Raw genomic sequence first — 57,671 nt, 5'->3', positions numbered from 1 at the left:
CGATGTCGGGCCCCGTTCTCGCGGCCTCGACATCGTTCAGAAGATGTCGAACGAGCCTTCCGCGCCCGGCTCGTCGCGTTGCGTCGAGGGACCGTAGTCGACGTCGCTCTGCATGCGCTCGAGGTCTTCGGCCTTGACCCACTCCATGATCCCGCCGCTGCTGCCGGGGATCAGGCGCCCGCCCGGACCGACCGCGACCTTGACCATGCCCTGCGGCGGGTCGTTCGGCTGGATCGGCTTGTCCTTGAGCGCGACGCGCATGTAGTCGATCCAGATCGGCAGCGCGGCCTTGCCACCGTATTCGCGGTAGCCGAGCGACTTGAAGTCGTCGCGCCCGACCCAGACGGTGGTGATGTACGGCCCGCCGAAGCCCGAGAACCAGGCGTCGCGATGGTCGTTCGTCGAGCCGGTCTTGCCGCCGACGTCCTCGCGGCCGAGCACCTTCGCCGCCGTACCGGTGCCGCGCTGCACGACGTCGCGCAGGATCGACACAATCTGGTACCCGATGCGTTCGTCGATCGCGCGCGGCGCGAGCAGCAGGCCCGTGGTGTCGACCTTCTTCGGCGTCGAGGCGGCGAGCGCGCCGGGCTTGGCACCCTTCGCGTCCTTGGCCGGCGCCTCGGCCGCGGCCGTGGTCGGCGAGGGACCGAGGTCGAAGCCGTCGACCACCGTGGACGGCGCCTGCGTGGCGGTGCCGGTCGGATTGGCGACGATCGCGCAGCCGTGACAGCCGACCGCCGGCTTTTCCTTGAAGATCACCGCGCCGTTGCGGTCCTTCACCGTATCGATGAACCACGGTGTCACGCGGTAGCCGCCGTTGTAGAACACGGCGTAGCCGCGCGCGACGGAGAGCGGCGTCAGCGATGCGGTGCCGAGCGACATCGACAGGTTCGGCGGCAGCGACTTCTCGTCGAACCCGAAGTTGCTGATGAACTTGCGCGCGTAGTCGACGCCGATGGCATCGAGCAGGCGGACGGACACGAGGTTGCGCGACTGCACCATCGCCTCGCGCAGGCGCATCGGGCCCGCGAAGTTGCCAGTGTCGTTCTGCGGGCGCCACAGGTGTCCGACGCGGTCCTTGAACACGACCGGCGCGTCGAGGACGATCGAGGCCGGGTTGAAGCCGCGCTCGAAGGCCGCCGAATACACGAAGGGCTTGAAGCTCGAGCCCGGCTGGCGCTTGGCCTGCACGGCCCGGTTGAACTTGTTGCCGGCGAAGCTGTAGCCGCCGGTGAGCGCGCGCAGCGCACCGTTCATGGCATCGATCGACACCAGCGCGGCCTGTGCGCGGGGCAGCTGGTCGAGCCGGTACGTCGCGGGCCCGTCGCCGACGGCCGCCATCTGCGTCTTCGCGTCGGCGGCATCGCCCGTCAGCAGGCGACGCACCCGGACGACATCGCCACGTCGCAGCGTGCCCAGGCCAAGGCCATTGAAGCTCTGCTTCGGCGAGAGTTCGATCGACTGCCCATCGGCGAGCGCGAGTTCGGCACGCGCGCCGGAGCTGGACAGCACCACCGCAGGCAGCAGCGAGCCCTGCGCCGGAACGTCGCGGATCCGCCGGGCGACGGTCCGCGCATCGGCCCCGTCGTCCAGGTCGAGGTGCTTCTCGGGGCCGCGCCAGCCGTGGCGGACGTCGTAGACGTGCAGCCCGTCGCGCACCGCGCGATCGGCCGCCGCCTGCAGCGTCGGGTCGATCGTGGTCGTGACGTGGTAGCCCTTGGTCAGCGCCTCGGGACCGTACCGCTGGATCATCTCCTGGCGGACCATCTCCGCGACGTACGGGGCGTACACCTCGACCGGGCGCTCATGCGGCGTCGCGTGCATCGGAACGGCCTTGGCCGCCGACGCCTGCGCGCGGCTCACGAACTTCAGCTCGACCATCCGGTCCAGGATGTAGTCCCGGCGCACCTTGGCGCGCTCGGGATTGCTGATCGGATTCGCGCTGGACGGGAACTTCGGGATGCCCGCGAGCGAGGCCATCTCGTCGAGGCTGAGCTTCTCGAGCGGGCGCCCGTAGTAGTACTCGGCCGCCGCGCCGATTCCGTAGGCGCGATTGCCGAAGAAGCTGACGTTGAGGTACAGCTCGAAGATCTCGTCCTTGCTGAGCTCGCGCTCCATCCGCATCGCCAGCAGCATCTCGGCGAGCTTGCGGGTGTAGCTGTACTCGTTGCTCAGGAAGAACTGGCGGGCCACCTGCTGGGTGATGGTCGAGCCGCCGGGGACGCGCTTGTCGTCGGTGGTGGCCAGCAGCCACACCGCGCGGGCGATGCCCTTCAGGTCGACGCCATGGTGCTCGTAGAAGCGCGCGTCCTCGATCGCGATGAACGCCTTCTTCTGGAGGTCCGGCACCTTTTCGATATCGACCGGGTAGCGCCGGGTCTCGCCGAACAGCGCCATCAGGCGCCCGTCCTGGGCATAGACGTACATCGGCTCCTGGAGCTGGACGTCGCGAAGCGTCTCGACCTCCGGCAGCTTCGGGGCGATCACCGCATAGAGCGCGCCGGCCCCGATGAGGCCGAGGACAACCAGACCGGCGATCGCGAAGAGCGCCCAGCGGAGAAGGCGGCGGAAACGGGGCATCGGGGGAAGACCGCGTAAAGAATTCGTAAGCCGAGTATAGAGGAGCCCCCGCGTCGTCGATGCGTCGACGGCGTCGGAATGCCGTCAGCGGGGACGCCCGACGGGTGGACGGGTCCGCGTCATTATTTTGTCGGTGGCCATCACGAATCGTGAGGTCGCTGTTGCCACGGGGTGAAAAGTCCGTTATCTAGGCAGTGCCGCAAGAAGCGCACCTAAACGCCTGTGGCAGGGGAGATTCGAAGTGGGCGTGATCACGAAGAGCCAGCCGGCCCTGGTCGGCGTGGATATCAGTTCGACTGCCGTGAAGCTCTTGCAGCTCTCGCGGTCCGGTAACCGATACCGGGTCGAACACTATGCGGTGGAACCGCTGCCGCCCAATGCCGTGGTGGAGAAGAACATCGTCGAGGTCGAGGCGGTGGGCGAGGCCATCAAGCGCGCGGTGACCCGCTCGGGCACCCGTGCCCGCGCCGCGGCCGCCGCCGTCGCCGGCTCCGCGGTGATCACCAAGGTGATCCCGATGCCGTCCGACCTGGACGGGGACGAGCTCGAGGCGCAGGTGGAACTCGAGGCCGCCAACTACGTGCCGTACCCGATCGACGAGGTGAACCTCGACTTCGAGGTCCTCGGCCCGATGCCCAATACCCCGGACACGGTGCAGGTGCTGCTCGCCGCCTCGCGTTCGGAAAACGTCGAGATCCGCGCGTCCGCGCTCGAGCTCGGCGGCCTCAACGCCCGCGTCATGGACGTCGAGAGCTTCGCGATCGAGAACGCGTTCGCGCTTCTCTCCGAGCAGCTCAAGACCCCGCGCGACGGCCTCGTGGCCCTGGTCGACTCCGGCGCGACGATGACGACGCTCTACGTCCTCCGCAACGGCCGCACGATCTACTCGCGCGAGCAGGTCTTCGGCGGCAAGCAGCTCACCGACGAGGTGATGCGCCGCTACGGGCTGTCCTACGAGGAAGCCGGTCAGGCCAAGCGCCAGGGCGGGCTGCCCGAGGGCTACCAGGCCGAGGTTCTGGACCCCTTCAAGGAGGCGATGGTCCAGCAGATCAGCCGCCTGCTCCAGTTCTTCTATGCCGGCAGCGAGTTCAACCGCGTCGACCAGCTGGTGATCGCCGGCGGCGGTGCCGCGATCACGGGCATCGACCGGATGCTCGAGGACCAGCTCGGCGTGCCGACCATGGTCGCCAACCCGCTCGCGAACATGACGCTGGGGCCGCGCGTGCAGCCGCATGCCCTGGCGCAGGACGCACCCTCGCTCATGATCGCCTGCGGGCTCGCGCTGAGGAGCTTCGACTGATGGCACGCATCAATCTCCTGCCGTGGCGCGCCGAGCGCCGCAAGCAGCGACAGAAGGAGTTCGCCGTGATGCTGGGGGCGACCGCCGTGGGCGCGCTCCTGCTCGCGATGGGCATCAACATGTATTACGGCGCGCAGATCGACGGCCAGACGACGCGCAACAGCTTCGTCCAGCAGCAGATCGACGAGGTCGACAAGCAGATCACCGAGATCGCCGAGCTCAACAAGACGAAGTCGCGCCTGCTCGCCCGCAAGGAAGTGATCGAGAAGCTGCAGTCGAGCCGCTCGCAGATGGTCCACCTGTTCGACTCGCTGGTGCGGACGATTCCGGACGGCGTCGTGCTGACCTCGATCAAGCAGGACGACCAGGCGCTGACGCTCGAAGGCCGCTCGCAGTCGAACGCGCGCGTCTCGACGTACATGCGGAACCTCGAGGGCTCGGGCTGGATGACCGATCCGCAGCTGTCGATCATCGAAGCCAAGGGCGAGGACAAGGGCCTGCCCTACGAGTTCCGCCTGAGCGTGAAGCTCTCCGATCCCAACGCACCGCGTGACACCGACGGGGATGGCGTGCCGGATGCGGTGCCCGCACCGGCCGCCGTGCCCGCGACCGCCGCACCCGCCGCAGCGATGCCCGCCGGCGGCGCCGCGCCCGCCGCCCCGGCCGCGACCCCGGCACCGGCCGCCACCGCTCCGCAGGGAGGCAAGTCGTGAGCCGCAAATTCGACATCAAGAGCCTCGACTTCAACAACATCGGCTCCTGGCCGGTGCAGGCGAAGGCGGTGTTCTGCGCCATCGTCGGCCTGCTCATCGTCGGCCTGTTCTGGTACCTCTTCATCAGCGACAAGCGCGAAGCACTCGCCTCGCTCGAGAACACCGAGAAGGGCCTGCGCGAAACCTACGAGAAGAAGCAGGGCGAGGCCGCGAACCTCGGCCCGCTCAAGCAGCAGCTGGTGCAGATGGAGCAGCAGCTGCAGCAGATGCTGCGCCAGCTGCCGAGCAAGAACGAGATGCCCGACCTCATCGTCGATATCTCGCAGACCGCGCTGGCGACCGGCATCACCAATGAGCTGTTCCAGCCGGGCGACGAGCAGCCGAAGGACTTCTACGCCGAGAAGCCGATTTCTCTGCGCATGGTCGGCAGCTACCACCAGTTCGGCGCGTTCATGAGTGGCGTCGCGTCGTTGCCGCGCGTCGTGATCATGACCATGCACGACATCTCGCTGCGTCCGAAGCAGACGGCGGCGACCGCTGGCGCGCCGGCGGGCATTACCCCGAACGGCCTCCTCGAGCTCTCCGGTACGGTCAAGACCTACCGCTACCTCGACGAGGAAGAGGTCGCCACGCAGACGGCCGCCGCCGCGGCCGCCACGGCGGCGCCGGGCGCAACGCCCGCGGCTCCCGCACCTGCGGCCACTGCGGCGAAGGGAGGCTGATATGGCGGCCATGCGAACCACGATCGTCCGTAGCATCCTGCTCACCGCTTGCCTTGCCGGCTGCGCGCGCGGCGTCACCAGTACGCCGGGCGATGCGCCGAACCTGGAGAAGTGGGCCGCGGAAGTGAAGGCACGGCCCGCGCCCGCGCTCGATCCGCTTCCGGTGATGCAGCAGTTCGAAACGTTCGACTACGCGGCCCAGAGCCTGCGGGATCCTTTCAGCCGCGCATTCACCGATGACGGCAGCGGCAACGGCCCGCGTCCGGATTCGGCGCGCCGCAAGCAACCGCTCGAAGGCTTTCCGTTGGACAGCCTCGACATGGTCGGCACGCTCGGCAAGGGTCCTGGCCAGGTCGCGCTGGTCATGGCGCCAGACAAGGTCACGTACCGGGTTCGGCCCGGTGAATACATGGGGCAGTCCGACGGCCGCGTAACTGCGGTGCACGAGGACCGCATCGAGCTGGTGGAACTGGTGCCCGACGGGGCCGGTGGCTGGCTGGAACGGCCGGCCACGCTGGCACTCGACGACAACAAGTGATGCTGAGGGGATGAGGATCATGATTTCGAAGAACGCCCAATCCGCAAGGACGGCCCGCCCCCAGACCGGGGTCCGGATGGCGGGTCTCGCCCTCGGCATGCTCGCGGCACTCGGCAGCGTCCAGGCGGCACCGCAGGCCAGCACGCCCGTCGCTCCCGCGGCGAGCCTGGATCCGTCGAAGCAGCTGCCGGGCACCGTCTCGGTCGCCGACATCGACTTCAAGCGCAGTGCCGACGGAGCGGGACGCCTCGTCGTACGCTTCTCCGGAGACGGCGCTGCGCCTGACCTGCGCAAGGTCGGCTCGAGCGTCGTCGTCGACATCGGCAACGCGCAGCTGCCGGCGAACCTGCGCAAGACGCTCGACGTGAGCGACTTCGCCACGCCGGTCACACGCGTCGACCCCCGCACGAGCGGCGCGGGCACCCAGCTGGTGCTGGACACCAGCGGCTCGTTCGACTCGATGGCCTACCAGACCGGTCGCGACTACATCGTCGAGATCACGCCCAAGTCGGCGTCCAGCACGCGCGCGGTCGGCTCGACCGCGGCCGTGCAGACGGCGGCGGCCCAAGTCTCCGCGGCGAACGCCACGGCGCGTTATTCGGGCAAGCCGGTCACGTTCAACTTCCAGGACGTGCCGGTGCGCACCGTGCTGCAGCTGATCGCCGAGGAATCCGGCCTCAATATCGTGGCGGCCGATACGGTGACGGGCAATGTCACGCTGCGGCTGATCAATGTGCCGTGGGACCAGGCGCTCGACATCGTGCTGCAGGCCAAGAGCCTCGACAAGCGCCGCAACGGCAACGTCGTGTGGATCGCGCCCCAGGCCGAAATCGCCAAGTACGAGCAGGACCGCGAGGACGCGCGCATCGCGATCGACCAGCGCACGGACCTCGTGACTGAATACGTGCAGATCAACTACCACAACGCCGCGGCGATCTATAAGGCGCTGACCGAGGCCAAGGGCATCGGCGGTGGCGGCGGCGGTGGTGGTGCAGCCGGGGCCGGCAGCAGCCAGACCAACGACACGGGCTTCCTCTCGCCGCGCGGTCGACTCGTCGCCGACGAGCGCACCAACACGCTCATGATCAGCGACATCCCGAAGAAAGTCGCGGCCATGAAGGAGCTGATCCGCGTGATCGACCGGCCGGTCGATCAGGTCGTGATCGAGGCGCGCGTCGTGATTGCCACGGACACGTTCTCCCGCGAGTTGGGCGCGCGCTTTGGGGTGTCCGGCAGCAACAACAACTCGTTCTTCAGCGGCAACCTGGAAGCGAATTCCACGAACTCGACCGCGCAGTACAACGCGAACATCACCAACACGACCGCAGTCAACGCCTACAACGCTGCCGTGCGCAACGCTCAGACCACCGGCGGGGCGATGCCAGCGCTACCGACGCTCGTGTCTCCGGCCATCACGCGCGGCCTCATGAGCAACCTCGGCGTCACCAACCCCGCAGGTTCGGTCGCGCTCTCGATCCTCAACGCCGGCTACCTGCTCGACGCGGAGTTGTCCGCGCTGCAGGCCGAAGGCCGCGGCGAGGTGATCTCCAACCCGCGCGTCGTCACCAGCAACCAGCGCGAAGCGGTGATCACGCAGGGCAAGGAAGTCGGTTACGTCACGCTGCAGGCGGCGACCGCCGGTGCGGTGCCGCAGCCCACGGTGGCCTTCAAGGACGTCGTCCTGCAGATGCGCGTGACGCCGACGATCACCAACGACGGTCGCGTGTTCCTGAACATGGCGGTCAAGAAGGACGAAGTCGAGGGCTTCATCGACACCGGCATCGGCCAGGTTCCGGAGATCAGCAAGCGCGAGGTCAACACCGCGGTGCTGGTCGAGGACGGGCAGACCGTCGTGATCGGCGGCGTGTACGAGTTCGCGAACCGCTCGGACGTCACGAAGGTCCCGTTCCTGGGCGACGTCCCGTTCCTCGGCAACCTGTTCAAGAAGCGGGGCAAGTCGAAGGACAAGGCCGAGCTGCTGATCTTCGTGACGCCGAAGGTGCTGCACGTCGCGCAGCGCTGAGCCCAGCCCGATGTGATGCGATCGACGGGGCCCTTCGGGGTCCCGTTCGCGTTTGGCGCTCGGGGCGTGAAGGGGCCGTCGGAACTCCGTGAGCCCAACACGGTCAGAATGGCGCGATGGACGCCTCCCTCTCCCGCCCCGAACCGCTGCCCGACGCGGCCCGCCTGCACGACCTCTTCCGCGGCCTGCGGGCCTCGCTACAGGGCGAGATCGTCGGACAGTCGCTGCTCGTCGAGCGCCTGCTGGTCGCGCTGCTCGCTGACGGCCACCTGCTGGTCGAAGGCGCGCCCGGCCTCGCCAAGACCACCGCGATCCGTGCGCTCGCCTCGCGCCTGCATGCCGATTTCGCGCGTGTGCAGTTCACGCCGGACCTGTTGCCGGCCGATCTGACGGGCACCGAGGTGTGGCGGCCGCAGGACGGGCGCTTCGAGTTCCAGCCGGGCCCGATCTTCCATCACCTGCTGCTGGCGGACGAGATCAACCGTGCGCCGGCGAAGGTGCAGTCCGCGCTGCTGGAGGCGATGGGCGAGCGTCAGGTCACCGTCGGGCGTGCCACGTATGCCTTGCCCGCGCTCTTCCTGGTGATGGCGACGCAGAATCCGATCGAGCAGGAAGGCACGTTCCCGTTGCCCGAAGCGCAGCTGGATCGCTTCCTGATGCACGTCCGCATCGGCTATCCGGATGCCGATGTCGAGACCGAGATCCTGCGGCTGGCGCGCGAACGCGCGCGCGATGCCCTGGGCGACGCGACGGCGTCCGTTCCGGCGCCGCTCGAACGGATCACGATCGAGGACGTCTTCGCCGCGCGACGCCATGTCCTGTCGCTGCACGTCGCGCCCGCGGTCGAGCGCTATCTCGTCGAGCTCGTGCTCGCCTCGCGCGATGCCGTCCGTTACGACGCCGCGCTTGCGCGACGTATCGCCTGGGGCGCCAGCCCGCGCGGTTCGATCGCGCTCGAGCGTTGCGCGCGGGCGCATGCCTGGCTGGCGGGACGCGATTACGTGACGCCGGACGACGTGCGCGGCGTCGCCTCCGACGTGCTGCGCCACCGCGTGCTGCCGAGCTTCGAGGCGACCGCGGAGGGTTGGGACGGCGGCCGGCTCGTCGACGAACTTCTCGCGCGCGTGCCGCTGCCGTAGGCCCGGCCATGCGCGGTGAACGGCCTACGGGCGCGGTGCCCGGCGTCGTGCCCTCGATCGAGGAGCTCGTCGCGCTGCGCGGCGTGGCGTCGAGCGCGAAGCATCTCCGACGCGTGCGCAACGCGGCGCCCGGACTGGCGAGCTCGCCCATGCGGGGACGCGGGATGGAGTACGCCGAGTCCCGCGAATACACGGCCGGGGACGATGCGCGTCACATCGACTGGCGCCTGACCGCGCGCACCGGGCGGGCCCACACGAAGGTGTTCCATGCCGAGCGCGAACGGCTGACGCTCATCGTGGCGGACACGGCGTCCGCGCTCTACTTCGGCACGCGCGTTCGCTTCAAGTCCGTGCAGGCCGCGCGCGCCGGCGCGGTGGTCGCCTGGCATGCGGTCGGCGAGGGTGACCGCGTGGCCGTGCTGCGGGCGGGCACCCGGGAAGCCCCGGTTTCGCCCGCCGGCGGGCCGCGCGGCGCCCTGCGCGTGATCGACGCACTCGCACGCTGGTACGGCGCGCGCCCGGACGACGATCGCGGCCTCGCCATCGCGCTTGACCGCGCCCAGCGCCTGCTGCGTCCCGGTGCACGACTCATCGTGCTCGCCGATCCGTCGAGCCTAGAAACGGTGCCGCTGCATCGCTGGACGGCGATGGCGCGTAACCACGACGTCGGCGTGCTGCTGTTCCACGACCCGCTCGAATCGCAGCCGCCGTCCGTGCGCCTGCCGGTCGCGTTGCCTGCAGGGCGCGCGGAGGTCGCTCTGGACGAGGCGGCGCTCCGTGAGCGCTGGCTCGCGCGGTTCGCTGCGCCCCTGCAGCGTGCGAACGAGGTGTTGCCGGGACGGGGCGTGCGCGTGCTCGCCCTGTCGACGACCGATCCCAGCGAACGTTGCCTCGCCGTGCTCCGCGGCCGGGCCGCGCAGGTCGCCTGATGCAGGACGGCCTGATCCTTCGCGATCTACATCGACCGCCGGCGCCGCCGTTCTGGCCGCCCGCGCCGGGCTGGTGGATGCTCGCCACGGCGATCGCGCTGGCGGCCCTCGTCGCGCTCGTCGTCCGGCGCCGACGCGCCCGGGCCCGCGCGCGATGGTCGGCCGCGTTCGACGCTTCGCTGGCGCATGCCGCGATGCCGACCGCGCGGCTCGCGGTTGCGTCCGAGCTGCTGCGTCGCGCGGCGCGCACCGTCCGCGTCGACGCCGACCGTCTCGACGGCGAGCCCTGGCTCGCGTTCCTCGACACACCGGCGACGCGCTTCCTGGAGGGCCCGGGCCGGCTCCTGCTGGACGGACCGTTCCGCGCGGACGTCGATGCAGCGCAGGCGGGCGTCGCGGTCGAACTCGCGCGCCGCCGCTTCGTCTCGCTGATGACGGGGAGGCGCTGATGCTCGCCCCGCGTGACCTCTTCGAACTGCTGCAGTGGCCCGCCTGGCTGCTCGCCATTCCGTTGCCGTGGCTGCTGCTCGCGCTGGTGCGTCCTGTGCCGACCGAGGGTGCCGCCCTGCGACTTCCCATCGCCTCGAGCATCGCGGAACTCACGGCGGCGACGCCGCGCATGCGCAAGCCGAAGGTCGGCCTGCTCGCGGGGCTGGCGTGGATCCTGCTGTGCATCGCCGCGGCGCGACCGCAGCAGCTCGGCCCGCCCGTGCAACCGCCGGCCCAGGGCCGCGACCTGATGCTTGCGCTCGACCTGTCCGGAAGCATGAACGAGCCGGACATGGAGATCGGCGGCAACGTGGTCGACCGCCTCACTGCGGCGAAGGCCGTGCTCTCGGACTTCGTCGACCGCCGCGCTGGCGATCGCCTGAGCCTGCTCGTCTTCGGCCGGCAGGCGCACGTGCTGACGCCGTTCACGCCCGACCGCGAGAGCGTGCGCGACCAGCTCGCCGACAGCGTCGTTGGGCTCGCCGGCCAGGAGACCGCGATCGGCGATGCCATCGGCCTCGCCGTGCGCCGGCTGCGCGGCCAGCCCGAGGGCGAGCGCGTGCTGGTGCTGCTCACCGACGGCGTCAACACCGCCGGCGTGCTCGATCCGCTGAAAGCCGCGCGCATCGCGGCCGGGGCCGGCGTACGCATCCACACCGTCGCGTTCGGCGGCGAGGGCGGCTTGTCGCTGTTCGGCTTCCGGCTGCCGGCACCGGGCGGCGGCGACGAAATCGACGAGTCCGCGCTGCGCGCGATCGCCAGCACGACGGGGGGGCGCTTCTTCCGTGCGCGCGATGCGGCGGAACTCGCGGGCATCTACGCCGAGATCGACCGACTCGAGCCGATCGCACGACCGGGCCGCGCGGTGCGGCCGCGCATCGAACGCTATGCCTGGCCGCTCGGCGCGGCGTTGCTGCTCGCGCTTCTCGCCGCATGGCGCGGGAGGCATCGCTGATGGACGTCGGCCCACTGCATCTGCTCCGACCGCTGTGGCTCCTGGCCCTGCTCGCACTGCCGCTGTTCGCGCTGCTCCTGCGACGACGTCGTGCGGCAGGCGCGCCATGGGAGCGCGCGATCGATCCGCACCTGCTGCCGCACCTTCTGGAGCCGGGCCGCACGCGCCGCACGCGCGGTCGCGCCGCACTCGCGACCGTCGCGTACGCGCTCGCCGTGATCGCGCTCGCCGGCCCGGCGTGGCGGCAGGTCGACGAGCCGCTGTGGCAGACGCGCGAGCCGATCGTGATGGCGGTCGACCTCTCGAGTGCGACGCTCGCGGCCGACCTCCCGCCGCGACGGATCGACCAGCTGCGTGCGCGGCTGACGCGCCTGCTGCAGTCGCATCGCACCGGCCCGCTCGCGCTCGTCGCGTTCGCGGACGACGCCTTCACGGTCGCGCCGCTCACCGACGACGCGGCGAACGTCGCGCTCTTCGTGGATGCGCTCGAGCCTTCGGTGATGCCGGTCGACGGACAGTCGCCCGCGCGCGCCATCGAGTGGTCGCGCCAGCTGATCGAGCGCGCCGGTTTTCCGCGCGGCCGCATCGTGTTGATCACCGACCACGCCGACGCGGAAGCGCAACGCGCCGCGGTGCAGGCGCGGGGCGCGGGCATGACCGTGTCGGCGCTCGCACTCGGTACCAGCGCGGGTGCGGAGGTGCGCACGCCCGGCGGCGCCACGGTGCACGTCGCACTCGACGAGGACTCGCTGCGGGACCTCGCGCGCGCGGGCGGTGGTGCCTATGCGCGGCTTTCGCTGGACGGTGCGGACGAGCCCGTTTTCGCGAGCGGGACCGGCGACGGCGTTCGACGTGGCGAGGGCGGCCGCACCTGGGCGGACGAAGGCGTGCGCCTCGTGCCGCTGGTGATGCTGCTGGGCCTCGTGCTGCTCGCGCGACGCGCGGCGCGCGCCGCCCTGCTGCTGCTCGTGGTGATGCTGCCGCGCCCCGCACCCGCCGCCGACCTCTGGCTGCGGCCGGACCAGCGCGCGCATCACGCGGTCGATCGCGGCATCGCGCTGTATCGCAAGGGGGACTTCGACGGCGCCGCGAAGGCGTTCGCACGCTCGAATGATCCCGACGCGCACTACGACCGCGGCAACGCACTAGCGAAAGCCGGACAACTCGAGGACGCGCTCGCGGCCTACGATGCGGCGCTGCGGCAGCGTCCGGGCATGGCGGATGCGGTGGCGAATCGCCAGGCGGTCATGGCGGCCTTGAAGCGCCGGCAGCAGGGGCAACAGGGGCAGCAGTCAGGGAAGAACGGGGGGGCGTCGAAGTCGTCGCAGCAGTCGCGTAATTGCGCGCCGGGCGATGCCGCCTGCGATACGTCGCAGCAGGCGCCGAAGTCGCCGCCGCGCGCGGGTGAGCCCTCCCGTACGCCTTCGCCTCCGAAGCCCGCGGATGCCTCGCGACAGGCGCAGGCCGACGCCGCACAGCGCGAAGCGATGCGGCGCGCGATGCAGAACGCACCCGGCCGGCAGGCGCGCGTGCCCGCCGATGCGAAGCTCAGCCCCGCGCAGCGCGAGCAGCGCATGTCCGACGAAGCGGCGCTGATGCGTGTACCCGACGATCCCGGAAGCCTGTTGCGCGAGAAGTTCCGGCTGGAACAGGAACGTCGCGCGGGAGGCGGGCGATGAGCCGTCGGCTGACGGCGCTGGTGTTCGTCGCGCTGATGCTCGTCGTTGCGACGGCGCAGGCGCAGACGCGCGCCTGGCTCGACCGCGACCGCGTCGGCCTCGGCGAAACCGCCACGCTCAACGTCGAGACCGACGCCAGCGGCGCGCCCGACTACGCGCCGCTGCTCGCCGACTTCGATCTCGGCGGCCAGTCCAGCGAGCAACGGCTGCAGTGGGTCAACGGGCGCGCGAGCAGTCGCAGCGTCTATGCGGTGGGGCTGCGTCCACGGCGGCAGGGCCTGCTGCGCATCCCCGCGCTGCGCGTGGGCGGCGGCATGACGGCGCCGCTCTCGCTGCTCGTCACCGCCGCCGCGCCGGTGCCGGCCGCGGGCAGCGGCGACGTCTACATCGAGAGTGAGGCCGACGCGCAGGATCCGTACGTGCAGCAGTCGGTCGGCTGGGTGGTCCGGCTGTATTCGGCCGTCCCGCTCATCGCCGGCCAGCTCGACCAGCCCGAACCGCAGGGCGCGACACTCCAGCGCGTCGGTGACGACGTGCAGTACCGACGCACGGTCGGTGTGCGCAACTACGTCGTGACCGAGCGTCGATTCCTGCTGATTCCCGAACGCAGCGGCGAACTCGTGGTCCCGCCCGCGCGCTTCGAGGGCCGCGGCACGGGCAATGCCTTCGATCGGCTGTTCGGCGACGGCCAGACACCGCTCCGCGCAGTGGCGCGCCCGCGCGTGCTGCGGGTGCGGGGGATTCCCGCCGACGCGCCGCAGCCGTGGCTGCCCCTGCGCGACCTGACGCTGCGCTACCTGCAGGTGCCGACGCAGGCGCGCACGGGGTCGGCGGTGGCGGTGCAGGTGGAACTGGTCGCCGACGGCGCGACCGCGGCGCAGCTGCCGGCGCTCGACCTGCCGGCCGTCGACGGCCTGCAGGTGTTCCCGGAGCGCGCGCAGAGCGACGAATCGGTGGTCGACGGCCGCCCCCGCGTGCGCCTGCAGCGCCGCTATTCGCTGCTGCCGTCGCGCGCCGGTCGGCTCGAGACCCCAGGGCCGCGCATCGACTGGTGGGACACCCGCGCCGGCACTGCACGCACCACGCAGTTGCCGCCGATCACGCTCGACGTCGCCCCCGGACCCGCGGGCGAAGCGGCCCAAGCGTCAGAGGCACCCGCGACCGGCATTCCGTCGCCGCAGGCGAACACGCCGCGATGGTGGCGCCTGGGCATCGCGCTGGCGATGGCGCTGTCGCTGTTCGCATTCGCGGCGTTGCGCTCGCGCCGGACGCGCACGCCCCCGACGGACGCGGCGACGCCGTCGCCGACGCCCGGGCCCGCCGTCGCCGACCCGAACCTTCCGCGGCTGCTCGAATTCGGCGACCTCGCCGAGATCGACGCGGCGCTGCGCCACCTCGCCGGCGCGGGCGTGCACGACCTCGACGGCGTGATCGCGCGGCTCGACGACCCGACGCAACGCGCCGCGGTCGAGTCGCTGCGCCGCGCGCGCTGGGCCGGCGCGGATGCGGCCGACGCACGCTCGCGCCTGCGGGCGGCCTTCGCCGCAGGCCCCCGCTGGCGCGTGCCTGCCGTGCGGACGCGCGACGACCTGCCGCCGCTGTATCCCGGGCGCTGACCGCCGCGGGCCGATCCCGCCGCTTTGCTAAGCTCGCCGGTCACGCAGGGGAGAGCCGCATGCACGCCACGACGCCGCCGAACGCCATCGCCAAGCGCGGGCTCCCCTTGCACGTGAAGGTACTGATGGGCTTCGTGCTCGGCACGATCGTCGGCCTCGTCGTGCACGCGACGATGCCCGACGCCGCCTGGGTCTCGACGGTGATCACCTACGTCGCCAAGCCGTTCGGCCAGATCTTCCTCAACCTGCTCTTCATGCTCGTGGTGCCGCTGATGTTCTCGGCGCTCGTGCTCGGCGTCGCGGAGCTGGGCGACATCGCCAGCCTCGGCCGCCTGGGCTGGCGCACGCTGATCTATACGGCGGGCATGACGGCCGCAGCGGTCGGCATCGGCCTGATCATGGTCAACGTCATGCAGCCGGGCCTGCACCTGCCGCCGGGGCTGATCCAGCAGGCGATGGCGAGCAACCTCGCGAAAGCGGGCGAGATCGTCACCAAGGGCAACGAGCTCAACCTGATGGATCTGCTGGTCAACATCGTGCCGCACAACGTCGTGGGCGCCATGGCGGACGACAAGCAGAAGCTCGGCATCGTCTTCTTCGCACTGATGATCGGTATCGGCCTCGTGATGCGGCCGACCGCGGGCACCGAGGCCTTCAAGAACGCGCTGCACGGCCTGTTCGAGATCTGCATGCACCTCATCGGCATGTTCATCAGGCTCGCGCCGTACGCGGTGTTCGCCTTCATGTTCATCCTGTGCGCGCAGCTCGGCTGGAGCGTGATCGTCGGCCTGAGCTGGTTCGTCGCCACGGTGTTGATCGCGCTCGCCATCCACGGCTTCGTCGTCCTGCCGCTGTGGGTGCGCTTCATGGGCGGCATGTCGCCGATGACGTTCTTCCGCGGCAGCCAGGAGGCGACGCTGACCGCCTTCGCCACCGCGTCCTCGACCGCGACACTGCCGGTCACGCTGCGCGTCGCCGAGGAGAACCTGCGCCTGCCGCGCAAGGTCTCCCGCTTCGTGCTCACCGTCGGGGCGTCCGCGAACCACCACGGCACTGCGCTGTTCGAGGGCATCACGGTGCTGTTCCTCGCCCAGGTCTACGGGCTCGAGCTGTCCTTCGTGAAGCAGCTGCTGGTGCTCGTGCTGTGCATCCTCGGCGGCATCGGTACGGCCGGCATCCCGTCGGGCTCGCTGCCGGTGATCGCGATGATCTGCGGGATCATCGGCCTGCCGCCGCAGGGCATCGGCATCATCCTTGGCGTCAATACGTTCCTCGACATGTGCCGCACCTCGCTCAACGTGACCGGCGACCTTGCGACCGCGGTCGTGGTCTCGCATCGCAGCGGCGAGGCGGAACTGCCGGAGAACCTGCCGCAGTCGGGTGGCATGGGCCACTGAGCCCGCACCCGGCCAGCGGCCGGGCAGGGGAGGGCGCGGGATGGGACAATAGACGGCTCCCGCCCGCCGCCTCCCCGAGTCCATGACCACGCCGACCCGTCGCGATCTCGCCAACGCCATCCGCATCCTCGCCATGGACGCCGTCCAGGCGGCCAACTCGGGCCACCCGGGCATGCCCATGGGCATGGCGGACATCGCGGAAGTGCTCTGGAACGACTACCTGAGCCATAACCCGGCGAATCCGGGCTGGTTCAACCGCGACCGCTTCATCCTGTCGAACGGCCACGGCTCGATGCTGCAGTACGCGCTGCTGCACCTCGCGGGCTACGACCTCTCGATCGACGACCTGCGCAACTTCCGCCAGCTCGAGTCGAAGACGCCGGGCCATCCCGAGAACTTCATGACGCCGGGCGTCGAGACCACGACCGGTCCGCTCGGCCAGGGCTTCGCCAACGCCGTCGGCCTGGCGCTCGCCGAGAAGCTGCTCGCGCAGCGCTTCAACCGCGACGGGCATTCGATCGTCGACCACCGCACCTGGGTCTTCATGGGCGATGGCTGCCTGATGGAAGGCATCTCGCACGAGGCCGCGTCGCTGGCGGGCACCTGGGGCCTCGGCAAGCTCGTCGCGTTCTGGGACGACAACAAGATCTCGATCGACGGCAATACCGACGGCTGGTTCACCGACGATACCCCGGGGCGCTTCGAGGCCTACGGCTGGAACGTGGTGCGCGGCGTCGACGGTCATGACGGCGAATCGATCAAGGCTGCGGTCGAGCGGGCGATCGCGTCCTGCGACAAGCCGACGCTCATCTGCTGCCGCACCACCATCGGCTTCGGTTCCCCGGCGAAGGCCGGCAAGGAATCGAGCCACGGCGCGCCGCTCGGCAAGGACGAAATCGTCGCCACGCGCGCCGCGCTGGGCTGGACCGGCGGCGACTTCGAAATCCCGCAGCCGATCGCGAGCGCCTGGCGCGCGACCGACCGCGGCGCCGCGCGCGAGGCGCAGTGGCAGCAGGCGTTCGACGCCTACGCCGCCGCGTTCCCGCAGGAGGCCGCCGAGCTCTCGCGGCGCATCCGCGCCGAGCTGCCCGAGAACTTCGTGCGCGACGCCGATGCCTACATCGCGAAGCTGCAGGCCGAAGGCCCGGTGGTCGCCTCGCGCAAGGCCTCGCAGATGGCGATCGAGGCGTTCGCGCCGCTGCTGCCGGAGCTCGTCGGCGGCTCCGCCGACCTTGCGCATTCCAACCTGACCCTGTGGAAGGGTTCGAAGTCGGTCGCCACCGACGACCCCAACGCCAACTACATCTACTTCGGCGTGCGCGAGTTCGCGATGAGCGCGATCTGCAACGGGCTGGAGCTGCACAGCGGCTTCATTCCGTACGACGCCACGTTCCTCGTCTTCAGCGACTACGCGCGCAACGCCGTGCGCATGAGCGCGCTGATGGGCGCGCACGTCATCCACGTCTACACGCACGACTCGATCGGTCTCGGCGAGGACGGGCCGACGCACCAGCCGATCGAGCACCTCGCCTCGCTGCGCTACATCCCGCACAACGACGTCTGGCGCCCGTGCGATGCAGTCGAATCGGCGGTCGCGTGGAAGCATGCGATCGTGCGTAACGACGGGCCGAGCTGCCTCGTCTTCTCGCGCCAGAACCTGCCGCACCAGCCGCGCAGCGCGCAGCAGGTCGCGGATATCGAGCGCGGTGGTTACGTGCTGAAGGATTCGGTCGGCGCCCCGCAGCTGATCCTCATCGCGACAGGTTCGGAAGTCGGCCTCGCCACGCAGGCCGCCGAGCAGCTCGGCGACGGCGTGCGCGTCGTCTCCATGCCGTGCCCGGAACTGTTCGACCGCCAGTCCGACGAGTACCGCGAGTCGGTGCTGCCGCGCGCGGTGCGCCGTCGCGTGGCGATCGAGGCGGCGACGGCCGACTACTGGTTCAAGTACGTCGGCCTCGACGGCGCGATCGTCGGCATGCACGGCTTCGGCGCGAGCGCGCCCGCCGAGAAGCTCTTCCCGCACTTCGGCTTCACGGTCGAGCGCGTGGTGCAGCTGGCCCGTTCGTTGGCTTGATCACGACGCTTGGCGAAGTGACGACGGCGCCTCCGGGCGCCGTCTTCGCATCCACGCTCAGTCGGTGGCGATGCGGTCGAGCAGGTGCGAGGCGGGCGTCGAGCGACCGATGTGATAGCCCTGCGCCCGGTCGCAGCCGAGCGCTCGGAGCACTTCGAGAGTCTCCGCGTCCTCGACGCCCTCGGCAACGACCTGCAGGTCGAGCTGGTGGCCGAGGTCGATGATCGCGCGCACCACGCGCGACGAGCGGATGTCCTGCCGCATGTCGCTCACGAAGCTGCGGTCGATCTTGAGTTCGGTCGCCGGCAGTTGCTTGAGGTAGGCCAGCGACGAATAGCCCGCGCCGAAGTCGTCGATCGCGACGCCGAGGCCCGCCTCGCGCAGGACGTGCAGCATCGCGATGCTGGTGAGCGGGTCTTCCATCAGCGCGCTCTCGGTGACCTCGAGCGTCACCGCGTCGGCCGGCATGTCCCAGACCGCCAGTGCGCCGGTGATCTGCTCGACGAGGTCGCGCTGCCCGAAGACGCGCGGCGAGATGTTCACCGAGAAGCGAAGGCGGCCGTCGCGCGCACGGATGCCGGCGGCATGCCGGAACGTGGTGTTGAGGCTCCAGCGCGTCAGCTCGGCGATCAGGCCGGTGTCCTCGGCGAGCCGGATGAAGACGTCCGGGCGGATCGCGCCGTTGCTGCCGTCGTTCCAGCGCGCCAGCGACTCGTAGCCGCAGACCGCATTGCGACGCAGGTCGAGGATCGGCTCGAAGTGCGCTTCGAGACGGTTCGCGCGCAGCGCATCGTGCAGCGACTCGTACGGCACCATGGCGCGCTCGGTGCCGGGGATGTAGAGCGCGCATCGCTCGGTCATGCGCTTGGCGTCGCGGAGCGCGATCTCGGCCCGGCGCAGCAGGACCGTCGGATCGCGGCCGTGGTCGGGCGACACGCTGATGCCGACCGCGACCGGCGTCTGCACCGCATGGCGGTCGAACAGCAGGGGCTCCTCGAAGGCGCGCACCACGCGCGTGCCGGCCAGCATGGCGTGCCCGGCATTGAGCAGGCCGGGGAGCATCGCGATGAACTCGTTTTCGGAGACCTGGACCAGCTCGTCCTGCGGTCGCAACTGCGCGGCGATGCGCGCGAGTGCGGCGCGACCGACCGCGTCGCTCGCCTCGTAGCCGTGCAGCAGGCGGAATTCCTGCAGGCGCTGGATGCGGACCAGCATGATGCCGACGGGTGTGTCGGCGGAGGATTCGAGGACCGCTTCGAGGCGCGTGGCGAGCGCCGAACGGTTCAAAGGTAGAGCTCCGCGATGTCGATGCCGGCGTGCTTGTCGGGCAGCGGGCGCCGGATCTCGATGTCGTAGGAGGCTTCGAGGAGGTCGAGCGTGCGGAACGTCGGCAGCAGTTCGCCCTCGGGCGAGGTCAGCACCAGCACGCGCGGACGCAGCCGGCGCGCGGTGTTCTGCGCCATGATCGCGACCACCTCGCCGGTGTTGAGTTCGGCGAGCGACCCGGTGGGATAGACGCCGAGGCAGCTGATGAACTGCTCGATCAGCTCGGGGTAATACCGCGTGGTGCGCGACCGGTAGAGCTCCTGCAGCGCCACGTGGCGCGCCAGGCCCGGTGCATAGGGGCGGTCCGTCGTCATCGCGTCGAAGCTGTCGACGATCGCCGCGATGCGGACGTGGAAAGGAATCTGCACGCCGGCCTGCCGGACCGGATAGCCGCTGCCGTCCGCGCGCTCGTGGTGGCCGGCGACGATTTCCCGAGCCACCGGGCCGAAGCCGCCGTCGGCCAGCAGCTGCGTGCCCAGCTCCACGTGGCGACGGACGCGGGCCATCGACATCGGATCGAGCGGGCCCGGGTGCGACAGCAACGTGTCGGAGACCTGCGTCTTGCCGATGTCCATCAGCATCGCGCCGATGGTCAGCTCGCTGAGGAACGCCTCGGGCAATCCGAGATGGCGGCCGAACGCGGCGGCAAGAGCCGCGCAGTTGAGCGCGTGGGTGTAGGCATAGCCTTCGCGGCGCCGCAGTGCGTTCAGCCAGAACATCGCGTCCGCATTGCGAAGGACGCTGCCGATGATCGGCCGCGCCGCGGCGTGCGCGATCTCGGGCGTGACCGCATGCCCGCCCTGCGCCTGCTGGATCATGCCCGCGATCGTCGAGGCGGCGATTTCCAGTGCCTCGCGGGCGATCGGGATCTCGTGGTCGAAGTCGACCGTGTTCTCGTAGACGGTGCTGCCGATCCGCGTATCGGGGAGCACCGGGGCCTGCACCGCGACCGACGGCGCGTGGCCGCGATAGCCGCCGCGGCGGCTCAGTTCGACGTCGATCCACACCCGGCGACACGCGTTGCGCAGCGTCTCGATCTGGGAGAGCTCGCGCACGTAGAAGCCCTGGAGGGGAAACGGCGTGTCCGTCCACGGCCGATCCAGCCGGCAGACGAACATGCCCAGCCTCACCTGGTCGGCTTCGATCTCGCGTTCTTCAAGTTGCATGTGCGCTGGCGACGCTCCCCCGGCTCCGCCGTCCCGGCAAGAGTAAACCCAGCCGGGCCCCGCGCAACCGTTCGCTTCGGTCGGACTCGGTCAGTGGGCGAAGGCGGCGTTGAGGACACCGGCCAGGTGGGTGCCCGCGCGCCGCAGCTGCTCGTCGACCAATGGGGTCCAGGCGGCGTAGTAGGCCTCGTCGACCGTGGTCGACGGCGGGTACAGCCCGGGGCGCATGGAGATCCGGCAGGACGCGGACGCCCAGTCGCCGGCGGGCGGGGGCAGGGCCGGGGCGGCGACGTCCACCGCGAGCGGGCGGGCGCGGATGCGTGCGAGCAGGCCGGCCTCGTCGAGCCCCGCGTGCTGCAGGATGCCGCTGTCCCAGAGGGAATGGAGGTTGCTGCCCTTCTCGCCGCTCGGGGCGGGGATTCGCAGCTGGACGACGTTGCCGCCCTTGTCCTCGCGATTGTTCACATGCAGCGGCTGGTGCGCGTCGCCGATGAAATGGACGACGAACTTCAGCGCCATCCGGCGGGCGTCGACGGGCTGGTGGCGGTCGGCGAGGATCGCGGCCTGCGCCGCGATCGCACCGACGACGCAGTTGCCGTCCGGGCAGTCCGCTTCGGGTGCGTAATCGCAGGAAGCGGAATGCACGCCGACGTAGTGCCAGGGCGCGCTCTTCTTGCCGAGGACGGGATCGTTCGCGCGGACCTCGTCGGCCCAGGCGGCCACGCCGGCGAGGGTCGGGTCCTTTTCGCCCTCCAGCAGGGTCGCGACGCCGCGGCGCGCCGCGGGGGTCAGCTCGTCCTGCGCGAGGTCGGCGACGAGGCGATGGCCGAGCGCGCCCCAGGCGAAGGCCGGGGGCGCGAGGCAGAACAGAATCAGGGAGGCGAGAAGTCGACGTGTCATCGCGTCATGGTACGCGAGGCCCCGTCGACGATTCCGTGACTCAGAACGTGCGGACGTAGGCGACGCCGTAAGCGAGCGGGTCGATGTGCGCCTTGCCCATGTCGGCGCCGTTGACCTTCACCGTGCTGTCGATGTCCATCCACCGAGCGTCCACGCGCAGCGCATCGCGCGCGCCGAGCTTGACGTCCACGCCGGCATGCAGGGCCACGCCCCACGAGTCGCCCAGCGACAACTTGGCGCCGGCGAGCGCGCCGGTGGTGTCCTCGCCGAAGAACGTCGTGTAGTTCAGGCCGACGCCGACCAGCGGGGCGACCTTGCCCCCGTTGTTGAAGTGGTACTGCAGGGAGAACGTCGGCGGCAGGTGCTTGGTGCGGCCGACGCGGCCGACGCCCTTGACGTCGATGTCGTGCTCGAACGGCCAGGCGGCCAGCACTTCGATGCCGAGGCCGTCGCGGACGAAGTATTCGCCGGTGATGGTCGGGCGGACGCTCGAGCCGATGTCGAGCGGGAGGGTGCCGCCGGCGAGCGCGCCGTTGTCGGACTTCGGGTTCACCTGGTGCACGCCCACGCCGAGGGTCCAGTCGCCCCTGGACTGGGCGAAGGCGGGCGCGGCGGCGACGGCGAGTGCGAGGGCGAGGAGGGTACGACCGGTGGACAGGTTCATGGCGATGGCCTTGGTGGACTGGCGCCCATGTTCCGCAGTCGTTCAAGCGGCCGTTTGATCATTCTCAAAGCACGTCGCGCGCCGGCGTGGCAGGCCCGCGCTGGTAGAATTCGCGCCGATCCCGGCCCGGTCCGGACCCTTTTCCGCAGGAGCTCCCCATGACGATCAAGGTAGGCATCAACGGCTTCGGCCGCATCGGCCGCAACGTGCTGCGCTCGGCCGTGCAGAACTTCGGCGACGACATCCGGATCGTCGCGATCAACGACCTGCTCGAGCCCGACTACCTTGCCTACATGCTGCGCTACGACTCCGTGCATGGCCGTTTCGACGCGGACGTCTCGATCGAGAACGGCCAGCTCGTGGTCAACGGCCAGACGATCCGCCTGACGCAGGAGCGCGACCCCGCGAACCTGAAGTGGGACGAGGTCGGCGCCGACGTCGTCATCGAATCCACCGGCCTGTTCCTGGACAAGGCCACCGCGTCCAAGCACCTGCAGGCCGGCGCGAAGAAGGTGATCCTGTCGGCGCCGTCGAAGGACGACACGCCGATGTTCGTCTACGGCGTGAACCACGCGACGTACAAGGGCGAGGAGATCATCTCGAACGCCTCGTGCACCACCAACTGCCTCGCGCCGCTCGCGAAGGTCCTCAACGACAAGTGGGGCATCAAGCGCGGCCTGATGACCACGGTGCACGCCGCCACGGCGACGCAGAAGACCGTCGACGGCCCGTCGAACAAGGACTGGCGCGGCGGCCGCGGCATCCTCGAGAACATCATCCCGTCGAGCACCGGCGCGGCGAAGGCCGTCGGCGTGGTGATCCCCGAGCTCAACAAGAAGCTGACCGGCATGAGCTTCCGCGTGCCGACGTCGGACGTCTCGGTGGTCGACCTCACCGTCGAGCTGAACAGCCCGGCGACGTACGAGGAGATCTGCGCGGAGATGAAGGCGCAGTCGGAAGGCGCGCTCAAGGGCGTGCTGGGCTACACGACGGACAAGGTCGTGGCCACCGATTTCCGCGGCGACGCGCGGACGTCGATCTTCGACGCCGAGGCCGGCATCGCGCTCGATCCGACCTTCGTCAAGCTCGTCTCGTGGTACGACAACGAGTGGGGCTATTCCAACAAGTGCCTCGAGATGGCGCGCGTGGTCGCCCGCGGCTGAGCGATCCGTCCCTGTGCGTGCAACGGGCCCCGCGAAAGCGGGGCTCGTCGTTTGCGGCGCCGACGGTGCGGCGTGGGGCGGCCCGCACGCGGCGGCCGGGGGCGCGTGCTAGCGTGGCGGCGCCGCGTTTCGCGCGGTTGGGGAATGGGGAAGGGCGATGGAAGGATTGATCGCGATCGTGGCACTGGCGGTGTTCGCCGTGCCGGTTCTACTCGTGGTGCTGATCGTCGCGGTGTTGCGCCTGCGCACGCGTGTCGATGCCGTGGAGCGCGAGCTGTTCGAATTGCGCCAGGCGCCGGCGAGCACGCCGCAGCGCGACGAGCCCACGTTGGCGGACCTGGTGCGTACGCCGCCCGTCGCGCCTGCGCGGCCGGTCGAGCCGACGGTGATGCCGCCACCGCCGATACGTGCGGCCGCACCCCCCGTCTCCGGTCCGCCGCCGCTGCCGCCCGAGGCGCCGCGTGTGCCGCCGCGTCGCGAGCCGCCCCGGCCGTACGTACCGGCGCCGCCCCGCTTCGCGGAGCGCGCGACCGACGCCGTGCGCCGCTGGTTCACCGAAGGCAACCTGCCGGCCAAGGTGGGCATGCTCGTGCTGTTCGCCGGCGTGGCCGCGCTTCTCAAGTACGCGGCCGACGAAGGCCTGTTGCGGCTGCCGATCGAACTGCGGCTCGCGGGCATCGCACTCGCGGCGATCGCGGCGCTCGGCTTCGGCTGGTGCCAGCGGATCGAGCGCCGCATGTTCGGCCTGGTGCTGCAGGGCGGCGCCGTGGGCGTGCTGCTGCTCGTGCTGTTCGCCGCGGCGAAGCTCTACGCACTGGTGAGCGTCGGTGCGGCGTTCGGGCTCAGTGTCGCGCTGGTCGCCGGGCTCGGCGTCCTCGCGGTGCGTCAGGAATCGCTCGCGCTCGCGGTGCTCGGCGTGCTGGCGGGCTTCCTCGCGCCGATCTGGCTGTCGACGGGCGAGGGCAACCACGTCGCCTTGTTCGGCTACTACGCGGTGCTGAACGGCGGCATCGTCGCCATCGCCTGGCGTCGCCCGTGGCGGCTGCTCAACCTGATGGGCTTCGCTTTCACGTTCGGCATCGGCAGCCTCTGGGGCGCGCTGCGCTACCGGCCCGAGGACTTCGCGACGACCGAGCCGTTCCTCGTGCTGTTCTTCGCGATGTACCTCGCGATCCCGATCCTCTACTCCGCGGCGAAGGGCCCCGTGCAGCGTCGGATCCTCGACGGCAGCCTCGTCTTCGGCACGCCGCTCGTCGCCTTCGCGCTGCAGGCGGGACTGCTGCGCGGCGAGCCGATGCAACTCGCGTTCTGCGCGCTGGGCGTCGCCGCGGTCTACGCGCTGCTCGCCGCCGTGCTGCGCGGGCGCGCGACCTTCGCGGCCCTCGTGGCGCCGTACGCGGTGCTCGCGATCGGCTTCGCGACGCTGGCCGTGCCGCTGGCCCTGTCGGCGCGCGCGACGGCCGCGGTGTTCGCCCTGGAAGGCGCGGGACTGGTCTGGCTGGGACTTCGACAGTCGCGCTCGCTGCCGCAGCTCGCAGGCTTGGCGCTGCAACTCGTCGGCGCCGCCGCGTTCGCAGTCGCGCCGGATGCGCCCGCGAGCATGCCGGCCGTCTTGAACTCGACGGTCATGACCGCACTGCTCATCGCCGTCGCGGGCTTCGCCACCGCCCTGGCCGCGCGCCGGCACGAGGCGCAGGGCGGCGCAGCGGCTGCCTACGTCTGGGCGCTGGCCTGGTGGCTCGGCGCGGCCCTGTTCGAGATCGACCGCAGCGTGCCGTCGCGGCTGCAGCCCGATGCCGTGCTCGGGCTTGCCCTGCTGACCGGGCTCGTCGCGTCCGAGGTCGCGCGACGGCTGCCCGCGCGTGCCTTGTCGCTCACAGGGGCGATGGCGCTCGTCGCCCCGCTCGCGCTCGTGTGGTGGCAGGCCGATGCGCACCACCAGCCGCTCGCCGGCCTCGGCGGCCTGGCGTGGCTCGCGTTCGGCGTGGTCGCGTGGCGCGTGTCGGCGCAGTTGCGCGACGAGGCTTCGTCGTCGCGCGGCTGGGCGCACGTGGCCGCGTGGGCGTCAGCGGCGCTGCTGGCGTCGATCTCGCTGTTCGTCGCCGCGGACGATGCGCGCCTCGGCGATGCCTGGCGCTATGCCGGCGCGGTGCTGCCCTGGCTCGCGCTCGGGGCGACGCTGGCGTTCCGCCCGCAGCGGCTCGCGTTGCCGTTCGATGCGGACGATTTCGCGCACTGGCAGGACGGCTTCGCGCGCCTCGTCGGCGCCCTGCTCGGCGCATCGTTCGTCGTGGGACTGTTCCTCGAAGCCGGCAGCGCGCCGCTGCCGCACGTGCCGCTCGTGAATCCGCTGGAGCTCGCGCAGCTCGGCATGCTGGTGCTCGCGTGGCGCCTTGCAGCGCACGAGCGCGGCCTGCGCCCGCTCGTGGCCGGTGCGGTGTTCGCGTTCGCGACGTCGATCGTCCTGCGTGCGGTGCACCACTGGGGCGGCGTCGCCTGGGACGCGTCGATGTTCTCGACCGGCCTGGTGCAGACGTCGCTCACCGTGCTGTGGAGCCTGATGGGCATGCTCGCCTGGGTCTCGGGTTCGCGTCGCCAGCGGCGCGAACTGTGGCAGGCCGGCGCGGTGCTGCTCGCCGTCGTGCTCGGCAAGCTGGTGCTGGTCGACCGCCAGTACCTCGGCGACCTGCTCGGCATCGGCTCGTTCATCGCCTTCGGCCTGCTGTGCACCGCCGTCGGCTACCTCGCGCCCGTGCCGCCGCGCGAGACGGAGGCCGTCGCATGAAGCTGCTGGCCGTCCTGTTCCTCGCCGCGATGCCGCTCGCGACCGCGTCGTCCGCCGACTATGCGACGCAATGGCCGATCGAGGCTCCCGATGCCGCGGCCGGCGCGTACGCGCTCGACCTCACGCCCGAGGTCTACCGTGCGATCCAGCGCGCCGACCTCCGCGACCTCGACGTGCTCGACGCGAAGGGCCGGCCGGTGCCCGCCGACGTGCTGCCACCGGCGGGCGCGCGGTCGACGCAGCGCCGCGCCGCGGCCTGGTACGCGATGCCCTCGCCGGGCGACGGCGCGTCGCGCGACTGGCAGGTGATCGCCGACATCGACGCCGAAGGCCGCCTGCGCGGACTGCGTTCCGGCGCGACTTCCACGCAGGCCGCGGCCCGTGCGCTGCTCGTCGACGCCTCGGGTCTCGTGCCCGTGCGCGGTGCACGCCCGACGCTCGTCGCGCTCGACCTGCACTGGCGCGACGGTGCCGCGATCGACGGCGCCTACCGCATCGAAGGCAGCGAGGACTTCGACGCCTGGACCTCGCTCGGGCGCGGACGGCTCGTGGACATCCGGCAGGGCGGGCGTCGCCTTGTGCTCGATCGGCTCGCGCTCGACGTCGCGACCGCGCTGCCGCGTTACCTGCGCCTCGTGCCGGAGTCCGTCGACGCGCCGCTGCCTGCCATCGATCGCGTCGATGTCGAGATCGCCGCGGACGTCGCACCGGCGCCCACGTGGCTGCGCCTCGCGCCGCGCGGCGAGGGTCGCAGTTTCGACTTCGACCTGCCCGCCCGCGTGCCGGTGGGCTGGGTCGACGTCGACGTCCCCGACAACGACGCGCGCCGCTGGCGCCTGCAGAGCCGCGACGGCGAGGGGCACTGGATCGACCGCGCGAACGGCTGGGTGGCCTACCGCGTCGGCACGCGCCGCTCGCCGCCACGCGTCTTCGACCGCTCGCTCCGCGACCGGCACTGGCGGCTCACCGCCGAGACCGACGGCACGCCACCGCATCTCGAGCTCGGCTACGTGCCCGAGCGCCTCGTCTTCCTTGCGGGGGGCACGCGGCCGTACACCCTCGTCGCGGGCAGCGCGACCGCGCACCGCGAACGCCGGCCGGTCGCGGCGGCGCTCGATGCGCGCACGCGGCCGGGCGAGGCCCATCTCGGCCCGGCGCGCGAGCGGGGCGGCGATGCCGCGCTGCGGCGCCCGGTGGACTGGAAGACGTGGAGCCTCTGGGGCGTGCTGGCGTTGGGCGTGCTGCTGGTCGGCGCCTTCGCCCTGCGCCTGCTGCGCGAGCCGGCCTCGCCCGTCGACTGACGCGACACGCCGGTCGCGGCGACAATAGGCGGCTTCCGCCGGCCCGGCCGCGACCCGTCGCGGGTGCCGGCGGCTTTCCTTCCCGACCAGAGACCGCCATGGCCCTCCTCCGCATGTCCGACCTCGACCTCGCCGGCAAGCGCGTGCTGATCCGCGAGGATCTCAACGTGCCGATCAGCGACGGCCGCATTACCTCCGAGCAGCGCATCCAGGCCGCGCTGCCCACGCTGCGCATGGCGCTGGAGAAGGGCGCCGCGGTGATGGTGATGTCGCACCTCGGGCGGCCGAAGGAAGGCGTCTTCAGCGAAGCCGACTCGCTGGCGCCCGTGGCCGCGCGCCTGTCCGGACTGCTCGGCGTCGACGTGCCCGTCGTCCGCGACTGGACCCGCGGCGTCGACGTGCAGCCCGGCCGCATCGTCATGCTCGAGAACTGCCGCATGAACGTCGGCGAAGGCCAGGACGACGAGGCGCTGTCGAAGGCCTATGCCGATCTCTGCGACGTCTTCGTCATGGACGCCTTCGGCACCGCCCACCGCGCGCAGGCCTCCACGCATGGCGTGATCCGCCAGGCGAAGGTCGCCTGCGGCGGCCCGCTGCTGATGGCCGAGCTCGATGCACTGGCCAAGGCGCTCGAGCACCCGGCGCGCCCGCTGCTCGCGATCGTCGCGGGCTCCAAGGTGTCGACCAAGCTCGAGCTGCTCGGCAACCTCGTGCCGCGCGTCGACCAGCTGATCGTCGGCGGCGGCATCGCGAACACCTTCATCGCGGCGATGGGACACGGCGTCGGCAAGTCGCTGGTCGAACGCGACCTCGTCGATACCGCGAAGCAGATCATCGAGCAGGCCAAGGCGCGCGGCGCGGAGATCCCGCTGCCGGTCGACGTCGTCGTGGCGCCGGAGTTCAAGGCCGATGCGCCGGCGACGGTGAAGGCAGTGGACGCCGTCGGCGAGGACGACATGATCCTCGACATCGGTCCGGCCACGGCGGCGCAGTACGCGGCGATCATCGCGAAGGCCGGCACCGTGGTGTGGAACGGCCCCGTCGGCGTCTTCGAATTCGATGCGTTCGGCAAGGGCACCGAGGCGCTCGCGCGTGCGATCGCCGACGGCGCCGCGTTCTCGATCGCGGGCGGCGGCGATACGCTCGCGGCCGTCGACAAGTACGGCATCGCCGATCGCGTGAGCTACATCTCCACGGGCGGCGGCGCGTTCCTCGAGTTCCTGGAAGGCAAGGAACTGCCGGCGGTCGCCGCGCTGGCGGCGCGCGCGGGCTGATGGCGACGCTGCTCTTCGACCTCGACGGCACGCTGATCGACTCGGCCGTCGGCATCACCCGCTGCGCGGCGTACGCATTCGAACAGCTCGGCGAGGCCGTGCCGGACGACGCGACACTGCGCAGCTGGATCGGACCTCCGCTGCGCGTGAGCTTCGCGCCGCTGCTCGGGGACGAGGCGCGTGTCGAAGCGGCAGTGCTGCACTATCGCGACCGCTACGAGACGCACGGCTGGGCCGAGCACGACGTCTATCCGGACATCCCGGAGACGATCGAGGCACTGCATGCGGCGGGGCATCGCCTCGCCGTCGTCACCGCCAAGAACGAACCGCATGCGCGCAAGATCCTGGCGAGCCTGCCGTTCGGGCACCGCTTCGTGGAGATCGTCGGCGCCACGCTCGACGGCCGCCTGAGCCACAAGCCCGAGCTCATCGCCGAAGCGCTCGACCGGTTGGGCGCGTCGGCCGCCGAGTGCACCATGATCGGCGACCGCCGCATGGACATGGAGGGCGCGGTGCACCACGGCATGCGCGGCATCGGCGTGCTGTGGGGGTTCGGCGATGCGGACGAGCTGCAGGCGGCCGGCGCGACGCGACTGGCGGCCGCACCGGGCGAACTGCCGCTGCTCGCGGGCTGAAATCGAATACGACGCGCGTGCCGCGGCACCCGTGCTAGGTTCCCGGTCTGAACAGGGAGCTGCCGCTGCATGAGTCACACGACGCGTCGTACCAAGATCCTCGCCACGCTGGGCCCGGCCACCGATCCGCCGGGTGTGCTCGATGCGCTGCTGCGCGCCGGTGTCGACTGCGTGCGCCTGAACTTCTCCCATGGCGATCCCTCCGCACAGGTGGCGCGTGCCGAAGCCGTGCGCGAGGCCGCGCATCGGGTCGGTCGCGAGGTCGGCATCCTCGCCGACCTGCCGGGCCCGAAGATCCGCATCGAGAAGTTCGAGAACGATCGCGTCGAGCTGAAGGCCGGCGACCGTTTCGACCTCGTCGCCCGCGAGGACGCGCCGCTCGGCACCACGCGCGAGGTCGGCGTGAGCTACCTCGGCCTTCCGGGCGACGTCGTGCCGGGCGACACGCTTCTGCTCGACGACGGCATGCTGCAACTGCAGGTCGACCGCGTAGAAGGCGAGCGCATCATCTCGACGGTGCTCAACGATGGCGCGCTGTCGAACCGCAAGGGCCTCAACAAGCAGGGTGGTGGCCTGTCGCTCGGCGCACTCACGCCGAACGACGAGGAACTCATCAAGGTCGCCGCGCAGATCGGCGTCGACTTCATCGCCGTCTCGTTCTGCCGCAATGCGCAGGACATGCACGACGCGCGCCGCATCGCCCAGGAAGCGGGCAGCAACGCGGCGCTGGTCTCGAAGATCGAGCGCGCCGAGGCGATCGAGAACCTGCACGAGATCGTCGAGGCATCCGACGTGGTGATGGTGGCGCGCGGCGACCTCGGCGTCGAGATCGGCGACGCGGAATTGCCCGGCCTGCAGAAGAAGATCATCCGCGAGGCGCTGCTCTGCAACCGCGTGGTGATCACCGCGACGCAGATGCTGCAGTCGATGGTCGACAGCCCCATCCCCACGCGCGCCGAGGTGCTCGACGTCGCGAACTCGGTGATCGACGGCACCGACGCGGTGATGCTGTCGCAGGAGACGGCCGCGGGTAAGTACCCGTTGAAGGCGGTGGAGGCGATGGCCCGCGTCTGCCTCGGCGCGGAGCGCCAGTTCTCGCACGACACCGACTTCGAGAAGGCGCCGCGGGGCCTGGACCGCGCCGACCAGGCGATCGCGATGGCCGCGATGTTCCTGTCCGAGCACATCGGCGTGCGCGCGATCGTCGCCATCACCGAATCGGGCGGCACGCCGCGCTTCCTGTCGCGCTTCCGCTCGCCGGCGCAGATCATCGCGCTGTCGGGCGACGACGCCGCGCGTCGCCGCATGGCGCTGATGCGCGACGTCACCGCGCTGCCGTTCGAGAGCGCCGGCATGACGGCCGGCATCGCCGCGCGCGCGTCGGCCAAGTCGCTGTTCGAGATGGGCCTGCTGCAGGAAGACGACCGCATCATCTTCACCAGCGGCGAGATCATGCAGCAGCACGGCGCCACCAATACGCTGCGGCTGCTGCAGATCGGCCCGGGCGGCAAGGCCGAGGGGCTCGGCGAGCTGTAGTTGGCGCCGGACTGCGGCGCGCGTAGATTCGCCGGAGTCGTTCATCGCCAGGGAGCGGGTCATGCGTCGTCTGCTGCTGTGCTGCGGGTTCCTCGTCGCCACCCAGGCCGTCGCGGGCGAGCCCGCCACGGATGCCCCGCGCGTCGCCGCGCCGGCCGAACTCGCGTCGTACTGGACGCCCGTGTCGGTCCCGACACCCGTGCCGTATCCCGCCGATCTCGCCGCGCGCGGCGTCACCGGCTGCGTGACGCTCGCCTACGTGATCGAGCCGGACGGTTCGACGTCGGGATTCCGCACGCTCGATGCCGCGGCGAGCAGCCGATCGCCGCTCGCGAAGCGCCAGGCCATCGAGGCTTTCGCGCAGGCCTCGGCCGCGGCGGTGTCGACGTGGCGCTTCACGCCCGTCGCCGATGCGGCGCGCACGCTGACCGCGACCACCGTCGAGTTCGACGGCAAGGGCTCCGCGGCGGGGCGGCAGTGCCAGGCGGGCGACGTGGCCCGCGCGCTGGGGAAGGGCAAGCAGTGGAGCAGCATCCTGCGCGACCTCTACGAGACGCGCTGGCGGCTCAACACGGGGCAGAACGAGCGCCCGCTGCCGCAGCCCGCGGACCGCTACACGCGCTGACCGGATGCGGGCGCCGGCACCATCCGACCCGTGAAGGCGGCGTAAGTGCCTGTTTCGAAACGGCACCTTGGCTGAACCGGCTATAATGGGCGTCTTTCCCAGCCGCTCCCAAGGACCCTCATGAGCATCGAACAGCTTGCCGAGACCGCCCAGGCGATGGTCGCCCCGGGCAAGGGCATCATCGCGATCGACGAGTCGACGAACACCATCGCCAAGCGTTTCGCCGGCGTCGGTATCGAGAACACCGAAGAGAACCGTCGGGCCTACCGCGAGCTGCTGCTCACGACGCCGAACCTGAGCCAGTACATCTCGGGCGCGATCCTGTACGACGAGACGCTGCGCCAGTCGACGAAGGACGGCACGCGTTTCGCCGACCTGATGACGGCGAACGGAATGATCCCGGGCATCAAGGTCGACAAGGGCCCGCAGCCGCTCGCCGGATTCCCGGGCGAGGTGGTGACCGAAGGCCTCGACGGCCTGCGCGCGCGCCTCGAGGAGTACTACCGCCTCGGCGCCCGCTTCGCGAAGTGGCGCGCGGTGATCAACATCGGCGACGACATCCCGACCGGCACGGCCATCGAGGCGAACAGCCACGCGCTCGCCCGCTATGCCGCGCTCTGCCAGGAGCAGGGCCTGGTGCCGATGGTGGAGCCGGAGGTGATCATGGACGGCAGCCACGACATCGACATGTGCTACGAGGTGACGGAAGTCGTCCTGCGCTCGCTGTTCGGCTCGCTGTACGAGCAGAACGTGATGCTCGACGGCACGATCCTGAAGGCCTCGATGGTCATCCACGGCACCGATTCGGCGGAGAAGGCGTCGGCGGAGGAAGTCGCGGCGGCCACGCTGCGCTGCCTGAAGTCGACCGTGCCGGCGACGCTGCCGGGCATCGTCTTCCTGTCGGGCGGCCAGTCCGACCACGACGCGACCGCGCACCTCGATGCGATGAACCGCGTCGGCAACCTGCCGTGGCCGCTGTCGTTCTCGTACGGTCGCGCCATGCAGCAGGCGGCGCTCAAGCTGTGGGCGCAGGACATGCAGGGCAACTACGCCGCCGCGCAGCAGACGGTGTTCGCGCGGGCCCGCGACAACGGCCTCGCCGCACTGGGGCAGTGGCAGCCGGCCTGATCGGCCCGCCTGCACGATCCACGGACGCCGGCCTTCGGGCCGGCGTCGTCGTTTCAAGGCGTGTTGACCCCATCGCTGCAACGCAGCGATGCGATACCGGCCCCGCGCGGCAGGACCGATGACACGGGTCGTTCCCGGGTCGGTGGGCATAATCGAGGGTCCCCCGCAGACCCCCTCCGCATGCGACCGATTCCCGCGTTCGCGCTCCTCGTCGTCCTTGCAGTCGCCGGCTGCGGCAAGTCGCCGCAAGCGGCCGGTCCCGGTTCCGGCGGCGGGCCGGGCGGACCGGGTGGGGGCGACCGGCCGGTCACCGTCACCACCGGCATTGTGCGCAGCGAGCCGTTCGCGGACACGCTGCAGGCACTCGGCACCGTGCGCGCGCGCGAGTCGGTGTCCATCACCGCGAGCGTCTCCGAGAAGGTGCAGGCGGTGCATTTCGACAGCGGCGACGTGGTGCGCACCGGCGCGCCACTCGTGACGCTCAGCGGGCAGGCCGAGTCGGCGCAGCTGCGCGAGGCGGAGGCGTCGGCCAGCGAGGCGGACAAGCTCTACCGCCGGCAGTCCGAACTCGCCGCGCAGCAACTTATCGCGCGGTCCCAGCTCGACACCCAGCGCGCCACCCGCGACGCCGCGAACGCCCGCGTCGCGCAGGTGCGTGCGCAACTTGCCGATCGCGTGATCCGCGCGCCGTTCGGCGGCGTTCTCGGCCTGCGCCAGGTGAGCCCCGGCTCGCTGGTGACGCCAGGAACCGTGATCACCACGCTCGACGACCTCTCCACGGTGTTCGTCGACTTCCCGGTGCCGGAGACGCAGCTGGCGCAGGTCGCGCCCGGCCAGGGGCTCGGCGGCATCGCCGCAGCGTATCCGGACCGCCGCTTCGACGGCACGGTCGACACGCTCGACGCGCGCGTGGATCCCGCGAGCCGTGCGGTCACCGTGCGCGGCCGCTTCGCCAATCCCGACCGCGTGCTGCGCCCCGGAATGCTGCTGCGGGTCGAGGTGGCGCGCGCGCCGCGCCCGGCGATGCTGGTGCCGGAGATCGCGATCGTGCAGGTCGGCAGCGAGTCGTACGTCTTCCGCGTGCGCGACGGCCGCGCGGAGCGTGCGGATGTCGAGCTGGGCACGCGTGTCGGCGGTCGCGTCGAAGTGGTCTCCGGCCTCGCGCCGGGCGACCGCATCGTCGTCGACGGCACCGGCAAGCTGAAGCCCGGCGCCAAGATCGCCGAGCCGTCGGCCGCGCCGCGACGGCCGTCCGCCTGATGCCCGCGACCGGCCGCGCTTCGCTGGAAGCGGCGCGCCGGAACCGCTCCCGTCCGCGCCTTCGCGCGCCGCGCCGGAACCTTCCGCGATGAACCTGTCCGACCTCTCGATCCGCCGCCCCGTCTTCGCGACCGTGATGAGCCTGCTGCTCATCACCCTGGGCGTGATGGCCTTCGCGCGCCTCACGCTGCGCGAGCTGCCGGCGATCGACCCGCCGGTGGTGTCGGTCGACGTGGGCTATCCCGGCGCGTCCGCCGGTGTCGTCGAAACGCGCATCACGCAGGTGCTGGAGGACGCGTTGTCGGGCATCGAGGGCGTCGAGACGATCGAGTCGCGCAGCGTCAATGGCCGTTCCGCCATCTCGATCGAATTCACGCTCTCGCGCGACATGGAGGCCGCTGCGAACGACGTGCGCGACGCGGTGAGCCGCGTCGTCGATCGCCTGCCGGAGGAGGCCGACGCGCCGCAGATCGCGAAGGTGGAGAGCGACGCCGACCCGATCATCTGGCTCAACATGAGCTCCAAGAGCATGGACACGCTGCAGCTGTCGGACTACGCCGACCGCTATGTCGTGGACCGGCTCGCCTCGCTCGAGGGCGTGGCGCAGGTGCGCATCGGCGGCCAGCAGCGCTATGCGATGCGGGTCTGGCTCGACCGCGACGCGATGGCGGCGCGAGGCGTGACCGCCAACGACGTCGAGGCCGCGCTGCGCGCCGAGAACGTGGAACTGCCGGCCGGCCGCATCGAGTCCGCCACCCGCGACTTCACCCTGCGCGTGGCCCGCAACTACCAGAAGCCGCAGGACTTCTCGCAGATTCCGCTGAAGAAGGGTGCGGACGGCTACGTCGTGCGCCTCGGCGACGTGGCGCGCGTGGAGCTCACCACCGCCGAGCGGCGCGCCTACTACCGCAGCAACGGCGAGAACAACATCGGCCTGGGCATCATCAAGACGTCGACGGCGAACAGCCTGGACGTCGCACGCGCCGCGCGCGACGCCGTCGCGGAGATCCAGCCGACGCTGCCGACCGGCACCGACATCTTCGTCGCCTTCGACACCACGACGTTCATCGATGCGGCGGTCGAGCGCGTCTACCACACACTCGCCGAGGCGATCATCCTCGTTCTCGTGGTGATCTGGCTGTTCCTCGGCAGCTTCCGCGCCGCGCTCATCCCGGCGGTCACCGTGCCGGTCTGCCTGATCGCCGCGTTCATCCCGCTGTACGCATTCGGCTACTCGATCAACCTGCTGACGCTGCTCGCGCTGGTGCTGTGCATCGGCTTGGTGGTGGACGACGCGATCGTGGTACTCGAGAACATCCAGCGGCGCGCCGACCTCGGCGAGCCGCGACTCGTGGCGGCGGCACGCGGCACCAAGCAGGTCTCGTTCGCCGTGATCGCGACCACCGCGGTGCTGGTCTCGGTGTTCCTGCCGATCGGTTTCATGCAGGGCAATACCGGCCGGCTGTTCCGCGAGCTGTCGGTCGCGCTCGCCGGTGCGGTCGCGCTGTCGGCCTTCGTCGCGCTCACGCTCACGCCGATGATGTCCTCCAAGCTGGTGCGTCCGCACAGCGAGGAGAAGGCGAACCCGGTGACGCGTTGGGTGGGGGCGCGCCTGGACGCGACCAGCGCCCGCTACCGCCGGCTGCTGGATCGCACCGTCGAGCGGCCGTGGCTGTTCGGCGCGCTGATGGTCGCCGCGCTGGCCACGAGCTTCGTGCTGTTCAAGTTCGTGCCATCCGAGCTCGCGCCGGCGGAGGATCGCGGCTCGTTCCAGGTGTCCATCACCGGGCCGGAAGGCGCGGGCTTCGACTACACCGTCGGGCAGGTCAAGCAGGTCGAGCGCATCATCGCCGCGCGCACCGGCCCGGGGAAGGAGATCCAGCGCTACAACCCGCGCGTGCCCGGCGGCTTCGGCGCCAGCGAGGAGATGCACACCGGCCGCATCGCCGTGTTCCTGCAGGACTGGGACAAGCGCACGCGCAGCACCGCGGACATCGCCGACAGCCTGAAGAAGGACTTCGGCAAGCTGCCCGGCGTGCGCGTGGCGGCGCAGGTGAGCGGCGGCCTCGTGCGCTCGCGCGGGCAGCCGGTGAACATCGTGCTGGGCGGCCCGGACTACGGCGAGCTGGTGAAGTGGCGCGACGCGCTGCAGGCGCGCATGGAGCGCCATCCGGGCTTCTCCGGCGTCGACTCCGACTACAAGGAGACGCGGCCGCAGATGCACGTGCAGATCGACCGCGCGCGCGCCGCCGACCTCGGCGTCAGCGTGCAGGACATCGGCCATGCGCTGGAGACGATGATGGGCGGGCGTCGCGTCACCACGTTCGTCCGCAACGGCGAGGAATACGACGTGATGGTGCAGGGCGACCGGGCGGCGCGTGCCTCGCCGGCCGACCTGCAGGCGATCCAGGTGCGCGGTCGCGATGGCGCACTCGTGCCGCTGTCGAACCTCGTCACGCTCACCGAGATCGCCGAGCCCGGCAGCCTCAACCGCTTCAACCGGCTGCGCGCGATCACCCTCAGTGCCGGCCTGAGCCCGGGCTACCGGATGGGCGACGCGATCGGCTTCCTCGAGCAGTCGGTGCGCGAGACGCTGCCGCAGCAGGCGCAGATCGACTGGAAGGGCGAGTCGCGCGAGTACCGGCAGGCCGGCGGCGCGGTGGTGCTCACCTTCGCGCTCGCATTGCTGGTGGTGTTCCTGGTGCTCGCCGCGCAATTCGAGAGCTTCGTGCATCCGCTGGTGATCATGCTCACCGTGCCGCTGGGCGTGCTGGGCGCGCTCCTGGGGCTGTGGCTCACCGGCGGAACGCTCAACCTCTTCAGCCAGATCGGCATCGTGATGCTGGTGGGCCTCGCCGCGAAGAACGGCATCCTGATCGTCGAGTTCGCAAATCAGCTGCGCGACGAGGGCCGCACGATCCACGAGGCGATCGTCGAGAGTTCCTCGGTGCGCCTGCGCCCGATCCTGATGACCTCGATCGCGACCATCGTCGGCGCGGTGCCGCTGGTGCTCGCGGGCGGCCCCGGCTCGGCGAGCCGTGGCGCGATCGGCATCGTCGTGATCTTCGGCGTCGCCTTCTCCACGCTGCTGTCGCTGTTCGTCGTGCCCGCGTTCTACGTGCTGCTCGCGAAGTACACGCGATCGCCCGAGGCGGTCTCGCACGAGCTCGAGGCGCTGGAAGCGTCGACGCCGCAGGCCGGCGGGCACGCCTGAGTCGACGGCGCGGTGGCGAAGCCGCGGTGATGGACGACGACGCTGTGCGAATGGTCGGCGGCATCGCGGGCCTTGCCGGCCCGATGCGGCCGACCGGCGCCCGCCCTCGTAGCGCCGTTCCCGCACTCGGCGACACGCCGCGGGGGCGGAGGTCGACGACAATGGGTACCCCCAGCGAGGCCGCGCCATGAACCGACCGCCCAGCCCCTATGGCCGTCCGCCGCGTGCACCGCGGGAGGTCGCCGTGGACGAGACGCCCGAGGAGATGCGGCTCTACGGCGTCAATGCCGTGCGTGCGGTGTTCGCACGCCGGCCCGAGGCGATCCGCAAGGTCTATCTCGCCGAGTCGCGCATCCCGGCGCTGCAGCCGTTGCTCAAGTGGTGCGCGGCCCACCGCGTCGGCTATCGCGTGGTCGAGGCCACGGATCTGCAGAAGCTCGCCGCGAGCGCGCACCACGAGGGCGTGGTTGCCGACGTGCTGCGCGAGGCACCGATGCCGCTGTCGACCTGGCTGCGCGACCTGTCCGCGGGCCCGGCCTGCGCGCTGTGGCTGGACGGCGTTGGCAATCCGCACAATTTCGGCGCGATCCTGCGTTCAGCCGCGCACTTCGGCATCGCCGCGATCCTGCTGCCGAAGGAGGCGCCGCTCGCGCTGTCCGGCGCCGCGGCGCGCGTGGCCGAAGGCGGGGCGGAGGCGGTGCCGCTGGTGCGGCTGGGACGCGCCGACAATTCGATCGCGCAGCTGCGCGGTGCCGGTTTCCGCACGGCGGCCACCGTGGTGGACGGCGGCGCCGACCTGTTCGCCGCCGAGTTGCCGACGCGCCTCGTCTACGTGATGGGTGCCGAGGGCGAGGGCATGGACCGCGGCCTCGCCCAGGCCTGCGACGTGCAGGTCTCCATTCCCGGCAGCGGCCGGGTCGAAAGCCTCAACGTCGCCGCCGCGACCGCCGTGCTGCTGGCGGAGTGGCGACGCCGCACGCGGTGAGCCTCAGCCGCGCAATACGCCGGTCCGCGGATCCTCGTCGGCGGGCACGGGCAGCACCGCTTCGATCCGCGTGCGACCGGGGCGGCTGTCCACGTCCAGCCGGCCGCCGACCTGCCGCGCGCGCTCGCGCATCGTGATCTGGCCGAGCCCCGCGCGATGGTCGGGTGCGATGCCGCAGCCGTCGTCCTCGACCGACAGCCGCAGCTCGTCGTGGTCGCAGGTCAGCTCGAGCACCACGCGACCGGCGCGCGCATGGCGGATCACGTTCGTCAGCGCCTCCTGCGCGATGCGGAAGCAGGCCAGCTCGACGTCGCGCGGCGGGCGGCAGTCGAGCGTCGGCACGCGCAGTTCGAGGCGCGGCAGGTCGCTGCGGAACAGCGTGCTGGCCTGCCAGCGCAGCGCGGCCTCCAGGCCCAGCGCATCGAGCTGCGGCGGGCGCAGCAGCAAGGACAGGTCGCGCAGCTTCGCGACGGTCTGGTCGGCGATCGCGGCGATTTCCTGCGCCGTCTCCAGCACGACGGCACGACGCGGCGGGTCGGGCTCGTGGGCGAGCGAACTCGCGCAGAGCTTGATCGCGGTGATGGCCTGGCCGACGTCGTCGTGCAGCTCGCGCGACAGCGAGGCACGCTCGTCCTCCTGCACCGTCATCAACCGGCGCGCGAGCGTCTCCAGTTCGATGCGCTGGCGCTCCAGGCGCTCGGCGAGCGTCGGGTCGACCGTGGCGTCGGTGGACGCCGACGTTGCCGGGGGCGCACGTCGGGGAGACTGGACGTAGAGCCGTTCGATCGCGGCCGCCGCGAACGCGGACGCGCCGAGCACCGCGACCGCCACGACGGCCTGCGCATGCGGCGCGAGGTGCAGCGCGAAAGGGACGCCGAAGGCGATCAGCGCGACCGGCACGAGAAGGAGCGTGGCCTGGCGGCGGTGCCGTGGCGGGGACTCGGGGGCGTCCGTCGACATGGACGCAGTGTGCCATGCGCATCGCGGAATGCGACGGGGCCGCGCACCTCGCGGTGGCGGCCCCGTGTGGGTCGTTGCGTTGGCAGTCAGAACAGCTCGATGCCGCCCGCGTCCATCGTCTGCTGCATGACCGGCTTGTGCGGCGGGCGTTCCCACTCGCCGCGCATCTGGCCGATGCGCTGCGCGATCTGGCCGAGCGCGCGCTGCACTTCCACGTCGTGGTGCGGACGGTGCAGCAGCTCCTGCAGTGCGACCGCCTCGCGATTGATGGCCGACAGGCGCTCCAGGTGCACGTTCGCGGCGCCGAGGGCCTGCGTCGCGATGTCCTCGAACTGCAGCGAGCGCACGGCCTCGGACACCGAGCCGTCGATCGCGCGGCCGCAGTCGGAGATCTCCTTCATGCCGTTGCCGAGCGAGCGGTTGATGACTTCGACGCGGTCGAGCATCGCGGCGGCCTCGCCACGCGCCGAGCGGGCGCGGTCCATGTCGCGCGAGGCCATCGTGGTGACGGTCTCGCGCACCTTGTGGATCGCGTCCTTCGACGAGTAGGCGAGCTTGCGGATCTGCTCGTTGAAGGCGGTGCTGCGCTCGGAGAGGTTGCGCACCTCGTCGGCGACCACCGCGAAGCCGCGACCGGCCTCACCGGCGCGTGCGGCCTCGATGGCGGCGTTGAGCGCGAGCAGGTTGGTCTGGTCGGCGATCGACTTCACGTCCTCGAGCAGCGCGAAGATGCCGTCGAGGTGCTCGGCCATCGCATCGATGTGCGTGACTGTGTTGTGGCTCTGGCCGGAGACCGCCTCGAGCGCCTCGACGAGCTGCTCCATCTGCTGGCTGGCCTGCTGCGCGAAGCGCTGCACGTCGACGCCGCTGGTGCCGTCCGCGCGGTCGATCATGCGTGACACCACCTGGTTCTGCTCGCGCGACTTGCGGTTCACCGCCTCGAAGCTGGTGCCGAGCTTCGCGACGGCCTCGCGGATGAGGTCCTTGGTGCGATCGAGCTCGTGCTTGCTACCGCTGATCTCGGTGGACACGAACGTGCGCAGCTCGTCGAGCACGCGCATCTGCTCGCGGACCATCGACACCTGCTTGCCGCCGGTGTGGCTGACGGACCAGGCGAAGACGAGCCAGGCGGCGGTCATGGCGACCATCGCGCCCCACTGGACGTAGGCGGGCCAGTCGAGCCCGACGGCGAGCATGACCAGGAGGGTGAGCGCCACGGGCGCTGCGATTCGGATTAGTACGCGGGAGTCCATCGCGGCTCTCTTGCGGAGGTTCAATGGCGATAACGGCACCGGTCGGTGGCGCTTTAGCGGACCACTTCGCGGTTTCGACCGACGGTGGTAGCGGAAACGCGCTTCAGGTGTCGCGTTCGGTCGCGGCCAGCAGACGACGTGCGACGTCGGCCAGCGGCACGACCTCCATCGCGGCACCGCGCGTGACCGCCGCGCCGGGCATGCCCCAGACGACGCTGGTGGCCTGGTCCTGCGCAATTGTCGCGGTGCCGGCCTTGCGCAGCGCGAGCAAACCGCGCGCGCCGTCCTCGCCCATCCCCGTGAGCAGCGCGGCGCTCGCATTGCGGCCGGCGTGCTGCGCCACCGACTCGAAGAGGACGTCGACGCTCGGACGATGGCCGCTCACCGGGGCGTCGTCGCGGAGCCGGCAGACCCAGCGGGCGCCGCTGCGCTGGACGCGGAGGTGCCGGTCGCCGGGCGCGACGTAGGCGTGGCCCGGCATGATCTGCTGGCCGTCCTCGGCCTGGCAGACGGTCATCCTGCTGTGCTTGTTCAGGCGCTCGGCGAACGGGCCGCTGAACTGCGCCGGGATGTGCTGGGTGATGACGATGGCGGGCGCGTCGGCGGGCATCGCCGAGAGCACTTCGCGGATGGCCTCGGTGCCACCGGTGGACGCCCCGATCGCCAGCAGGCGGTCGGTGGTGCGATAGCTCATCGGCGCCGCAGCGGCTGCAGTGGCGGCGCGGACCTCGATCCGCGCCACGCGCGCCTTCGCCGCGGCGCGCACCTTCTCCTGCAGCACCGTGGCGTATTCCGACAGGCCACGCGCGACGTCGATGGCCGGCTTGGTCACGAAGTCGACCGCGCCCAGGGCGAGCGCATCGAGCGTCACGGTCGCGCCCGCCTCGGTGAGCGAGGAGACCATCACCACCGGCATCGGCCGCAGGCGCATGAGGTTCTGCAGGAACGTGAGGCCGTCCATGCGCGGCATCTCGACGTCGAGCGTCAGCACGTCCGGATCGAGCTGCTTGATCTTTTCGCGCGCGATGAACGGATCCGCGGCGGCACCGACCACGTGGATGCCGGGGTCGGCCGACAGCAGCTCGGTCATCAACTGGCGGATGAGTGCGGAATCGTCGACGACCAGCACGCGGATCGGCCGGCCGTCGAGGCCGGAGGGCGCAGCTCTCATGAAAAGAGTTCCACGCTGCCGGCGACGGGCGTGTGCGCGAGCCGGCCGTACAGGGCGCGCTCGGCCTTGACGATCTCCTCGTCGCGCGTGACCGGCAGGTGGCGCACGAGCGCCCGGCCGGTCTGCACGAAGAAGCAGACCTTGCGCGGGTGGATGTCGCCGAGGTCGCGGGCGACGATCGGGACCGATTCGGCTTCGAGGTAGTCGACCACGAAGCGCGCATTGCGCGTGCCGATCGGATCGCTGGTGAAGCCGCGCAGCACGTTGCCCCCGCCGAAGACCTTGGCCTGCAGCCGAGAGCGCCGCGCGCCGCGCTTGAGCAGGTCGTTGATCAGAAGCTCCATGGCATGCGCGCCGTAGCGCGCGCTGCCGTCCGAGCGCCCGGCCATCGACGCCGGTTCGGCATCCGGCAGCATGAAGTGGTTCATGCCGCCGACGCCGAGGGCCGGGTCGTAGAGACAGGCGGCCACGCACGAACCGAGCAGCGTGACCAGCGCGATCGGCTGGTCGGTCACCCGGTAGTCGGCCGGCAGCAGGCGGAACGCATGCGTCTGCAGCGCCTCGTCGTAGTAGGTGCCCGGGTCGGCGATGGCGAGCGCGGCGCCCATGTCAGCGGACCGGGCGGTAGATCGTGCGGCCGCACGACGCGAACAGGTCGGCGGCGTGGCTGAAGCTCTCGGAGTGGCCCGCGTACAGGCGCCCGCCCTCGCCGAGCAGCGGCAGCATGCGTTCGAGCACGCGGTACTGCGTCGGCTTGTCGAAGTAGATCATCACGTTGCGACAGAAGATCGCGGCGAGCCCGCCCGGGATCCGATAGCTCGAGTCCAGCAGGTTGAGCGGCTGGAAGTCGACGAGTTCGCGCAGCGCCGGCTTGACGCGGCACTGCCCGGCATTCGGGCCCGAGCCGCGCTGGAAGAAGGCCTGCTTGCGCGCGTCGGACAGGCCGGCGATGCGGTCGACCGCGTACACGCCGCGCTCGGCCGTCTCCAGCACCTGCGTGTCGATGTCGGTGGCGAGGATGCGCACCGGCGGCGTCGACGTGTTGAATGCTTCGCAGGCGGTGATGGCGAGCGACCACGGCTCCTCGCCGGTGGACGCGGCGGCGCACCAGATGCGCAGCGGCGCATCGACGCGCGCGCGCGGCGCCATTTCGCGCAGTTGCGTGGTGAGCGCGTCGAAGTGGTAGGCCTCGCGGAAGAACGAGGTGAGGTTGGTGGTGAGGCAGTTGACGAAGGCCTGCCACTCGTCCGCGTTCCCGGTGCGCTCGAGCGTGTCGAGGTAGTCGCAGAAGCGGCTGAAGTTGCCCGCGCGCACGCGCCGCACGAGGCGGCTGTAGACCATGTCGCGCTTGTGCGCCCCGAGCGCGATGCCGGCGCGCTGGTGGATCAGCGCGCAGATGCGGCTGAAGTCGCGATCGTCGAACGCGAACGCCCGTTCCAGGGCGGATCCCACCGGCGGCTCGTCGCCGCGCCGCCGGGTCGAGCTGTCAGCCATCCTGCGACTCCCGCCGCATCCAGGGCGCATCGCCCGGGCTGGCGGTCTGCGAGGCGAGCCAGTTCTCGAAGGCGCGGGGGGACAGCGCCGGCGCGTACAGGAAGCCCTGCGCGGCATTGCAGCCGAGCCCGCGCAGCAGTTCGGCCTGTTCGTGGTTCTCGACGCCTTCGGCGGTGACGTGCAGTTCCATGTTGCGCGAGATCAGCACGATCGACTTGACGATCGCCGCGTCACCGCGGTTCTCGAGCATGTCCCGCACGAACGAGCGGTCGATCTTGACGCGGTCGATGGGGAAGCGCTGCAGCATCGACAGCGAGGCGAAGCCGGTGCCGAAGTCGTCGAACGAGAGGCGCACGCCGCGACCGCGCAAGGAGGCAAGCGCGCGCGCGGCGTTGTCGTCGGGCTGCAGGGCGATCGTCTCGGTGATCTCGAGTTCCAGGCGTTCGGGGGCCAACCCGCTCTCGAGCAGCGCGGCGTCGACGTCGACGCGGAGGTCGGTCTCGTGCACCTGGCCGGGGAAGAGGTTGATGCTGATGGCGATGCGGCGGCCGCCGACTTCCGGCCACGACGCGGCGTCGTTGCAGGCCTGCCGGATGATCCAGCGGCCGACGTCGTTGGCCATCGCGCTGCCGGCGAGCACGTCGAGGAAGTGGATCGGCGAGAGCAGGCCGCGCTCGGGATGGCGCCAGCGCAGCAGCGCTTCGGCGCCGAAGGTGCGGCCGTCGACGAGGTCGATCTGCGGCTGGTAGTGCAGTTCGAACTCGCCCTGCGCGAACGCGCGGCGCAGTTCGATTTCGAGCATGCGGCGCTCGATCACCTCGCGGCGCATGCCGAGGTCGTAGCGGCACCACTGGCGACCGCCGCGTGCCTTCGCCTTGTAGAGCGCGAGGTCGGCACGTGCGATGAGTTCGCTCGCGCTCGGCAGGCTGTCCTCGGTGCGCAGGTCCTCGCGCACGGCAAGACCCACGCTGGCCTCGAGGTGGATCGGGCTGCCGGTGACGTCCATCGGCGCGCCGACGGCCTGGAGCATGCGTTCGAGGTGCCGCGGGATCTCGGGCGTCGGCACGCCGGTGAACAGCACGCCGAATTCGTCGCCGCCGAAGCGGCCGACCTGCGCCTGCGCGGGCAAGGCGAGGCGCAGGCGCGAGGCGGTGGCCTGCAGCACGGCGTCGCCGGACGAGTGGCCGAGCGTGTCGTTGATCGTCTTGAAGTTGTCGATGCCCAGCAGCGCGAGCGCGAGCGGTTCGTCGGTGGCCTCGAGCGAGCCGGTGAGCGATTCCACCAGCGCCGTGCGGTTCGGCAGACCGGTGAGTGCGTCGTACAGCGCGAGCTGCCGGAGCGTCGCCTGCTGGGCGAGGTCGTCGGTGATGTCGCGCAGGATGATCGCGCGGCCGTGGCCCTGGCCCAGCCGCCACGTGCAGCGCGTCGCCTCGAGCGTGCGCACGTCGCCGTTCGGGCCCAGCGCGAGCAGGCGGGCCTGCGGCGCACGGCCGGCGGCGGCATCCGGATCCTCCGCTTCGAGCCATGCGGCGGTTTCGGCCGGCTCGGGCTGCAGGTTGGGCGGGAACAGCAGGCCGACCGGCATGCCGCGCATGCGCCGGCTGCGCATCCCGAACAGGCGCTCGGCGGCGCGGTTGGCGAGCGTCACTTCGCCGCGCCCGTCGGTGACGATCATCGCGCTGAAACCGGCCTGCATGATCTGCGTGGCGATGCGGTTGCGGCGGAGCAGGGCATGGCGTTCGACCAGCTGTTCGCCGAGGCCAGCCAGGCGACCGAGCGATTGCAGCGTGTCGCGTCCGCAGGAGGCGCGCGGCAGGCGGTCGGCGACCGCGAGCAGGCCGACCTGCCGGCCGTTCTCGCCGAGCAGCGCCTGCGCGTGCAGGAAGCGGATTCCGGGATACGAGGCCACGCCGGGCGCACCGACGTAGCAGGGATCTTCGCGCGCATCGGGCACGGTGAGACGCGGCACTTCCGCGCTCAGCGGGTCGCAGAGCGCGAGCAGCTGCGCATCGAGGCCCGCATCCACGCCGAAGCGGGCGACGACGCGCGGGGATGCATCGCCGTCGGCCATGCCGATCCACGCGTACGGCGCGTCGGCGAGGCGGGCGGCGAGCGCGACGAGGTCGTCGAAGGCTTCACCGCAGGCAGCCGCGTCCGGGACCTCCTGCACGGGCAGCGGCGCGTGCGGGGTCGAATCGTTCGACGTGGGAGGAGACAGCGCCATGGGAGTCCTTGGTCGGTCGGCCGGTGGAGCCGGTCGTGCGGGCCTTCGCCGTTGGGGTAACGGCAGCGGCCGTAGGGACTTGAAAACGGGCAGGGGCTCGCCCGATCGCGGGCCCTCGACCGCGAACGCCGGCGCGAGGCCGGCGTCCGTGGGTGGACAGGTCAGAACTCCTGCCAGTGCTGCTCGTTGCCACCCTTCGCACTGCGCCGCACCTTGGCCGGCGCGGGCGCTGCGGCCGTGGCCTTGGGCATGTCCGGCCGCCCGCGTGGCGCGCGCGCTTCCGCCTGTGCGCGCACCGGTTCCACGGCGCGGGCGAGGGCGGCGCTGGCCTCGGCTTGCGCCTCGTCGAGCTGGAACGCGGCGACCGTTTCGACCAGCTGCACCGCCTGCTGTTCGAGCTGGCGTGCGGCGGCCGAGGCTTCCTCGACGAGCGTCGCGTTCTGCTGCGTCGACTCGTCCATCTGCAGGATCGCCTGGTTGACCTGCTCGATGCCGCTGGTCTGCTCCTGCGATGCCGCCGAGATGTCCGCGATGATGTCGCTGACGCGCTTCACGCTCGTCACGATCTCCTGCATCGTCTGGCCCGCCTGGTCCACCAGGTGCGTGCCTTCGCCGACCTTCTCCACCGAATCGGTGATGAGGCCCTTGATCTCCTTCGCCGCCTGCGCCGAACGCTGCGCGAGCGAGCGCACCTCGGCGGCGACGACCGCGAAGCCGCGGCCCTGTTCGCCGGCGCGCGCCGCTTCGACCGCCGCGTTGAGCGCGAGGATGTTGGTCTGGAAGGCGATGCCGTCGATCACGCTGATGATGTCGACGATCTTGCGGCTGGCCGCGTTGATCGCGCCCATCGTGTCGACCACCTTGCTCACCACCTGGCCGCCCTGCTGCGCGACGTCGGCGGCGCCGATCGCGAGCTGGTTCGCCTGACGCGCGTTGTCGGCGTTCTGGCGCACGGTGGAGGTGAGTTCCTCCATCGAGGACGCGGTCTCCTCGAGCGACGCGGCCTGCGATTCGGTACGCGCCGACAGGTCGTTGTTGCCCGAGGCGATTTCGGCCGCGGCCGTGTTGATCAGCTGGCTGCCCATGCGGATCTGGCCGACGATGCCCGCGAGCTGGTGGACCGTGCGGTTCGCGTTGCGCGCGAGTTCGCCGAACTGGCCCGGCAGGTCCTCGTCCGCATGGCGGGTGAGGTCGCCGTCGGAGACGCCGGCGAGCAGCGCGCCGACTTCCTTGATGCCGTGGTCCGCGCTCTCCATCAGCAGGTTCAGGTTCGCGACCATCTCGCGGTAGATGAACTCGTAGTCGTCGGCATTGCCGCGCGTGCCGAAGTCGCCCGCCTTGGCGGCATCGACGAGGGTGCGGATCTCGTCGGTGACCTTCAGCATGCCGCCCTTGACCGCGTCCATGGCCTCCGTGATGCGCGCCTTCTGGCCCGGATAGCGCTCCATGTCCTGCGACAGGTCGCCGCGGGCGTACTGCGCGACGAGGTCGATCACCTTCGTCTCGACTTCGATGTGCGAGGCGACCAGCGTGTTCAGGTCATCGGCCATCACGCCGTACGAGCCCGGGAACTGGTCGGCGTCGATGCGGTGGTCGATGTTGCCGGCCTGGTGCTCGGTGAACATGTCCTGCTGCGCGCGGGCAAAGCCGCGCAGGGCGCCGACCGCGTTCTCGATGCCGTCGCCGATCACGCGCAGCTCGTCCTGGCTGGTGACGCCGACCTTGTCGGGGAACTGGCCCGCGGCCAGCAGCTCGGCGGCATTCTTGATCTTCGCGAGCGAGGAGCGCGTGCTGCGGCTGAAGCCGAGGAAGAGGTAGGCGGACAGGCCGAGCGACAGCAGCACGATGACCATCACGAGGTAGGCCTGCCGCTGCAGGCTGCTGACCTGCTGCTTCGCCGCGTGGTCGAGTGCATTGCTCATCGCGTCGGCCGCTTCGCCGACCGCCTTGCGCATCGCGTTGTTCTGCGCCGCCATCAGCGGCAGCGGCATGTCCTGGGTTTCCGCGTCGATCACGCGCGTCTGCACGAAGGCACGGTGCGCCTTGATCGCGTCGATCGCCTTGGTCATGCCCGCGTCGATGCGGCCGGCCACGGCCGGGTCGTGCTTGCGGATCTGCGCTAGGTCCAGCTTGATGCGGTCGAGGAGGAAGTCGACCATGCTGCTCGATGCGGCGAAGTCGGCGCGGTCGTCGGCCCAGATCGACTGCTCGCCGAGCACGTGCGTCGCCGTCGTGCCGTAGGTCGAGCTGGAATTGCTGAGCAGCGGCAACCATTCGGCCACCAGGCGGCCCACGTAGTACTCGGTCGGATCGGAGGCGACGTCCACGCCGCCGACGGCCGCGAGTTCCTTGGTGAGCAGGCGCATCTGGCGCAGGGCCTCGTCGTGCGCGGCCACCATCTTGACGGCATCGGCCTGCGGGGCCAGCGCCCTCGACCACGCCGACTTGGCGGCGGCGAGCGTCGAATCGAGCGCGGTGCCGCCCGCGTAATCGTCCTGCCAGGCATCGGTGACGGCCCAGGCCTTGTCGACGCGCGTCTTGACCTCGTCGACGGCGCCCGGCGCGGGCGGCATCTTGTAGAGCGCCCGCATCATGAGGCCGCGGTGCGACTGCATCGCGATCATCGCGTCGTTCAGCACGCGCAGCGGCTGCGACGTCGAGCCCGCGAGCTTGGCGGCGGAGATCTGCTGCTGCGTCGAGTGGGCGATGACGCCGCTGAGCACCGCGCAGGTCAGCACGAACGTCGCACCGATCACGACCGCCTTCTGCGTGAAGCGCAGTCGCGACATCAGGCGCGTCGCGGGAGCGAGGACGCGGTCGGCAAGGGAATGGTTCTTGGAGCGCATGACAGCCTCGGGCGAAGACCCTTCATGGGTCGACTGTGCAATTCATCGGCGCCCGGCGAGCGAACTTTAGGCGCGGCCGCCCGAAAGGCCACGCCCGCGGCGCAATGGGACGCCGGTCCAGCGTGATCTGCGACCGCGGTCAAGGAAGCTGAACGCCGCCGCCCCTGGCGGATCGACGGCCATCAAGAACCCGGCGTTCGCGCCGATTCGAACCCCACGGCGCCACTGGGTGCGCTGCGTAAATGTCGTGAGGAGACAACGATGAGCCGTTCCTTCGTGTGCGCGATCGCGCTGGCGTTCGGCGCCGTGCTGCCGGTCCAGGCGGCCGACCTGAAGCCCGTCAAGCGCGTGGAGCCGACCTATCCGCCGGAAGCGGCCCGCGCCGGCACGACCGGCTACGTCGAGGTCGAGTTCGAAGTGGATCCGGCCGGCAAGGTGGCCGCCGTGTCCGTCGTCAGCGCCAAGCCGACGCGTACGTTCGAGCAGGCCGCCGTCCGCGCGGTCAAGCAGTGGACGTTCGAGCCCGGCGGTGGCAAGGGCAAGGTCCGCCTGAACTTCTCGCTGTAACCGGCGAGCGCGCCGCCCGGTGCGGCGATCCTCGTTCCGACGTCCGTCGTCGGGCGATGCACCGCAGTACGCCGACGGCCGCGCAAGCGGCCGTTTTCGTTGCGGGCGCGAAAAGGGCCGCCCTTGGGCGGCCCTCGTCGTTCATGCGGCGTGGATCAGCGCAGCGGCGGGGTGCGCTGCGTCGTGCCCGGCTGGCGCTGCGCGTTCCGCGCGGTCAGCTGTTCGACATCGACGTCCTGGCGACGCACGGTGTCCTCGATCGTCTCGGTGCGCACCTGCGCCTCCTTGCCGACCGCCACTTCCTCGACGACGCGCGCCTGCTTGGCGACCACGGCTTCCTCGCCACGCTCGCGGATCTCGAACTCGCGATCGCCGAGGTCGATCGAGTCGATCTCGCCCGCCTGCAGCACGCGGTCGACCGGACGACGCTCGACGATGGCGCGCTCCTGGCACAGCTGCAGCTGCTCCTGCACCGGACGTTCGGTCACGAACTGGCGCACGCGCACGCCGCCGGTCTCGACCGCGCGCTTGCCGACCTGCAGCTCTTCCTGCACGACCTTCAGCGTGTCGCCGCGGGTGCCCTGCGTGGTGCGCGTGGTGTCGGACTGCAGCGAAGCACCGCGGGTCTGGCCGCCCGACTGGCGGGCACGCTCGTCGACGTCGACCGCACCCGCGCTCTCGAGCAGCTGGGTGACGCGGCTCGCGTCGCTGTCGTCCGGCAGCGTCACGGTCAGCATGGCCGAACCCTGGCGCACGGCCTGCGAGTAGTTGTCGGCTGTGGTGTCGTTGTCGTCCAAGCCGAACAGGCGCGAGAAGAAGCCACGGTGCTCGCCGGCGTCGGAACCGGACACCGTCGTCTCGGTGGTGGTGGTCGCGGTGAGCGACTCGTTGTTGGCGAGGTGGACGGCGCCACGCTCCACGCCCTCGCGAAGCAGCAGGTCGCGGGCGCGCTCGGCGTCGGCGAGGGAATCGAACATTCCGACCAGGGTGGTGGCCATGGGGTGTATCTCCTTGCGGTGGGGGAAGGGTGCCCTTGCAGGCGGTGGAATCAATGCGGGGGTGAAGCGGCCGGTGGATCGCGCTCCACGTGGACGTCCTGACGGCGCAGCAGCACGGGCTGCGCGCTCTGCACGGTGTCGATGCGACGGCGGATATGGAGTTCTTCCTTCAGCACGAGCTGGCGCTGCACGACGATGACTTCCTCGTGCACGGGGACGATGGTGACGTCGCCCTCCTGGCGGACCTCGACCGGCGTATCGACCGCGCGGCCGATCGCGACGCGCTCGACGAGCACCTCCTCGCGCTCGAGCGGCATCTCGACCAGCTCCCGGTGCTCGCTCGTCACCGTACGCACGCGAACCACGCCGGCATCAACCACGCGTTTGTCGACCAGGAGTTCTTCCTGCACGACCGGCACGACGAGGTCGGGTTCTCGGTCGAAGGTGGGCGAGCGCGGGAACGTGGGCATCGGTGACTCGTCGGCTTGCGGGGAACGCAGTCCAACAGCGACCGTGTAAACCACGAGCGAAATTTCCGATGCAATCGCCATCATCGCGTTCAACGGCCGGTGCACGTTAAGGAAGCCGTATTCGCTGAACGCGTTCGCGCACGCATGAAAAAAGCCGCGACGTCACCGTCGCGGCTTCGGGCTTTGCGAAGCGATCGACTCAGGCGGCGATCGACTGCTCCACGAGCCCCATCTCCTCGCTCGTCATCAGGCGCTCGATGTCGAGCAGGATGAGCATGCGTTCCTCGACCACGCCGAGGCCGGTGAGGAACTTGCGGTCGATCGCCGAGCCGAGGTCCGGAACCGGACGCACCTGCGCGGGTTCCAGGCGCAGCACATCGGAGACGCCGTCGACGACGATGCCGATCGTGCGCCCGGCGACGCTGAGCACGATCATCACCGTGGTCTCATCGTAGGTGGCTTGCGACAGTCGGAACTTCAGGCGCATGTCGACGACGGGCACGATCAGGCCGCGCAGGTTGATCGCGCCCTTCACGAACTCGGGCGCGCCCGGCAGGCGGGTGACCTGGTCGTAGCCGCGGATCTCCTGCACCTTGAGGATGTCGACGCCGTACTCCTCGCTGGCGAGGGTGAACGTGAGGTACTCGTGGTCGCTGACGGCTGCGGTGTCGTGGTCGGCTTCGGTGCTCATCGCGGGTTCCCGGTGTTCGCGGCTCAAGCCGCGTCCTTCATGCGGACGTACTGCGCCAGCCCGTCGGCGTCGACGATCAGCGCGACGCGGCCGTCGCCGAGGATCGTCGCGCCCGATACGCCGGGCACCTTGCGGTAGTTCGTCTCGAGGTTCTTGATCACGACCTGCTGCTGGCCCAGCAGCTCGTCGACTTCCAGCGCGATGCGGCCGCGCTCGCTCTCCACCACCACCGCGATCGGCGGCGAGTCCAGCAGCGTGCGCGTGCCGAGGCCCATGCCGTAGCGCTCGGCGAGGTTGAGCATCGGGATGTAGTCCTGGCGCAGGCGCAGCACGCGGTCGCCGCCGCCGATGGTGCGGATGTCCTCGTCGCCCGGCTGCAGCGATTCGACCACCACGTTGAGCGGCACCACGAAGACCTCGTCGCCCACCGCGACGGTCATGCCGTCGAGGATCGCGAGCGTCAGCGGCAGTCGGATGGTCATCGTGGAACCGCGGCCGGTCTCGCTGCGGATGTCGACGCTGCCGCCGAGGGCCTGGATGTTCTTGCGCACCACGTCCATGCCGACGCCGCGGCCCGAGACGTCGGTGAGGGTGTCGGCCGTGGAGAAGCCCGGATGGAAAATCAGTTCCCAGACCTGTGCATCGGTCGGGTTCTCGGCCACCGGCAGGCCGCGCTCGGCGGCCTTCTGCAGGATCTTCGCGCGGTTGAGGCCGCGGCCGTCGTCGGTGACCTCGATAACGATGTGCCCGCCCTGGTGCACGGCCGACAGCGCGATCGTGCCGGTCTCGTCCTTGCCGGCGGCGCGCCGCTCTTCCGGCGCCTCGAGGCCATGGTCGATCGAATTCCGGATCAGGTGCACCAGCGGATCGACGATCTTCTCGATCACGCCCTTGTCGAGTTCGGTCTGTTCGCCCGCGGTCTTCAGGCGCACCTTTTTGCCGAGCCGCGCCGCGAGGTCGCGCACCATGCGCGGGAAGCGGCTGAAGGCGAAGTCGACCGGCAGCATGCGCACGCTCATCACGGCGTCCTGCAGGTCGCGCGAATTGCGCTCGAGCTGGCCGATGGCGGCCAGCAGGCTTTCGAAGGCGACCGGGTCGAGCGACTCGGTGCGCTGGCGGATCATCGCCTGGGTGATCACCAGCTCGCCGACGAGGTTGATGAGGGCATCGACCTTGTTGACGCCGACGCGGATCGAACTCTCGGCCGTGCCGCCGCCGGCGGTGGGCACGTGCGCATCGCCGGCCTCGGCGACGTGCACCGGCGCTTCGACCACAGGCGCGGGCTCGGGCTCGATCGCCTCGATCACCAGGTCGCACTGGTCCTCGACCCAGGCGAAGACGTCGTCGATCGCCGCCCGCTTGACCTCGCCGGGCAGCTCGAACGACCAGCCGAGGTACGCGTTGACCGGATCGAGCCCGGCGAACGGCGGCAGCGTGTCGTCGAAGCAGGCGATGTCGCGCGCACCGAGGTCGGCGAGCTCGCGCAGCATGCGCAGCGGGTCGTTGCCGCTCAGGAACAGCGACGGATACGGGCGGAACACGATCCGCCAGCACTCCGGGCCCTCGGCCTTCGGCCTGGAGGCCGCGGCCGGCGCCGCGGCGGGCGGCGCACCGGTGAGCAGGGTGTCGAGCTCGGCCTTGCTGGCGTCGATCGCCGGCTGGTCGAGCGTGCCGCCGCTCTCGGCGTACTGCAGCATGCCGCGCAGCACGTCGCAGGACGTCAGCAGCACGCTGACCGCGGCGCTGTCGAGGTGGCGCTTGCCGGCGCGGGCCTCGTCCAGCAGCGTCTCCATCACGTGGGTGAAGTCGCTGATGAAGCGGAAGCCGAACGTGCCGGCGCCGCCCTTGATCGAGTGGGCGGCGCGGAAGATGGCGTTGATGGTGTCGGCGTCGGAGCGGCCCGCCTCCATGCCGAGCAGGCCGGACTCCATCGTGTCGAGGCCTTCGCGGCTCTCCTCGAAGAAGGCCGCGTGGAACCGGCTCATGTCCATCATGGCGCGGCGCTCCCGTGGATCAGCCGAGGACCTTGCGGACGGTCGCCAGCAGCTGTTCCGGGTCGAACGGCTTCACCAGCCAGCCGGTCGCGCCCGCGGCGCGGCCTTCCTGCTTCTTCTCGGGGCCGGATTCGGTGGTGAGCATCAGCAGCGGGGTGAAGCGGTAGTCGGGCAGCTGGCGCAGGTTGCGGATCAGCTCGATGCCGTCCATCCGCGGCATGTTGACGTCGGTGACGACCGCATCGAAGCGGCGGGTCTTCGCGATGTCGAGCGCGGCCTGGCCGTCCTCGGCCTCGCTCACGTTGTAGCCGCCCGACGACAGCGCGAACGCGACCATCTGCCGCATGGAAGTGGAATCGTCGACGATCAGCAGTTGCGCGCTCACGCAATATCTCCATGTACAGCTTGAGTGTTTTCGACGCCGAGGCTCACCGCCAGCGCGAGCTGTCGCGCGGCGTTGACCAGGGCAGGGGAAGCGAGGGTGACCTGCGTGCGGCGCCCGGCCCCGGCGCGGTCGCGCACGAAGGCGTGCAGCAGCTGCAGGCCGGCGGCATGCACGCGCTGCACCTGGTCGGCGACGAGCGATACGGGCTCGTCGTCCTCGAGATGGGGCAGCAGCACCTGCTGCAATTCGCCCACGTGCTCGATGCCGAGGTCGGATTGGAGGCTCAGTTCGGTCATGACGCGCCTCGCCGCGGAAAGGGTTACGACCGGTTTAACGGCGGCCGCCGGGGCGACTTGAGGCCCGGCGGGGGCGGGGTGGGCGCGACGGCGTTCGCAGTTCGGGCGCGCGACCGCCCGCCGCCGGGGCGGTGTGCGCCACGATTCCGGATGCAAACGGGGATACCGCTCAGTCGAACAGTGCGTCCGCGTCGAGCAGCACGGTCGGCGCGTCGCCCACGCGGGCCACGCCGAGGGTCGGGCCGGGATCGGCGCCGTGCAGCGGCGGCTCGACGTGCTCGCGCTCGAGCGAGACCACGTCCTCCACGCGGGTGACCAGCACGCCGATCAACTCGTCGTCGCGTTCGATCACCACCACGCGCGACTGGTCGTCCGCGTTCACGGCCCCCACGTCGAGCCACAGGCCCAGGTCGAACACCGGCACGATCCGGCCGCGCAGGTTCATGACGCCGAGCACCGCATGGGCCGCACCGCGCATCCCGACCACAGGCGCGACGCGCACCACTTCCTGCACGCGGAGCAGCTCGAAGGCATAGGAATCGCGGCCGACGCCGACGCGCAGCCAGCGATTGCCGCCGGTGGCGGTGCGTGCGCGACCGGTGGGCGCCGGCGGCACGCGCGGGATCGGTGCGATCGACGCCACCGGCTCGAAGCCCGACAGCCGCGGCAATGCGGTGGCGGGTTCCGGCGCGGGCGCAGGCTCCGCGCGCGGCGCCTCCACCGTGGGCATCGGCGGGGCCGCGAGCGGCGCCGCGACGACGGGCGCCGACATCGGTTCGGGTTCGGGATGCGCCACGGGCGCGCCGAGCAGTTCATCGAGATAGGCGTCGATCGTGGCCATGGTCACGCGGCTTCGCATTCGAGGGAAAGGGGATCGAGCAGCCACTGCAGCGCGTCGCGGTAGGCATCGGCGCCGCGACAGGCCAGTCGCGGCCCGGTCGCAACCGCGGACGCTTCGCGCAGGCGGGTGTCGAGCGGGATGGGGTCGGGGCTCACCTGGCCGCCGTACGTCTCGCGCAGCTGCTCCAGGCTCTGCTGGCCCGAGCGCGTGCGCTTGTCGTGGAGCGTCGGCACGATCGCGCGCGGCAACGGGCGCCGCCGCGAGCGCTCGACCATGTCGGCGGTGCGCAGCATGTCGCGCAGGCCGTGCAGGGCGAGCGGGTCGGTCTGCGTCGGCGCGACGAGCCGATCCGCCGCAGCGAGCGCGTTGACCATCAGGATCCCGAGCGTGGGCGGGCAGTCGAGCAGCGCGTAGTCGTAGGTGCCGGCGGCAGCCTGCAGCGCGCGGCCGAGCGCGAGGCCCAGGCCCGGCTGCGTCGCGCCGCGGCGCTCCAGCGTGGCGAGCGCCGGCTGTGCGGGGCACAGCCACAGGCGTTCGACCGGCGTCGGCCGCGCGAGATCGGCGAGCGTCTGCGCGGCGTCGGTGAACAGCTCGTACGACCCCCGCGGCGGCGGATCGACCGGCACGCCGAAGGCGTGCGAGAGCGAGGCGTGCGGGTCGAGATCGACCAGCAGCACGCGCTGCCCGGCATCGACGAGGCCGCGCGCGAGGCAGAGCGTCGTCGTGGTCTTGCCGACGCCGCCCTTCTGGTTCGCGATCGCCCAGGTCTGCATCAGCCGGCCCTCGCCGCCTGCGGCGACGCGGCCGACGCGACGTGCGCGACGGCGTCGGTGCCGCGGCCGGCGGGCAGGATCACCAGCATCACGCGCCGGTTGGCATTGCGACCTTCGGCGGTGGTGTTGTCGGCGACCGGCTGGAACTCGCCGTACCCCGTGAGCGACAGGCGCGCCGGCGCGATGCCCGCGTCGACCATCACGTGCAGCACGCTGGCGGCGCGCGCGGCCGAGAGTTCCCAGTTCGACTCGAACGGCCCGCCGGCGATCGGCTGGTCGTCGGTGTAGCCCTCCACGCGCACCGCGTTCGGCGCCTCACGCAGCACGTTGGCGAGGCGACGCACGGTGTCGACGGCCAGCGCACTCGGCGCCGCGGAGCCGCTGGTGAACAGCAGGTCGCTCTGGATTTCGACTTCGAGGTAGTCGCCGCCCTGGCGCACGCGCACCAGCTTCTGCTGCACGAGGCCGGCGAGGGCGTCGCCGATGCGGTCGCCGATGCCCTGGAGCTGCTGCCGCGTCGCGCGCTCGCGCGCCGCGCGGACGGCGGGCGTGTCGACGATCGTGGGTTGCAGGCGCGGCACCTTGACCGGCGACGCACGGGTCGGGCCCGCGGCGCCGGCGCTCATCGGCGAGGGATGGTCGAACGACGCACCGCGCACCTGCGTGCTGCCCAGCTGCACCGGCGACAGCGACCGCGGCGGGCCGCCGAACGCGGTCGACAGCGAATCGGCGACCGCGCGGTACTTGCCCGCGTTGACCGACGAGATCGCGTACATGACGACGAAGAAGGCGAGCAACAGCGTGATGAGGTCGCCGTAGGGGATCGCCCACGCCTCGTGGTTCATGTGCTCTTCGTGGACGTGCCGGCGCGCCATCAGTGCAGGTATCCCGACAGGCGCGCCTCGATGTTGCGCGGGTTCTCGCCGCTCGCGATCGCGATGAGGCCTTCGATCAGCATCTCGCGCTCGGTCACCTGGTCGTTGATGACGCCCTTGAGCTTGGAGGCCATCGGCAGCAGCGCGAGGTTCGCCGAGCCGATGCCGTAGATCGTCGCGGTGAACGCGGCGGCGATGCCGTGGCCGAGGTGGCCCGGGTCGGCGAGGTTCTTCATCACCGCCATCAGGCCGAGCACCGCGCCGATGATGCCCAGCGTGGGCGCGTAGATGCCCATGCCCTCGAAGACCTTCGCGGCCTGCATGTCGCGATGCTGCTGGCTCTGCAGCTCGATCTCGAGCGTCTGCCGGATGGCGTCCGGCTCGCTGCCGTCGACCACCATCTGCAGGCCCTTGCGCAGGAAGTCGTCGTCGACCGAGTCGAGTTCGGGCTCCAGGCCGAGCAGGCCCTGGCGGCGCGCGACGTTGCTCCACTCCACGATGCGGCGGATCTGCGCGCCGCCGTCGCGCGGCGGCGGGCGGAACACCCAGCGCACGATGCGCATGGCTCGGCGGAACGTCGCCATCGGCGTCTGCACGAGGATCGCCGCGGTGGTGCCGAGGATCACGATCACGAAGGCCGCGGGCGACCACAGGCCGGAGAGCCCCGCGCCCTTGAGCACGCTGCCACCCATGAGCGCGGCGAGCGCGAGAACGACGCCGATGACCGAGAGCCTATCCATCGCATGGATTAACGGGCCGGCGGCGGCTTTCCTTGAGCGCGGCGAGCGCGGCCGCTTTCACGTTTCCGGCGCGCGGCTGAAGCGCGGGCGCTGGTTTGACCCGGCGCAAATGCGCGGCGCCGCGCGACGGCAGCATGGGTCCGTCGGCGCCGAACTCCCCCACGGGCGCCCTGGAGACCGCAGCATGAACAGCCTGATCACCCCGTTCGTCGAGACCCCGGCCGACGTCGAGCTCGACACCCATCACGCGCTCGGCGATGCGTCGGACCGCCTGGCCTACGGCATCACCCGCGGCCTGCGCTTCCTCGCCGACACGTTCTTCGCCAAGCGCTACGGCAACCGCGCCATCGTGCTGGAGACGGTGGCGGCGGTGCCGGGGCTGGTTGGTGCCGCGCTCATCCACCTGCGCTGCCTGCGCTGGATGAAGCACGACCACGGCTGGATCCGCGCGCTCATGGAGGAGGCCGAGAACGAGCGCATGCACCTGATGACCTTCGTCGAGATCGCGAAGCCGAACTGGGCCGAGCGTGCGCTGGTGCTGGTCGCGCAGGCCGCCTTCTTCCTGTTCTTCCTGGCGCTCTACCTGCTCTCGGCGCGCACCGCGCACCGGCTGGTGGGGTATTTCGAGGAGCAGGCGGTCATCAGCTACACGCAGTACCTCGAGGAGATCGACGCGGGCCGGGTCGAGAACGTCCCGGCACCGCCGATCGCGAAGGACTACTGGAAGCTGCCGGCGGACGCCCGGCTGCGCGAGGTCGTGGTCGCCGTCCGGGCCGACGAGGCCGGCCACCGCGACGTGAACCACGGCTTCGCTGACGAGCTGCGCCCGGTGCGGCCGGCGGTACGCGCCGCCTGATCGATCGTGCCGTCGGCCCGCCGGGCCGGCGGCTCAGCGGTGCATCAGCGGGTGCCGGCGCCGGTGGGTCATGAACCACAGCAGCTGCGCGACGACGAGCGTCGCCGCGACCATGGCCGCG

At 70.9% G+C, this 57,671-nt stretch carries 48 protein-coding genes; 26 read left to right on the top strand and 22 right to left on the bottom strand.

Going from position 1 to position 57,671, the window contains the following annotated elements; genetic code table 11:
- Positions 1–36: 36 nt before the first annotated feature.
- On the bottom strand, positions 37–2,580 hold the full coding sequence (locus ACY35P_RS04460; protein ID WP_462114635.1) for a penicillin-binding protein 1A: 2,544 nt from the start codon (positions 2,578–2,580) through the stop codon (positions 37–39).
- Positions 2,581–2,821: 241 nt separating this feature from the next.
- Between ACY35P_RS04460 and ACY35P_RS04455 the strand changes: the two genes are divergently transcribed.
- The 13 genes from ACY35P_RS04455 to tkt all read left to right on the top strand — a co-directional run bounded on the left by ACY35P_RS04455 (position 2,822) and on the right by tkt (position 18,154).
- Positions 2,822–3,880 (top strand): pilus assembly protein PilM, encoded by a 1,059-nt coding sequence (locus ACY35P_RS04455; protein ID WP_462114634.1) that lies wholly within the window; start codon positions 2,822–2,824, stop codon positions 3,878–3,880.
- Positions 3,880–4,593, top strand: a complete 714-nt coding sequence (locus ACY35P_RS04450; protein ID WP_462114633.1) for a PilN domain-containing protein — start codon at positions 3,880–3,882, stop codon at positions 4,591–4,593. The genes ACY35P_RS04455 and ACY35P_RS04450 overlap by 1 nt, the downstream gene beginning before the upstream one ends.
- Complete coding sequence (locus tag ACY35P_RS04445) at positions 4,590–5,315, top strand: type IV pilus inner membrane component PilO (protein WP_462114632.1); 726 nt, start codon at positions 4,590–4,592, stop codon at positions 5,313–5,315. Before ACY35P_RS04450 ends, ACY35P_RS04445 begins: the two co-directional genes overlap by 4 nt.
- Before the next feature lie 10 nt (positions 5,316–5,325).
- On the top strand, positions 5,326–5,853 hold the full coding sequence (locus ACY35P_RS04440) for a pilus assembly protein PilP (protein ID WP_462114645.1): 528 nt from the start codon (positions 5,326–5,328) through the stop codon (positions 5,851–5,853).
- Positions 5,854–5,872: 19 nt separating this feature from the next.
- A complete protein-coding gene (locus tag ACY35P_RS04435) occupies positions 5,873–7,876 on the top strand; it encodes a type IV pilus secretin PilQ (RefSeq protein WP_462114631.1) in 2,004 nt (667 codons plus the stop codon).
- A 116-nt stretch (positions 7,877–7,992) separates the two neighbouring features.
- Positions 7,993–9,015, top strand: a complete 1,023-nt coding sequence (locus tag ACY35P_RS04430) for an AAA family ATPase (protein ID WP_462114630.1) — start codon at positions 7,993–7,995, stop codon at positions 9,013–9,015.
- Positions 9,016–9,023: 8 nt separating this feature from the next.
- Entirely contained in the window at positions 9,024–9,944 is a 921-nt protein-coding gene (locus tag ACY35P_RS04425; protein WP_462114629.1) for a DUF58 domain-containing protein, read from the top strand.
- The gene (locus ACY35P_RS04420) at positions 9,944–10,393 is read left to right on the top strand and encodes a DUF4381 family protein (protein ID WP_462114628.1); all 450 of its coding nucleotides are present in this window, start codon (positions 9,944–9,946) and stop codon (positions 10,391–10,393) included. Before ACY35P_RS04425 ends, ACY35P_RS04420 begins: the two co-directional genes overlap by 1 nt.
- Positions 10,393–11,388 carry a vWA domain-containing protein gene (locus ACY35P_RS04415; protein ID WP_462114627.1) on the top strand — a complete coding sequence of 332 codons (996 nt, stop codon included), beginning with the start codon at positions 10,393–10,395 and terminating at the stop codon, positions 11,386–11,388. The genes ACY35P_RS04420 and ACY35P_RS04415 overlap by 1 nt, the downstream gene beginning before the upstream one ends.
- The gene (locus ACY35P_RS04410) at positions 11,367–13,067 is read left to right on the top strand and encodes a tetratricopeptide repeat protein (RefSeq protein ID WP_462114626.1); all 1,701 of its coding nucleotides are present in this window, start codon (positions 11,367–11,369) and stop codon (positions 13,065–13,067) included. The genes ACY35P_RS04415 and ACY35P_RS04410 overlap by 22 nt, the downstream gene beginning before the upstream one ends.
- Entirely contained in the window at positions 13,064–14,683 is a 1,620-nt protein-coding gene (locus ACY35P_RS04405) for a BatD family protein (RefSeq protein WP_462114625.1), read from the top strand. Before ACY35P_RS04410 ends, ACY35P_RS04405 begins: the two co-directional genes overlap by 4 nt.
- Before the next feature lie 59 nt (positions 14,684–14,742).
- Positions 14,743–16,080 (top strand): dicarboxylate/amino acid:cation symporter, encoded by a 1,338-nt coding sequence (locus tag ACY35P_RS04400; RefSeq protein WP_462114624.1) that lies wholly within the window; start codon positions 14,743–14,745, stop codon positions 16,078–16,080.
- An 82-nt stretch (positions 16,081–16,162) separates the two neighbouring features.
- Positions 16,163–18,154: a transketolase gene (tkt, locus tag ACY35P_RS04395; RefSeq protein WP_462114622.1), complete on the top strand. Its 1,992-nt coding sequence runs from the start codon at positions 16,163–16,165 to the stop codon at positions 18,152–18,154.
- Positions 18,155–18,211: 57 nt separating this feature from the next.
- On the opposite strand, the gene ACY35P_RS04390 is transcribed toward tkt, so the two are convergent.
- The 4 genes from ACY35P_RS04390 to ACY35P_RS04375 all read right to left on the bottom strand — a co-directional run bounded on the left by ACY35P_RS04390 (position 18,212) and on the right by ACY35P_RS04375 (position 22,210).
- Positions 18,212–19,441, bottom strand: a complete 1,230-nt coding sequence (locus ACY35P_RS04390; protein WP_462114621.1) for a putative bifunctional diguanylate cyclase/phosphodiesterase — start codon at positions 19,439–19,441, stop codon at positions 18,212–18,214.
- Positions 19,438–20,646, bottom strand: coding sequence for an HD-GYP domain-containing protein (locus ACY35P_RS04385; RefSeq protein WP_462114620.1), 1,209 nt, complete (start codon positions 20,644–20,646; stop codon positions 19,438–19,440). The genes ACY35P_RS04390 and ACY35P_RS04385 overlap by 4 nt, the downstream gene beginning before the upstream one ends.
- Positions 20,647–20,736: 90 nt before the next feature.
- A complete protein-coding gene (locus tag ACY35P_RS04380; RefSeq protein WP_462114619.1) occupies positions 20,737–21,546 on the bottom strand; it encodes a S1/P1 nuclease in 810 nt (269 codons plus the stop codon).
- A 40-nt stretch (positions 21,547–21,586) separates the two neighbouring features.
- A complete protein-coding gene (locus ACY35P_RS04375; protein WP_462114618.1) occupies positions 21,587–22,210 on the bottom strand; it encodes an OmpW/AlkL family protein in 624 nt (207 codons plus the stop codon).
- Positions 22,211–22,368: 158 nt separating this feature from the next.
- Between ACY35P_RS04375 and gap the strand changes: the two genes are divergently transcribed.
- From gap to ACY35P_RS04320, 11 genes are all read left to right on the top strand, one after another.
- Positions 22,369–23,373, top strand: a complete 1,005-nt coding sequence (gene gap / locus ACY35P_RS04370; RefSeq protein ID WP_462114617.1) for a type I glyceraldehyde-3-phosphate dehydrogenase — start codon at positions 22,369–22,371, stop codon at positions 23,371–23,373.
- 157 nt (positions 23,374–23,530) lie between these two features.
- Positions 23,531–26,158, top strand: a complete 2,628-nt coding sequence (locus tag ACY35P_RS04365; RefSeq protein ID WP_462114616.1) for a DUF2339 domain-containing protein — start codon at positions 23,531–23,533, stop codon at positions 26,156–26,158.
- A complete protein-coding gene (locus ACY35P_RS04360; protein ID WP_462114615.1) occupies positions 26,155–27,459 on the top strand; it encodes a DUF3999 family protein in 1,305 nt (434 codons plus the stop codon). Before ACY35P_RS04365 ends, ACY35P_RS04360 begins: the two co-directional genes overlap by 4 nt.
- 98 nt (positions 27,460–27,557) lie before the next feature.
- Entirely contained in the window at positions 27,558–28,733 is a 1,176-nt protein-coding gene (locus ACY35P_RS04355; protein WP_462114614.1) for a phosphoglycerate kinase, read from the top strand.
- Positions 28,733–29,368 carry an HAD hydrolase-like protein gene (locus ACY35P_RS04350; protein ID WP_462114613.1) on the top strand — a complete coding sequence of 212 codons (636 nt, stop codon included), beginning with the start codon at positions 28,733–28,735 and terminating at the stop codon, positions 29,366–29,368. The genes ACY35P_RS04355 and ACY35P_RS04350 overlap by 1 nt, the downstream gene beginning before the upstream one ends.
- A gap of 69 nt (positions 29,369–29,437) precedes the next feature.
- The gene (gene pyk / locus ACY35P_RS04345) at positions 29,438–30,904 is read left to right on the top strand and encodes a pyruvate kinase (RefSeq protein WP_462114612.1); all 1,467 of its coding nucleotides are present in this window, start codon (positions 29,438–29,440) and stop codon (positions 30,902–30,904) included.
- Between the two features lie 61 nt (positions 30,905–30,965).
- Entirely contained in the window at positions 30,966–31,529 is a 564-nt protein-coding gene (locus tag ACY35P_RS04340; RefSeq protein ID WP_462114611.1) for an energy transducer TonB, read from the top strand.
- Between the two features lie 120 nt (positions 31,530–31,649).
- Positions 31,650–32,657, top strand: a complete 1,008-nt coding sequence (locus ACY35P_RS04335; RefSeq protein ID WP_462114610.1) for a class I fructose-bisphosphate aldolase — start codon at positions 31,650–31,652, stop codon at positions 32,655–32,657.
- Positions 32,658–32,837: 180 nt separating this feature from the next.
- Positions 32,838–33,917 carry an efflux RND transporter periplasmic adaptor subunit gene (locus tag ACY35P_RS04330; RefSeq protein WP_462114609.1) on the top strand — a complete coding sequence of 360 codons (1,080 nt, stop codon included), beginning with the start codon at positions 32,838–32,840 and terminating at the stop codon, positions 33,915–33,917.
- Between the two features lie 88 nt (positions 33,918–34,005).
- A complete protein-coding gene (locus ACY35P_RS04325) occupies positions 34,006–37,131 on the top strand; it encodes an efflux RND transporter permease subunit (protein WP_462114608.1) in 3,126 nt (1,041 codons plus the stop codon).
- A gap of 187 nt (positions 37,132–37,318) precedes the next feature.
- A complete protein-coding gene (locus tag ACY35P_RS04320; protein WP_462114607.1) occupies positions 37,319–38,116 on the top strand; it encodes a TrmH family RNA methyltransferase in 798 nt (265 codons plus the stop codon).
- Positions 38,117–38,119: 3 nt separating this feature from the next.
- Here ACY35P_RS04320 and ACY35P_RS04315 read toward each other — a convergent pair whose 3' ends face one another.
- The 7 genes from ACY35P_RS04315 to ACY35P_RS04285 form a co-directional block, all read right to left on the bottom strand.
- Complete coding sequence (locus ACY35P_RS04315; protein ID WP_462114606.1) at positions 38,120–39,076, bottom strand: sensor histidine kinase; 957 nt, start codon at positions 39,074–39,076, stop codon at positions 38,120–38,122.
- 86 nt (positions 39,077–39,162) lie between these two features.
- On the bottom strand, positions 39,163–40,329 hold the full coding sequence (locus tag ACY35P_RS04310) for a methyl-accepting chemotaxis protein (RefSeq protein ID WP_462114605.1): 1,167 nt from the start codon (positions 40,327–40,329) through the stop codon (positions 39,163–39,165).
- A gap of 103 nt (positions 40,330–40,432) precedes the next feature.
- On the bottom strand, positions 40,433–41,500 hold the full coding sequence (locus ACY35P_RS04305) for a protein-glutamate methylesterase/protein-glutamine glutaminase (protein WP_462114604.1): 1,068 nt from the start codon (positions 41,498–41,500) through the stop codon (positions 40,433–40,435).
- On the bottom strand, positions 41,497–42,108 hold the full coding sequence (cheD, locus tag ACY35P_RS04300) for a chemoreceptor glutamine deamidase CheD (RefSeq protein WP_462114603.1): 612 nt from the start codon (positions 42,106–42,108) through the stop codon (positions 41,497–41,499). The genes ACY35P_RS04305 and cheD overlap by 4 nt, the downstream gene beginning before the upstream one ends.
- A gap of 1 nt (position 42,109) precedes the next feature.
- Complete coding sequence (locus tag ACY35P_RS04295; RefSeq protein ID WP_462114602.1) at positions 42,110–42,994, bottom strand: CheR family methyltransferase; 885 nt, start codon at positions 42,992–42,994, stop codon at positions 42,110–42,112.
- Positions 42,987–45,218, bottom strand: coding sequence for a putative bifunctional diguanylate cyclase/phosphodiesterase (locus ACY35P_RS04290; protein WP_462114601.1), 2,232 nt, complete (start codon positions 45,216–45,218; stop codon positions 42,987–42,989). Before ACY35P_RS04290 ends, ACY35P_RS04295 begins: the two co-directional genes overlap by 8 nt.
- A gap of 161 nt (positions 45,219–45,379) precedes the next feature.
- Complete coding sequence (locus ACY35P_RS04285; RefSeq protein ID WP_462114600.1) at positions 45,380–48,064, bottom strand: methyl-accepting chemotaxis protein; 2,685 nt, start codon at positions 48,062–48,064, stop codon at positions 45,380–45,382.
- A 261-nt stretch (positions 48,065–48,325) separates the two neighbouring features.
- Between ACY35P_RS04285 and ACY35P_RS04280 the strand changes: the two genes are divergently transcribed.
- Positions 48,326–48,631 (top strand): energy transducer TonB, encoded by a 306-nt coding sequence (locus tag ACY35P_RS04280; RefSeq protein ID WP_462114599.1) that lies wholly within the window; start codon positions 48,326–48,328, stop codon positions 48,629–48,631.
- A 155-nt stretch (positions 48,632–48,786) separates the two neighbouring features.
- Here the strand turns inward: ACY35P_RS04280 and ACY35P_RS04275 are convergent, their stop codons facing one another.
- From ACY35P_RS04275 to ACY35P_RS04230, 10 genes are all read right to left on the bottom strand, one after another.
- Positions 48,787–49,629 (bottom strand): YsnF/AvaK domain-containing protein, encoded by an 843-nt coding sequence (locus tag ACY35P_RS04275; protein ID WP_462114598.1) that lies wholly within the window; start codon positions 49,627–49,629, stop codon positions 48,787–48,789.
- Positions 49,630–49,679: 50 nt separating this feature from the next.
- The gene (locus ACY35P_RS04270) at positions 49,680–50,099 is read right to left on the bottom strand and encodes a YsnF/AvaK domain-containing protein (protein WP_462114597.1); all 420 of its coding nucleotides are present in this window, start codon (positions 50,097–50,099) and stop codon (positions 49,680–49,682) included.
- A 199-nt stretch (positions 50,100–50,298) separates the two neighbouring features.
- Positions 50,299–50,790 (bottom strand): chemotaxis protein CheW, encoded by a 492-nt coding sequence (locus tag ACY35P_RS04265; RefSeq protein WP_462114596.1) that lies wholly within the window; start codon positions 50,788–50,790, stop codon positions 50,299–50,301.
- Between the two features lie 23 nt (positions 50,791–50,813).
- Positions 50,814–52,784 (bottom strand): chemotaxis protein CheA, encoded by a 1,971-nt coding sequence (locus ACY35P_RS04260; RefSeq protein WP_462114595.1) that lies wholly within the window; start codon positions 52,782–52,784, stop codon positions 50,814–50,816.
- A 19-nt stretch (positions 52,785–52,803) separates the two neighbouring features.
- Complete coding sequence (locus tag ACY35P_RS04255) at positions 52,804–53,169, bottom strand: response regulator (RefSeq protein WP_149352697.1); 366 nt, start codon at positions 53,167–53,169, stop codon at positions 52,804–52,806.
- Entirely contained in the window at positions 53,166–53,465 is a 300-nt protein-coding gene (locus tag ACY35P_RS04250; protein ID WP_462114594.1) for an STAS domain-containing protein, read from the bottom strand. The genes ACY35P_RS04255 and ACY35P_RS04250 overlap by 4 nt, the downstream gene beginning before the upstream one ends.
- Positions 53,466–53,634: 169 nt before the next feature.
- Entirely contained in the window at positions 53,635–54,306 is a 672-nt protein-coding gene (locus ACY35P_RS04245; protein ID WP_462114593.1) for a chemotaxis protein CheW, read from the bottom strand.
- Between the two features lie 2 nt (positions 54,307–54,308).
- A complete protein-coding gene (locus tag ACY35P_RS04240; protein ID WP_462114592.1) occupies positions 54,309–55,079 on the bottom strand; it encodes a ParA family protein in 771 nt (256 codons plus the stop codon).
- The gene (gene motD, locus ACY35P_RS04235; RefSeq protein ID WP_462114591.1) at positions 55,079–55,954 is read right to left on the bottom strand and encodes a flagellar motor protein MotD; all 876 of its coding nucleotides are present in this window, start codon (positions 55,952–55,954) and stop codon (positions 55,079–55,081) included. Before motD ends, ACY35P_RS04240 begins: the two co-directional genes overlap by 1 nt.
- Positions 55,954–56,694, bottom strand: a complete 741-nt coding sequence (locus tag ACY35P_RS04230; RefSeq protein WP_462114590.1) for a flagellar motor protein — start codon at positions 56,692–56,694, stop codon at positions 55,954–55,956. The genes motD and ACY35P_RS04230 overlap by 1 nt, the downstream gene beginning before the upstream one ends.
- Before the next feature lie 184 nt (positions 56,695–56,878).
- On the opposite strand from ACY35P_RS04230, the gene ACY35P_RS04225 reads away from it, so the two are divergent.
- The gene (locus ACY35P_RS04225; protein WP_462114589.1) at positions 56,879–57,550 is read left to right on the top strand and encodes an alternative oxidase; all 672 of its coding nucleotides are present in this window, start codon (positions 56,879–56,881) and stop codon (positions 57,548–57,550) included.
- Positions 57,551–57,671: the final 121 nt, after the last annotated feature.

The organism is Lysobacter xanthus, from assembly GCF_047159895.1.
This window is presented reverse-complemented; position numbering and strand designations above follow the sequence as displayed.

Bases quoted from the DNA above. Each gene is read 5' to 3' on its own strand.
- ACY35P_RS04460 (WP_462114635.1), bottom strand. From the start codon at position 2,580: ATGCCCCGTTTCCGCCGCCTTCTCCGCTGGGCGCTCTTCGCGATCGCC.
- ACY35P_RS04450 (WP_462114633.1), top strand. From the start codon at position 3,880: ATGGCACGCATCAATCTCCTGCCGTGGCGCGCCGAGCGCCGCAAGCAG.
- ACY35P_RS04440 (WP_462114645.1), top strand. From the start codon at position 5,326: ATGCGAACCACGATCGTCCGTAGCATCCTGCTCACCGCTTGCCTTGCC.
- ACY35P_RS04435 (WP_462114631.1), top strand. From the start codon at position 5,873: ATGATTTCGAAGAACGCCCAATCCGCAAGGACGGCCCGCCCCCAGACC.
- ACY35P_RS04430 (WP_462114630.1), top strand. From the start codon at position 7,993: ATGGACGCCTCCCTCTCCCGCCCCGAACCGCTGCCCGACGCGGCCCGC.
- ACY35P_RS04425 (WP_462114629.1), top strand. From the start codon at position 9,024: ATGCGCGGTGAACGGCCTACGGGCGCGGTGCCCGGCGTCGTGCCCTCG.
- ACY35P_RS04420 (WP_462114628.1), top strand. From the start codon at position 9,944: ATGCAGGACGGCCTGATCCTTCGCGATCTACATCGACCGCCGGCGCCG.
- ACY35P_RS04415 (WP_462114627.1), top strand. From the start codon at position 10,393: ATGCTCGCCCCGCGTGACCTCTTCGAACTGCTGCAGTGGCCCGCCTGG.
- ACY35P_RS04410 (WP_462114626.1), top strand. From the start codon at position 11,367: ATGGCGCGGGAGGCATCGCTGATGGACGTCGGCCCACTGCATCTGCTC.
- ACY35P_RS04405 (WP_462114625.1), top strand. From the start codon at position 13,064: ATGAGCCGTCGGCTGACGGCGCTGGTGTTCGTCGCGCTGATGCTCGTC.
- ACY35P_RS04400 (WP_462114624.1), top strand. From the start codon at position 14,743: ATGCACGCCACGACGCCGCCGAACGCCATCGCCAAGCGCGGGCTCCCC.
- tkt (WP_462114622.1), top strand. From the start codon at position 16,163: ATGACCACGCCGACCCGTCGCGATCTCGCCAACGCCATCCGCATCCTC.
- ACY35P_RS04385 (WP_462114620.1), bottom strand. From the start codon at position 20,646: ATGCAACTTGAAGAACGCGAGATCGAAGCCGACCAGGTGAGGCTGGGC.
- ACY35P_RS04380 (WP_462114619.1), bottom strand. From the start codon at position 21,546: ATGACACGTCGACTTCTCGCCTCCCTGATTCTGTTCTGCCTCGCGCCC.
- ACY35P_RS04375 (WP_462114618.1), bottom strand. From the start codon at position 22,210: ATGAACCTGTCCACCGGTCGTACCCTCCTCGCCCTCGCACTCGCCGTC.
- gap (WP_462114617.1), top strand. From the start codon at position 22,369: ATGACGATCAAGGTAGGCATCAACGGCTTCGGCCGCATCGGCCGCAAC.
- ACY35P_RS04365 (WP_462114616.1), top strand. From the start codon at position 23,531: ATGGAAGGATTGATCGCGATCGTGGCACTGGCGGTGTTCGCCGTGCCG.
- ACY35P_RS04360 (WP_462114615.1), top strand. From the start codon at position 26,155: ATGAAGCTGCTGGCCGTCCTGTTCCTCGCCGCGATGCCGCTCGCGACC.
- ACY35P_RS04355 (WP_462114614.1), top strand. From the start codon at position 27,558: ATGGCCCTCCTCCGCATGTCCGACCTCGACCTCGCCGGCAAGCGCGTG.
- ACY35P_RS04350 (WP_462114613.1), top strand. From the start codon at position 28,733: ATGGCGACGCTGCTCTTCGACCTCGACGGCACGCTGATCGACTCGGCC.
- pyk (WP_462114612.1), top strand. From the start codon at position 29,438: ATGAGTCACACGACGCGTCGTACCAAGATCCTCGCCACGCTGGGCCCG.
- ACY35P_RS04340 (WP_462114611.1), top strand. From the start codon at position 30,966: ATGCGTCGTCTGCTGCTGTGCTGCGGGTTCCTCGTCGCCACCCAGGCC.
- ACY35P_RS04335 (WP_462114610.1), top strand. From the start codon at position 31,650: ATGAGCATCGAACAGCTTGCCGAGACCGCCCAGGCGATGGTCGCCCCG.
- ACY35P_RS04330 (WP_462114609.1), top strand. From the start codon at position 32,838: ATGCGACCGATTCCCGCGTTCGCGCTCCTCGTCGTCCTTGCAGTCGCC.
- ACY35P_RS04325 (WP_462114608.1), top strand. From the start codon at position 34,006: ATGAACCTGTCCGACCTCTCGATCCGCCGCCCCGTCTTCGCGACCGTG.
- ACY35P_RS04320 (WP_462114607.1), top strand. From the start codon at position 37,319: ATGAACCGACCGCCCAGCCCCTATGGCCGTCCGCCGCGTGCACCGCGG.
- ACY35P_RS04315 (WP_462114606.1), bottom strand. From the start codon at position 39,076: ATGTCGACGGACGCCCCCGAGTCCCCGCCACGGCACCGCCGCCAGGCC.
- ACY35P_RS04310 (WP_462114605.1), bottom strand. From the start codon at position 40,329: ATGGACTCCCGCGTACTAATCCGAATCGCAGCGCCCGTGGCGCTCACC.
- ACY35P_RS04305 (WP_462114604.1), bottom strand. From the start codon at position 41,500: ATGAGAGCTGCGCCCTCCGGCCTCGACGGCCGGCCGATCCGCGTGCTG.
- cheD (WP_462114603.1), bottom strand. From the start codon at position 42,108: ATGGGCGCCGCGCTCGCCATCGCCGACCCGGGCACCTACTACGACGAG.
- ACY35P_RS04295 (WP_462114602.1), bottom strand. From the start codon at position 42,994: ATGGCTGACAGCTCGACCCGGCGGCGCGGCGACGAGCCGCCGGTGGGA.
- ACY35P_RS04290 (WP_462114601.1), bottom strand. From the start codon at position 45,218: ATGGCGCTGTCTCCTCCCACGTCGAACGATTCGACCCCGCACGCGCCG.
- ACY35P_RS04285 (WP_462114600.1), bottom strand. From the start codon at position 48,064: ATGCGCTCCAAGAACCATTCCCTTGCCGACCGCGTCCTCGCTCCCGCG.
- ACY35P_RS04280 (WP_462114599.1), top strand. From the start codon at position 48,326: ATGAGCCGTTCCTTCGTGTGCGCGATCGCGCTGGCGTTCGGCGCCGTG.
- ACY35P_RS04275 (WP_462114598.1), bottom strand. From the start codon at position 49,629: ATGGCCACCACCCTGGTCGGAATGTTCGATTCCCTCGCCGACGCCGAG.
- ACY35P_RS04270 (WP_462114597.1), bottom strand. From the start codon at position 50,099: ATGCCCACGTTCCCGCGCTCGCCCACCTTCGACCGAGAACCCGACCTC.
- ACY35P_RS04265 (WP_462114596.1), bottom strand. From the start codon at position 50,790: ATGAGCACCGAAGCCGACCACGACACCGCAGCCGTCAGCGACCACGAG.
- ACY35P_RS04260 (WP_462114595.1), bottom strand. From the start codon at position 52,784: ATGATGGACATGAGCCGGTTCCACGCGGCCTTCTTCGAGGAGAGCCGC.
- ACY35P_RS04250 (WP_462114594.1), bottom strand. From the start codon at position 53,465: ATGACCGAACTGAGCCTCCAATCCGACCTCGGCATCGAGCACGTGGGC.
- ACY35P_RS04245 (WP_462114593.1), bottom strand. From the start codon at position 54,306: ATGGCCACGATCGACGCCTATCTCGATGAACTGCTCGGCGCGCCCGTG.
- ACY35P_RS04240 (WP_462114592.1), bottom strand. From the start codon at position 55,079: ATGCAGACCTGGGCGATCGCGAACCAGAAGGGCGGCGTCGGCAAGACC.
- motD (WP_462114591.1), bottom strand. From the start codon at position 55,954: ATGGCGCGCCGGCACGTCCACGAAGAGCACATGAACCACGAGGCGTGG.
- ACY35P_RS04230 (WP_462114590.1), bottom strand. From the start codon at position 56,694: ATGGATAGGCTCTCGGTCATCGGCGTCGTTCTCGCGCTCGCCGCGCTC.
- ACY35P_RS04225 (WP_462114589.1), top strand. From the start codon at position 56,879: ATGAACAGCCTGATCACCCCGTTCGTCGAGACCCCGGCCGACGTCGAG.